Raw genomic sequence first — 57,671 nt, 5'->3', positions numbered from 1 at the left:
GCGCCACCAGCACCCGGCTGGTCTTCTGGAACGACGCGTACGACAACTTCAACGCCGACGCCTTCCCGATCTCCGTGCCCAACGTCGTCGTCAGAACGTCCGTGCCCGCAAAGAGCGCCTCGATCTGCGCGGTAGCGGCGGCCGGACCGGACAGGTACAGCGTCGGCGTCTTGCCGCGTACGGGCGGGGAGCCGACGACGCCGCCGTCCACGACGGTCGCGTCCGGTCCGAGCAGCCCGGCAATCCGCGTCGTCCGCTCGGGGTTGGTGGCGTTCGCCTCCACGTACACGCCGGTGAGGCCGTACTCGGCGACGTCGCGCGCCAGGTCCTCGGCGGCGGCCGGCGGGCAGAGGCTGATGACGATGTCGCTGCGGTCCAGCAGCTCGGGCAGCGTGGCCACCGGCGTCAGGCCGAACTGCTTGGCGCGTGTTGCGGACGCGGTGCTGCGTCCGGCCTCGCACCACAGGACCGCGGCCGCGTTGGTCGCGGCGCAGGCGGCGACGGCGGCGCCCATGCTGCCGGGGTGGAGGATGCCGACGGTCGGCTGGTCCACGGTGCTACTCCGAGGTCTCGTTGAGCAGGATGGTGATGGCGTCGGTGACGTCGTCGACGACGCGGTGCGCGGCGCGAAGGCCGTCCGGCCATGGACGGCCGTGCAGCCAGATGGTGCGCAGGCCGGCCTGGTGTCCGCCGCCGATGTCCCCGGCCGGGTTGTCACCGACCATCCAGCCGCCGTCCGCGAGGTTCACGCCACAGCGGGAGGCTGCGAGTTCGAAGAGGCGCAGGTCCGGCTTGCGGATCTCCAGGTCGCCCGAGACCGCGACGCCGTCGACCAGGGCGGCGAGGCCGGTCGCGGCGAGTTTGGCGCGCTGGATATCGCTGGCCCCGTTGGTGATGATGCCGATCGTCCATGCGGCAGCGCGCAGATGGGCCAGGCCATCGAGGACCTCCGGTCGGCAGGTGACGGCGTCCGACATGAGGCTGACGTACTCCTGCCACAGCTGCGCGACGGGGACATCCACGTCGAAGACTTCCCACATCCGGGCGAAGTCGGCGGCGTTCGCGCGGTCGGCCAGCTCGGTGCGCAGCCACCGTTCGGCGTCTGGAGCGAGGGCGTGAGCCAGGCACAGGCCGGTCACGGCGTCGCTGAGCGCCGACTGCCGGTCGGCCAGCGTGCCGTCCAGATCGAAGAGCGCAAGTCTGGGCATGGTCCCGGACCTTACCGGGCGTCGAACGCAAGGCCGTTCACCGTGGCAGCATCCCCCCGATGGGGATCAAATAGTGTATGTTTCAGAGATCTATCGATCTTGAGAGGCTGTGCTATGCCCGACCCGGACCGCTTGAAGCAGGTCGATGCCCTGCTGGACGGCCTGGACGACGTCCTCCCGCCGCCACGCGTGCGCACGCAGCTACGCCTCGCCGCGGGGCTTACCCAGCTGGACGTAGCGGAGGCCGTGGGCGTGAAGCGCCTTGCCGTTGTGCGTTGGGAGCTGGGAAAGAGCAACCCCCGGCGCCCACAGCGAGATGCCTACATCCACCTGCTCAAGCGACTCGCGGAGCGTTTCCCCGAAGCCGCTGAGCTGAATGAGGGCATGCCGACGCCGGCCTCCGAAGGGGGGACGGGATGACCTAGTGGCCATCGGCCGCGCGCGCCAAGAAGCGGATTTACCACCCGCTGGCCTCGCGCGGCCCGTCTACCGACCGGAATAACCACCCGCGTCGGCCGCTCAAGTCCCGGTTCCTGCCGGTCCTGAGCTGCGGCTCATCGAGCCGCACATTTCAAACCCGGCCCCTCATCAGGGCCACCAGCACTACCGGCCACTAACCACGGCCACCACAGCCGCGCAGCACCCAGTTGCGCTCACCGACTGGTGTCGGTCGCGGGCCCCCACCACAGAGGCTTCGCGATTCGGCACCACCGAGAGGAGAGGAGAAATCTCCCCCCACCCGATCGATGTCCGCCCGCTTCTCACGAAGGGGGCGGATAACCACACATCCGCACATCCGGCTCGGCCGCCCCGAGGGGCTCTGGCCAGTCCAGCTATATGGAAGGTAGGTCGTTCTCATAGTGCCCGAGAGTGGTGTCCCCTGTCAGCTTGACCATGTCCGTTTCACCCCGGTTCAGGCGCGGCGGCCTTCCCGCGTGATGGGATCGTCGCCCGGTTCATTCGCTTTTGCGCAATTCGTACCGGAAGTTGGATTTCCGGTAGGAAGCTACAAGAGCAGCGGTTTCGGGGTAGCCCGATGAGCGCGGTCGCGGCGCCGGCCGCCACGCTGGACCACCCTCTCTGGGAGGACGTCGACAACTCCGTCGACGACGCTCCGGTCGGACGCTCGCGGCGTCGGCTGCGGTCCGTCCCGGCCGCCGCCGAACCGGGCTCGAACCGGGCCGCAGGCAACCCGCTGTCGCTCGGTCGGGACGCACGTGCCCGGCTGGGTGGCACGGTGCGCGCGCTGCTGGACGTGGCCGGTCTGGACGGTGCGTCGGACGCGGTGCGCCTGGCCGTGGTGGTGCTGGCGTCGCGGACGCCATCGGAGACCGGTGTCGTGGAGATCCGCACGAGTGAGCTGGGGCGGTGGATCGGGGTGTCGGCGTCCTACGTCGCCTCCGACGTCCTGCCGGTGCTGCGCCGGTCCTCCGTGGTCTCTGTCGAGACGACGGAGGGCGACTACGGCCAGGACACCGGGCTGCGGTGCAAGGTGCTGCCGCTGTGGGCCGCGCAGGACGTGGTCGGGCACCCGCTCGCGCTGGCGAAGAGGGAGTACGCGACGCTGCTGCGGCTGCTGGAGGCCGTGATGGCCCCGGGCTGGGTGCACAAGGACAACCGGGTGACTCCGGCCGGGCTGATCGGTACGCGTACCGGCCGGGGCGCGGCGACGGACCGTCTGGCGCTGCTCCTGCTGGTGCTGGAGGCGCGGGCGACCGGGCGGGTGCGGCTGTGCGGCGGGAGCGTGGACACCAAGCGTGGCCGCGCAGCGGCGACGCTGGCCCGGCTGATGGGGTGCACGGCAGCAGCAGCGGCGGGGATTCTCGGGCGCCTGGAGGAGCGGGAGCTGGTGTTTCGGGTGCGTCTGCAGACGGCCTCTGGGCTCGCGAACCGGTCGCGGCTGATGGTGCCGGCGGTCGCCGCTGCGCACGGCCGTACCGGTGCCGACGACGTCCGGGAGGACCGTGCGGAGGCCCTGGAGCCCATGTTTTCAGAGCGCGGTGTTGCAGCAAGGCGTAGTGAGCCGTCGCAGTCGGATGCAGATCCGCAGGTCAACGGCGCGCCTGCTGCGGATGAGGCGGATGTTGCAGAGCCCAGCGTTGCGGCAGCCCTTCACACTGACCACCCTCCCCTGGTTACTCCCATCCCGCCTCTCTCGCTCTCTGGTGGCTTTTCCGGCGAAGGCCGTGGTGGGTTCGGTGATCTGCCGGACCGCGCGTGCGTGCGCGAGGACGGCGGCCCGCTGCGCGGGGAACAGCCGAAGAAGTCCCCGGTCGTTGAAGGCGTGAAGGACGGCCGTGGGCCGGTGGCCGGTTCTCCGGTGCGGGTCGTGGACGGTTCGGGCCAGGGCAGGCAGCAGCGGGGGAGGGTGGCTCTGCCGTCGGAGGATCTGCGGGCCGTTCTGGCTCCGGTCGACCTGGTGTGGGCACGGCTGGAGCGTCCGGCCGCCCGCCGCCTGGTGGAAGCCGCCGCCCGCCGCGAGCTGAACCGGGTGGTCGGGTTCGTGGGCCGCGCCGATGCGCCGCAGGTCCTCGCCGACCGGCTCGCCCGGCACCTGGAGAACCAGATGCGGCTGTACGGGCCGATCAAGGACTCGGTGGGCTGGCTGATCGGCCTGGCCCTGCCCCAGCGTCAACGGTGCGGCGACGTGCGGTGCGACGACCGCGTGCTGCTCGACTCCGGGCAGGACTGCCCGCGCTGCGCGGAGAAGCAGGACGACCGCCGCGACCAGCGCCGCGCGCTTGCGGTCGCCGTCGACGCGGCGATGCCGTACGCCTCCGAGACCGAGCGCCGCGCGGCGACCGAGCAGCAGCTGCACCAGGACGTGACTGCCAGGGCGTGGGCGAAGGCGTACGAGTGGGAGCAGCACCGCGCACGGCAAACCGCTGCAGCTCAGGCCCGTGCCGAAGCCGCGGCCGCGCAGCCGGCCGACGACGTCCCGGCCGCGCTGGTGGCCCCGCTCATGCTGCCTGCACCGCGTCCGGCCGCAGTCGTCCCTGCCCCGGAGTCGGAGCCCGCCGACGTCGACGACGACCAGGAGCTGGTCCTCGAGGAGCTCACCCGCGAGCAGGTCCTGGACTGGCGCAACCGCGCCGCCGCCGACCACCAGCTGGTGTTCGACCACATCGACCGGTACGGCGAGCTGTCGGCGCAGCGCCTGTTCACCCGGGCGTTCGTCGCCCAGGTGCAGCGCCTGTCCGGCCTCGGGCACCTGGACCTCGGCTACACCACCTGGGGGCAGGCATGAGCGGCGGCGAGACGTCGGGCGTCGACCTGGCCCGGGTCGCGCTGCGGGCCGCGATGGAGGCGGCCCGGAAGAACGGCAGCGGCCAGAAGGCGAAAAGGAAGCCGCGGGCTGTCACGACGGTGCGGCGCGACGGGCGCGAGCCGATGGGCCTCGGAGCGGCGCTCGGTGCGCTGGTCACCGAGCGGGCCTGGGAGCTCCCGGCCGCCGGCGCGACGCTGCGAGAGCGGTGGGCGGCCATCGCCCCGGAGCTCGCCGGGCACGTCGCCGCAGTGGCGTACGACCCCGACTCCGGCCAGCTCACCGTGTGCCCGGAATCGACGGCCTGGGCGACGCAGACCCGCCTGGAGCAGACCCGGGTCATCGCGGCCGCCAACAAGGCAGCAGGCCGAACCGTCGTGCACGCCCTGCGGATCCTGCCGCCCGGCGCCGTGCCTGCGCCCGGTCCGGCCGACACCAAGCCGGCAGACCCGCCCTCGCCCGCGCCCACCGGTCCGGCGAAGACCAGGGAGATGGCGTGCGACGGATACCACCGCGCGCTCGCCGCGCACCAGTCGGCCACCCCGGCACGCCGGGTGGACCCGGGCATCGCGGAGGCAGTGGAGCGGCAGAACCAGGCGATGCGCGAACTCAGCCGTCGGGCCTTTCCCGAGCCCGATGTAGTGCCGGACGATGCGCCGGCCCCGATCGAGGCGCCCCGTCTCCAGCGCCGCCGCCAGGCCGCGGCGACCGAGGCCGCTGCCCTCCGCCGTGCCCGTGCCGAGCGTGCCGGGCGAACCGTCCCCGAGCTGTCACACGCTCCGCAGGCAGCCGCTGAAGTGGCATGAGCCGACGCCTTGACGAACGTGGGCGAGGTTGTGTGGTCGGCGCTGGAAGCTCAGTAGCCGTTTCCCATTCTTTCCGCAGCTCGTGCGGCTTTGTCTGCAGCTACTTGAAGGAGCCGAGTGCTGTCGGGGAGACCCCCAAGGCTGTCCATCAGCCGGTTTGCTGCTCGCTCGGCCTTGGCTGCGGCCTGATGCAACGTCGACGCGTCGTCAGACAGCCCTACGAGGTCGCTGGCGGCGTCGGCCAGCGTGCTCGCTGTGTCCTGTAGATGTGCCAGCTTCTGCGACGCATCAACGAGCAGGAAGGCAGTGTCCTGAAGGTGAGCGAGTTGGTCAGAGGAGCGACTCAGCGAGTTGATCTCGTCTGCGGAGAGCCCGAACCCATGTACGCGAGGGTTGGCAAGCTCTTCGACGGTGACCTTCAGCAACGCCGCAAGCTCGGGAGCTGTCTTTGCAAATTCGTCCAAGGCCGGCTCAAGGCGGGTGACCAGTGCCGTTTGCGCTCCACTGATCATCTCACCGAGTCGATCTTCGGTCAGGTTGTTCAGCCCTGCCAGAGCGCTGAGTCCATCGGCTTCGCGCTCGTGTTTCCAGCGCTCCAACAGCTCCACCGGGTACTGGTCGCTGTTCGTTCCATCGATCTCGGAGTGATGCGGGTGGCAGAGCAGGATGAGGTTGGCGAAGCTGTTGCGCTCGCCGACTGACCAGTCCGAGTCGTAGCGCTTGCCTCCTTCCTCGAACGCCCGGACATGCGCGATCTCCAAGTTCAGACGGGGCGCACCGTTGATCATTCGAATGGTCGGCACGCCACAGTCGGGCCAGTAGCACCCGCCTCGGGCGAGTGTCATCAGTCCTGCGATCGTTGCGTTGCTATAGCTGCGCCGCGGTGTGCTAGCCACGAGCCCCCCTCAAGTTGGTCACGAGGAGTGACCATCCCATCACCGGCCTTTACGCGCAGGAGAGGTTCCGGCCATCTACTCAGCACCCCTTCCAAGCCGACCCAGCGGGGGCCCTCTCATGCCGGTGGCTGGCTGGAGGGCGCGGTCTGGTCGAAGGACTGATCCAGCGCACCGTGCCCGACCGCGTCGTAGGCCGACTCCGGACCGGCCGACCGCATCCTTCCGCCGCTGGGCACGGCCCGGCAGACTGGCTCTTCGCACCGAACCGATCAAGGGGGAAACCATGGAGTTAGAGCCCACCGAACTGTCCAAGGCGATCAAGGCGGTGCGTGGAGGGCTAGCGGCCGCGCAGCAGGATGCGGAGGGGTCGCCGGTCCGGTTCACGGTCAAGGAGATCGTGCTGGATCTGGGGATCGAGCTTCGGCACACCGCGTCAGCCGGTGGCGGGGTGAAGGCGTTCGTGGTCTCCGCGGACGCCAAGGGCGAGCGGGCGAAGACGGCCACACACCGGATGACGGTCACCTTGGCGGTGGCTCCGGACGGCGACGGCAGCGATCTGCTGATCGGTGACTCCGGTGGAGGCCGCGGCGGACCGGTGGACGGCCTGCGGTAGAAGGGGCGGCGTGATGGCGGGGGGAGCGGCTCTGCGGACCGTCGAAGTCACCAACCAGCACCAGGACTCGTACGGGACCGGCTGCCTGATCGCGCCCGGCCTGGTGCTCACCGCCTACCACGTGGCGCTGCCCGGCGAAGACGGCGTCATCGCCGTCCGGGACAGAGTGAGTGCCGGCTTCACCGAGGCGGTGGTGGTGTGGGAGAACGCCGAGCTGGACGCGGTGCTGCTGAAGGCCGACCGCGCCCTGGTCGGAGCCGGTCTGGGCGTCGTGCGCTGGGGCGAGCTGGTTGGGGACTACCCGAACCGTCGCCCCGTGTGCTCGATGACGGGGTTCCCCAAGGCGATGCGCCGCCGGGCCTCCGCGCGGCCTGAGCAGTACGTCGACGACCTGAAGACGGTGGAGGGGATCATCGCCCCGCACACCGGATCCCGCTCACGGTTGTACGGGCTCGAAGTCGACCGGGCCGTGCCGACCGACGTGAAGAACTGGCAGGGGCTTTCCGGCGCCGGGGTCTTCTGCAACGGCGTACTGATCGGCATCGCCCGCCTCGTCGACCGCCAGTGGGACCGGATCCTCATGGTGGTGCCGCTCTCGCATCTGCTGGCCGCCGACGGTTTCGCCCCCGCAGTCGCCGCACACACCGGCATGGCTCCGAGCCTCCAGCCCGCCGACCTGCGGCCGCTGATGGACAACGTCCCCGACCCGACCCTGTCCTCCACCTACCTGCTCGATCCGCGTTCCCAGGTCACCGACCTCACCGGCGTCAGCGGACTCGTCCGGCAGATCGAGCAGTGGTGCAAAAGCACGGACCGTATCGATGTCGCCGCCGTGACCGGGCTGGGCGGCACCGGCAAGTCCCGTCTCCTCATCGAGGTTCTGCACCGGCTCACCGCCGGGTCAGGCGAGCAGCGGCCGTGGAGCGGGGGCTTCCTCGCCGACCACCCCAGCCACACCGACTACCAGGTCCTCGCCGCGGCCCACTATCCGCTGCTCCTGGCCGTCGACCTCGCAGAAACCCGCCTCCCCCAGATACGCGACCTCATGGCGGCCCTGGCCGATTCCCACGACGGTGCCGCCGTCCGGGTCCTGCTCTTGGCCCGTGGACACGACACCTGGTGGCTGGCGCTGCGCCGCCACCTGCGCACCCGGAGCGTCGGCCCCATCGGGCACGCCTTCGCGCTCACGCCCGACGACGCGCTGGACGGCCACAGCCCGGAAGACATCTACGTGGAGGCGAAGGTGGCCTTCGCCCGCCGCATCCGGCTGCTCCAGCAGGCCGGACACGGCGATGACTCCTGGCCGGACCGTGTCGTCGCAGACGCACCGCGCCTGTACGGCGCCGGCATCGAGCACACCACCCGGCAACCGGTGATCTACCTCCACATCGCTGCGCTCGCCGACGTGCTGGCCCACGCCAACCCCGAGTTCGCCCTCAAAGACCACCCCATGGAGGTCCTGCTCGCGAACGAAGTGGAGTACGTACGGCGCGTCGCCGAAGCCCGCCTGCCCGAAGGCACCTTCGACGACAAGCTGCTCCGCTCCCTGGTCACCGCCCAGTTCCTCGCCGGAGCACGCACTGCGCAAGACGGCCGCGCCGCCGTCCGGGCCGGCTTCGACGTCCATCACCGCGGCTACGGAGTCACCGCCCCGCCCGACGCCCGTCAGCTGGCCGCACTCGACGACGTCCTGACCGCCGCCTACCCGGCCACCGACGGAGCCCACTGGGGCGCTGTCGGCGAACCGCTCGCCGCCGCCTGGCTCGCCGAAGTCGAGACCGACAGCGGCGAGGAGTTCATCGAAGCCTTCCTCCAGCACGACTCTCTCGCCACCGAGCAGCGCCACCAGACCCTCAGCACCGTCGCCCGCACCGCCCAGGACCAGCCCGGCCTCGCCGCAGGCGCCCACCGGGCCGTCGCCGCCGACCCCGAACGCCTCCTGCCGCTCGTGGCCCAGACGATTACCGCTGAACTCGGCACCGATCAGGCCCGCCAGTGGCTCAGCGGCCTCGAACACGCGGTCGCCGACCGCGCCAGCGCCCCGGACGCCGACCCCGACACCTACCAGTGGGCCGCCGGCCTCATCCGTGAAGCGCAGCAGCGGACAGCCGCCGACAGGGACGACCTGGAGGACTTGATCGGTGCGCCCCTCACGCAGGAGGCCGATGCCCCGGAACAGCAGGCCGCGGAGACACCCCCAGCCGCGCCTGCCCCCGACTCTCACCTTGTCCTGGTGAAACCACAGGCGGGCTGGGCCACCCGCTACATCGTCGGCGTCCTTGGCCTTGGCCACCTGACGCTGGTCGGCGCCGTCGCCACCGCTGCCGCACTCAAGAACGGCATCGGGCACGACGGGTGGGTCCTGTGGCTGTTCGTTCCCATGAACGTATGCCTGCACCTGAGCATCGCGAGCGGGTTCGGAGGCCGCCAACTCGGCGACGCTCTGTTCGCCTGGGTCGCGCCGCTCTTCGCGATCGGGCTGACGACCTTGAATGCCTTCATGATTGATCGCCCCTGGCCTGCGGACTGGCCCCCGCAATGGCTCCTATGGCCGACCCTCTTCGCCATCGGCCTTACAGCCCTGACCTTCTCCTGGCGCTTTGAGTTCGGCCAGCTTCAGGACACCCGGCGGTTGACCATCTCCGAGGACCTGCCGGAGTGAGGGACTTCTCGTCCAGCGCAGCACCGCCACGGCAGATCAGCGGGCGAATGCTTCGGTCAGGCTGATGCGGTAGCCGTCCTCTTCCATCAGCACGACGGTGACGCCGAACGGGTCGGCGTGGTCCAGCTCGATCGGGGTGAAGGAGAAGTTCACCGCGGCCTGGATGGGCGGCACCAGTTCACCGCCGGGCTGCGGCGCGGGGGCCGGCCTCCAGTCGGGGGCGACCGACGCCCAGCCCTCGGAGCTGCTGGACAGGAGCTGCTCGCTGTAGGGGAACTGGTGCAGGACGTGCCCGTCGCGGGTGGCGAGCACCATGTTCAGGCACGGCGCCGGGCCGACGATGGGCAGATCGCAGGCGGTGGCGACGTCGTGCGTCTCCCAGGCGAGGACAACCTCGTCCGCGCCGGCCGCCGCGGCGATGTTCGCGAGCTCCGCGATCCCTGCGAGCGCGTCCTGGCCGACCTTGAGCGGGCGGACCCAGATCAGCCCGACCAGCTCGCTGCCCACCAGCGGCATCATGAGCGGCCCCGGCACGACCCCTTCACCCAGCCCCGCGGTGTACGTCTCCTTCACCACGCCGACCAAGCCGTTCCACATCGGTGCTTCCACGGGAGCCCCCTCCGTATGCTGATCCGGTTACCGCACCCTGCCACGGGGGCTGAGGCTGTGTCAGCGGGATGATCAGCCAGCTGCGGATTTAGTGCGTAGTGGAGGAAGGGGCCCGGGCCACACGTCCGGCGCAAGACGGCCCGCACCCGCGGCGGCACGGATACGGTGAACGCCATGGTCGAGGACTGGGTGTTGGGCCGGTGGGGCGGAGCAGGGGTTGCCACCGTCATTACGGTCGTTATCGCTGGAGCCCGTCACCAGGGAAATGCCTTCCTGGTTCTTGTCCTGGTGTCTGTGCTCGTCGCAGGCGGGCTATACGCCGGACTGTGGTTCACCGCCCTTGGCAACTCGGGGCTCACCAACCTGTGGCGGCAGCAGATGACGTGGGACGTCTACCGGGACCGGGTGTGGGATTCCCATGAGGCCGAACTCGCGGCTGAAGCCGAACAGATGCGCAGAGTCGAAGCCCGCGTCACGGACTTCGCCGCCACGCACGGCCTGGATCACATCTCCCTGGCAGTGACCGGCGCCCGGCTCGGCTGGGCAGACGCCGCCCATTCCCTGCGCAGCTCGAAAACGCGCGGCCACATCGAACTGGGCCACTTCTGGTTCTTCCCCGAGGGCGTGGCATGCCTGCCGCACATCGTGGAACACGAACTCGCACACATCCAGCGCAACTGCGCGCATCGCGTGATCCGGGCCTCGGCCGTAGCTGCGGGCAGCGTGGCCTGCGCCGGGCTACTGCCTCTCCCGTACGCCGCCGCGACGATCGCCGTCCTCTTCGCCACACTCACCGCCGTGGGGTGGTGGACGGAGCTGGCCTGCGACACGATCGCCGCCCGCCGGTGCGGACGGCCCGCCGCCATTCGCGCGGTGACGTACCTCTTGGACAACCGCCGAGCTATGCCCGCGCGGCTGCGCCACACTTCCATGCTGGTCGGGCTGCGCAGCCATCCCCCGCTGCTGCTGCGCCGCTGGTGGATCCGGCACGCCCCGGCGCTCCCAGCCACGGACGCGACAGCACCTACCGCATCCTGGAACATCGGGCGCTGACCATCTTCCTCGAGCCAGCGAACCAGAACGCCGCCCAGCGCCCGCAGGGGGAGAGCGCGGTGTACCGCCGTGGGGATCACGAGTGTGAGTGGGCGCCTCCGCCGCAGGGGAGGTCTGCGGAAGCGGAGGTCGTACGGGGGTGCAGGCGCGATATCGTGGAGTCTTCTTATCTGCGGTTTTGTGATCTGGCAGGAGTACCCGCGTGCCCGAGGACCCCATCGCTCACAGCGAGCTCGCTGCCCTGACCCGGCGCTTCGAAGAGGTCTCGGCTCAGGACTCCCGCGAGTTCGGGATCATCAAGTCCGACCTCACCGCGGTGCGCCTGCAGGTCGGAAACCTGGACCAGAAGGTCGAGAACCTCAGCGGCCACGTGACGCAGCGCCTGGACGGTCTGGAACGGAAGATCGACGGCTTCATCGACGAGCAGCGCACGGTCAACGCGACGATGGTCGAGCTGCTGTCCTCGCTCGTGGGCAAGAGCACCGGCAAGTGACCTTACGGCCCTGCGGCTGAACAGCTGGCCAGGGTGAAATCAGGGCCCGGACCACATGTGGTCCGGGCCCTGATCCGTGTGCGGGCCGGCCGGGCCACGAACCTCCGCCGCGGCGCCGTGATGAGGCTGGGCTATCGGCCGGTACGAGTACGTCGGGTGTGGACGAGGTGCTGCCAGCGGGTGCGTACGGCGTCGGGGCTGTCGATCCACTGCGTGGTGGTGGGACCGGGCAGGGGAAGGCCGCCCATGAAGTGGGCGATGTCGGTGAAGTAGGCGAAGTCGCCGGTCGCGGTGAGTTCGCGCAGGCGGCGGATGGCGGCGGCCAGCTCCTGGTCCTCCTCGCGTACGGCGTGGTGGAAGGCGACGGCGAGCTCGACGAACCGGTGGAGGAAGGGCAGGCCCGCGGCCGTGATGTCGGTGTTCAGGCTCCGGGCGCGGTCGGTGATGCCGTCGGTTCCGGCGTCCTTGATCAGTGCGACGACCTGGGCCAAGAGGGCGTTGGACCGTTGGTCGAGGCCCTCGAGGAGCTGGTGGGCGAGGCAGAGCTCGGCGTCGGCCCGGTCCGGGTCGGCGAAGGACAGTGCGAGGGCGAGGCGGACCTGCATCATCGCGCGCTCGCCGGCGGCGCCGTGTTCTTCGGCTTCGGCGCGGCCGGCCTCGAACGCGACGACGGCCTGGTCGGTGTTGGCGTGGGACCAGTGGATGTCGCCGAGGACGCGGTGGTGGCGGCCTTTCCAGCCCAGGGTGGGGACGGCGGCGAGCGCGGTGGGGAAGTCCCCGGCCAGCCTGGACAGGTTGGCCAGGCCACGGCGGGCCTTCGGTGCGAGGCGCCCGCCGGCGTCGGCGACCTGCCGCATCCCGGCCCGGGCGGCGGCGCCCTGGTCGAGGTCCTTGTACGCCTTCGCCCGGTAGTACAGGGCGAGCTCGGTGAGCTCGGCGGACAGCAGTCCGGAGTCCAGCACCTCGCTCAGCCGCTCCACCGTGCGTTGCCGGTGCTCGTGCTGGCGGCGGGTGATCGCGGTGAGGAGTTCGGCCAAGGCGTCCGCGGGCGTGTCCGAGGCACTGGTGGTGTCGGTGGGGAGGGTGAGGGGTTCCCAGACCGAGTCGTCGGTGTAGGCGTGGGCGGCGGCGGTGAGCCAGCCCAGGTCGGTGAGGCGGTGGTCTCGGGCGAGACGAAGTCCTTGGCGCAGGCATGCGACCAGGAGCATGCGGCTGGGGTCGAGCGCGGTGGCGCTGGTCCACTGGTCGCCGAGGGCGGCCAGGGCGCGGGTGGCGGCCTGGTCCCAGTCGGCCGGGGTCCAGCGGTCGTCGCTGTGGTCGTCATCGCGGACTGCGCTGCGGATCGCACGGTGCAGGTGGTAGGGCCACAGCGCGTACGGGTTCTCGTTGACCAGGGGCCTCTCGACCAGGCGCCGGGCCGACGCCTGCTGGGCGAGGCCCGCGGTGCGGGTGGCCAGCTCGACGTCGAAGGCGTCCAGCAAGGCGACGCTGCGCAGCAGATGGCGTTCCTCGGGGGTGAGGTCGGACAGGGTGCGGGCCAGGAGTGCGGGGAAGGTGCAGTCGAAGTCCGCAGCGGTGGGGGTGCGGCCGGTGCGACGGATCTCCAGGAAGCGGGAGACGGCGAGGTCGAGGTGGAGGGGCAGGCCGTGGGAGCGGGCGGTGATCGCGGCCCGGATGTCGGCGTCGATGAGGGGCCGGTCGTCTTGGACCAGGCGGCGGGCGAGGTGAGTCTCGCAGTCCTCGGGGGAGAGGTCGCCGATCAGATACTGCCGGGCTCCGGAGCCGGCTGCCCGCGGCTGCGGCACCGTCAGGGAGGCAGCGGAGGAGGAGGCGGCCAGGCCGGGCCAGGCGGCGGGGCCGGTCCAGTCGAGCTGGCCGTGCAACGCGGGGTCCGCCCACGGCAGGCGGCTGCGGCCACCGATGACGAAAAAGGCGCCGGGCATGAGCCAGACCAGACGCTGCAGCAGCCGCTCGAAGTCCCGGTGGCGGTCTGAGGTGTCCTCGAAGGTGTCCAGCAGAACCACCGGGACGATGCGCTTCTTCTCGGGCAGACGGCTCAGGTCCCAGGCCAGCAGGTGCGGGTAGAAGGACAGCGCCTCCAAATCGGGCGTGGCCTCCAGCAGGGCTGCCGTCCGCGTGGCGCCGGCCAGGGCCAGGGCGCGTTCGTGGCGCTCGCGCAGCGCGGTCACCAGCGCCGAGGTGAGCTGTCCGGCGGCCGAGCCGGCCAGGCCGGGCAGCGCCAGGGCGGCGGCGACCTCACCAACCCCGGCCTGCAACTGCTGAGGCAGCATGTTCGCGAACTTCCCGGCCAGCCCGGAACGCCGGATGTACTCGTCCAGCGGCTCACCGGGGTGCACGTGCTCCCAGTAGTGCCGCAGCGCCACGTCGAAGGACGGCATCGGCCGGCCCAGGGCTCCGGCGAGCGCGAGGCGGATCGTCAGAATGACCCGCTCGAAGTCCGCGCCGGTCGACGCGGCCCGGGACAGGTCGATCCGGATGGGCAGCACCCGCTCCGTCCAGGTGGGAGCGCCCCACTGCTCCGGGCGGTGCTCGGCGGCGGTGAGCGCGGCCTCGATCTTGCGGAGCAGGGTCGACTTCCCGACACCGCCCACACCGTGGAAGTGGAGCACGTTGCCGCGGGGGGCCTCGAGGTCCTCCACGTCGAAGGACCGGCTGGCGATGCGGCGCAGGTGTTCTTCCAGCGCGGCGGCCACCAGGACCCACTGGCTGCGCCGGTCGGTGAACGCCTCCGCGACGTCGAACGACGACGGGTCGTTGGAGCTGAACAGTGCACGCAGGTCGGCCACGGTCGGTCCCCCCAGGAATGATCATCAGCGGTATCAACCGTAGGGCCTGTGCCGTACGGCGTCGCTGCTTTCCGCAACGCGGGCGGCCTGGCCCCATTGTTTGGGCCAGAGACAATGACGCCCCATCACACCCCCATCCGCGAAGGACATCCCTTGTCAGAGCACGTGAGCCCCGAGGCCGCCGAACAACTCGTGAAGAAGGTGGGCCTCTGGTACTCGGAACAGATCATGAAGGAGCAGCGCGCTGCCGGGCCCGCCCCGGAGCGCCTCAAGACCCTGCAGGAGGGATTGGCGGCGTGCGCCGTCGATCTGGAGACACTCCTGGACGCCAGCCCGGAGGAAGTGGCCGAGATCGCGGCCCGTTACGCGGCCCGGTCCCAGGAACTGGGCGGCCAGTAGCCGAAACTCTGCTGGAGGACAGGCAGCAGCGGTGCCATGGTGATCGTGGCGGCGAGGGTACGCGGCTGCAGGTGGGCGGGCATCAGCGGCCAGGCCAGCGCGGCGATGCCGACCAGATCCGACCGGTACTGCGGCAGCTCGCGCTTCAGCCGCTGGAGGGTGGCGAGGAGCCGGGCCGCTTCGGCCGTCGTGTACGGGCGGTGCTGCTCGGCCTCCAGGACGTCCCCGCCCCGGGGCGGCCTGCTCCAGGATCCGTCCGGGGTGCGCTCGTTGCGGTACACCGCGGTCAGGTCTCTGCGGATGACGGAGGTGCAGTGCACGTACGGCGAGTGCTCGGCCGCGCGGACCGCGTCGGGAACGACCTCGAAGGTCGTGTCGTGGGCGGCGGCTGCGGTCAGCCTCGGGTTTCCGCCCAGGCGGGCCACCTCGGCGCACCGGGTCGCGGTGCCCAGCCGGCTGTCCGCGGCGCGCGCCCCGATCACGACCAGCTCCACGCGCCGGCCCGCCTGGTGATGGCGGCGCGCACCGTCCAGGAAGTGAGCGACGCTGTCCGGGGCGATCTCGATCAGCATGTCCCCGCGGCGGGTCCGGACGTACGCCTCAGCCATCTCCTGCCACTGCCTGTAGTCGGGCCTGATGCGGGCGGAGGCCGTGCGCGGATGCTCCTCGAGGAGCCGGCGGTAGTCGGGGTGGACCATTTTGAAGAGGCCGCCCTCGATCCGGGTGGGCTTGCGCTGGCGCAGCGCGCGGCGCAGCATGTGCGCCGTGTGGGTCTTCCCGGATCCCTGCGGGCCCATCACGTACAGGGTGACCGGGTCGTCCTGCGGGGTGATGGAACTCAGGTACATCGGGACGATGAGCTCGTCGAAGATCCACATGTGCTCGCCGGGGGACAGGCGGTGGTAGTCGACGCCGGGCGGGCCCGCGAGCGGCTGGGCGATCCGGCGTACCGGCTCGGCCAGCGCGAAGGCGCGCTCCAGGCCGCCGGCCACCGCCAGGCGCCGCTCCGGCGTGAGCACAGAAGGGTTCAGCCGCTGCTGGGCGCTGGAGAGTTGGCGGCGAAAGCGCCAGGTCTCCGGCGCTGTCCAAGGCCGGGCCCAGTCCGCGGCCAGCGCCTGGGACGCCGCCGGTGCACTGCCCCAGCAGGCGTTGTCGGTGAGCTCGTTGCGGTACAGGACCTGAAGGCCGCGCCGCACCACCATGACCTGGTCCGCCATCTGCTCGGCTTCGACGACTTGTAAGAAGAGCGGCAGGTTGCGCGCGCACCGGTCGAAGTTGCCCCAGGAGACGTACCGGCCGACACCCTCCTCGGCGACCTGCGTCAGGTAGCGGTCCAGGCCGCTGAGCTGCGCTTCGGCCTCCGCGGTGGCCAGCGCCACCAGCTCGACGCGGTAGCCGGCCGCACGGTAGGAGCGGGCCTTCGCACATGCCTCCTCCACGTCGGCGACGGGCTCTTCCAGCACCACGTCGAAGCGCCGGCTCCGGGCGTACGCCTCGACCTCCGCCTGCCACCGCAGGACATCCGGCCGTGTCCGCGCACCGGCCGTGCGGTCATCACTGCGCATGAGGTCGGCGTAGTGGGGGTGGGCCCTCTTGTAGAGGTCGCGGCCGATCAGTACCGCGCCGCCCCGCCGGTCGAGGACTGTCAGCAGGAGGTCGCACAGCTCGGATTTTCCGCTGCCCGCCGGTCCGGCGACGATCACGACCACCGGCCGGTCCTGAGCGACGGCGCCCTTGGTCCAGGTCGGCAGGATCTCCGTCGTCAGGATCTCTTCGTGCTGCCGCTCGGCCAGCACGACCGGAACGACGTCCTCGTCTCTCAACGCAACCCTCCACAGCTGTGTACGCATCTCGTACGCCAAACGTACGCCATTTGTTCGTTCCATGCGGTAGAATCGAAGAATAGGAGGTGCTGCATGTCCGAGTTGTTCGACGCGGTCGACGCACTGGTCGCGTCCCGCGCCACACTCCCGCCGCCGGCGGAACGCAAGCGGCTGCGCGCCGCGCACGGCCTGACGATCGACGAGGTGGCCACCGCACTGAAGGTGCGCCGCGCCACGGTGTCGGGCTGGGAGTCCGGCAAGACCGAGCCCCGCCCGCCTGAGCGGGACGCGTACGCGCGGCTGCTGAAGCAGCTCGCGGAGCTCTACCCCGCGCCACAAAAGCCGGCCGCCCCGGTGCCCGCCACATTCACCGGCGCACCCGACCCGGCAGAAGCGCCGACTCTGTCCACAGGCCCGGCCCCCGAGGCTGCGGCCAAGACTGCAACCGAGAACACCCAGGCCCCCGCCCCGGCCCCCATCGCCGCTGCTCCGGCCGCCGCGTCACGTCCGGCGGTCACCACCAGGCCGTCGTCGACGTCCCGCCGTCCGGGCGCGAAGAAGGCGGCCCCGGCCAGAACCCCGGCGGGCGGCACCGACCCGCGGTTCGAGAACGGTCCGCTGGCGGTCGTCGACGTCGAGGACGGGCAGGTGCTGGCCTACTGCACCGGCGGCCTGGTCCTGGACGTGCCCGCCAAGAGCATCCCGGCCCTGGTGGACTGGACGCTCAAGGAGGCGAAGCTCGGGGCACCGAAGCTGTCCGGGCCGGGCAAGGACGCCGATCCGCTGCTCGTGCTCACCGAGGCCGCGCTGGAGCGCTACGGCCTCCCGGCCACCCTCACGGAGGAGGAGCGGCTCGCCGGGCGGCTCCCGGAGGGCCACAAGGTCATCAAGCAGCTGGTCCGCGCGGAGTGGAAGCTGACGAAGCGCGGGTTCGGCCCGTGGGCGCGGATCTACCGTCCGGCCACCGGCTCGGAGCGGGCCTGCGTCCAGCTGTGCATCCCGTCCTGGCAGGCACTGGACACGCGGCACTGGGGCGAGGCCGGGCAGCTCCCGCCAGCGGAACTCGCCCGCGTCCTGGGCGTGTACGCGTCCCGGGTAATGACGCCGCGCGGATCGACCGCCGTGACCGGCCTGGAGCTGATGACCGCGCTGCACCCGCCGACCCGCGCCACCGCGCCCGACGAGAACGGCAAGCGCACCTCGGAGCACAACCCCGGCTCGCTGGGGAAGGACTCCATCGACCCGATGGACTGGCCGCCGTGCGAGGTCCCCGACGGGCACCCGGTCCTCAAGGACCTGCCCCGGTTCCACGTGCGCGGCCCGGCGGAGAAGCTGTTCGAGGAGGCGTACGACTGGGCGCGGCCGATGACGGACGACGAATGCCTGCGCCGTCACCTGGTCGGCATCGACGTGAACATGGCCTTCGCAGCAGGCGCCAACGGGCTGCCCGTCGGCCTCGGAGCGCCCACGCACGTCACCAACCCCGTCTTCGACCCGAAGGCGCCTGGCAGCTGGCTGGTGGACCTGAGCCACGTCGACCTGTCGAAGGTGAAGGTCGGCAAGGAGTGGGTGGAGCTGGACGGCAGCCTGTTGCCCAGCCCGTTCACACCGAAGGGTGACCGCCCGACCGGCCCGGCCTGGTACGCGACCCCAACGGTGGCGTACGCGGTGGAGCTCGGCTACGAGGTGCGCCCGACCGAGGCGTGGGTGCGGCGCGAGAACGGCCGCTACCTGGACGGCTGGTACAACCGGCTGCGCGACGCCTACCTCGCCACGATGGCCGACCTCGGCGTCGACGCCGACCTGTCACCGGAGGACTTCCTCGCGGCGATGGACGGCTACAAGGGCCGTGACCCGGAGCTCGCGATCGTCGTCTCGGCGGTCAAGGCGACGGTGAAGGGCGGCCTGGGCAAGCTCCGCGAGCGCCCGCGCGGCGAGGGCTGGCGACCGGGCGAGCCGTGGCGGGCGCTGTCCCGCCCGACGTGGCGGCCGGACATCCGCGCGGCGGTCATCTCCCGCACCCGGATCAACCTGCACCGCAAGATCGTCAAGCACGCGGCGTTCACCGGGCAGTACCCGGTCGCGATCCTGTCCGACTGTGTCGTGTACGCGGCCGACGGGCCCTCGCCGCTGGACTTCCTGCCCTACCGGGAGGGCAAGCCGCTGCCCGGCGGCTTCAAGCTCGGCATCAACCCGGGCCTGGTCAAGCACGAAGGCACCCAGAGCGTCCTCTGGGGCGAAGAGGTCCGCGAGCGGTTCAACGCCCCGGAGCTCAACCTCGCCCGGTACATCAAGGACGGCACCGTCATCGACGTCGACAACGGCGAGTAAGGGAGTACGCAGGCGATGAGCATGTTCGGGGACGGCCTGGACAAGGCGGTGCAGAAGGCGTTCACTCGCCCGGCGCCCAAGTCCGCGGGCCCGCAGATGCGGTACATGGTCAAGCAACTCGGTGGCACGAAGGCGGTCGCCGAACTGCTCGGTATGTCCCAGCGGCAGGTGGAGCGGTACGTGGCGGGCAAGGCCAAGAAGCCGCGCGCCGACCTCGCCGCTCGCCTGGAGCGCGAGGTGACGAAGAGGTGGCAGCCGCAGATCCGGGCCAAAGCCCGGCAGAAGGCGGCGACGACCGGCGGCATCGTCATCGACGCCCGCGCCCGCATGGGCTACACCGCGCCGATCGGGTCCACGGACCAGGACCGCATCCGGCACCTGACCGTCGCCCTGCCGCCCGTCTACGCGGCCCGCCTCTTTGAGGCCCAGGAGCAGGGTGCCAGCGACGCCCGCCTCCAGGAGATCGCGGCCGAAGCGCTCAAGGAGGTGTACTTCCAGGACGGCGGCCGCCGCGCCGGAAGCCTGGAAGAGGTCCGGTTCACGGACGTCGAACACCTGGAGTTCGACCTGTAGCAGAGCCGTACCCCGAACAAGAGCGAGCCCGGATGTGACTGAGCGCGCCAGTTGGCGGGCAGGGTAGCGCCCGAGTCGGCGACCCCGGATCGATGAGACGGCGCAGGTCGATGTGGTCTGCCTGGTGCACTACCTCGCCGGGGTGCCGACTGACTAGTGCCGCATCAGGCAAGGTTCGCCCTGCCGTGACGCATCGCTTGGTTGCTGCGGCGGGCGGCATCGAGGTGTTGACCGGACTACCGCACGACACGCCGGACGTGAGCGCATCCCCCGCGTGGCCTAGTCGGTAGACGTTGCGCATCCGAACGACGAAGGAGCGCAACAAAGTTGGACGCAACATCTCGTGACATCCAGTTGATCCGCCTGCCGCGATGGGGGCGGGTAGCCGTGGGAGCCGGGGCGGTGCCCTGGCTGGTCTTCGACGAGAGGGGAAGAGCCGTGGAGCCGATTCGCAGGTTCCTGATCGACTTCGTCGCTCGGGACAACCGGCCGGGCAGCGTCCGCAGCTACGCTTTCGATCTCCTGCGCTGGTGGCGATGGCTTCGGGTGGTCCAGGTCGAATGGGACCGGGCCACGTCCGTCGAGGTGCGCGACTTCGTGCTGTGGCTGCGGGTCACGACGAAACCTCGGACGTCGGCGCGGACGCACTCGGCGGCGACGGCGGGGACGACCAACACGATCACGAAGAAGCCGTACCTGGACGACCTCTATAAGCCGCGCACGATCCGGCACAGCAACGCCGTACTCCGCAGCTTCTACGAATTCTGGATCGAGTCGGGCAGCGGCCCGCTGGTCAATCCGGTGCCGCTGGCCCGGAGCGCGAGGCGCCGCCCACATGCCCATCACAACCCGCTGCCTCCCTACGGCGGCGAGGGCCGGCTGCGCTACAACCCCAAGATCCCGCGCCGGCGTCCTCGGCAGATGCCGGACGAGCGGTGGAACGAGCTGTTTGCGGCCCTGCGGTCCAACCGGGACCGGGCGATCCTCGCGCTCGGTATCAGCAACGCCGCCCGAGCCTCCGAGCTCCTCGGGGTCCGCGGTGTCGATGTCGACTGGGGTGACCAGCTGGTACGCGTCGAACGCAAGGGCTCCCAGGCTGAGCAGTGGCTTCCCTCCAGTCCGGAGTCGTTCGTCTGGCTGCGGCTCTACCAGAGCGAGGGCCCGCCGTTGGACCCGCAGGCCCCGCTGTGGTGGACACTCCGGCGTCGTGACCATGGCGCCGGGCTGGCCTACCAGCCGATGAACTACGAGGCCCTTCGTGCGGTGTTCCGCCGGACCAACGCCCTGCTGGGCACGAACTGGTCGATGCACGATCTGCGGCACACCGCCGCGCTGCGGATGTCCCGGGACAAGCGGCTGTCGCTGCGGGACGTGCAGACCATCCTTGGTCACGCCAACCTGAGCACTACCGCCGACGTGTATCTCGTCGAGGAGGAAGAGCAGGTCATTGCCCGGGTTCAGGAGTACCTCGCCGACCGTGAGGAACGCGCGAAGCACCCCGTGCCGACCGCCGTCGCGACCGGTTACGAGGCAAGCGACCTGGCCGTGCTGTTCGGGGGTGGCCAGGCGTGACGCGACAAGGAAGCCGCCGAGCCAACTCCGTCCGCCGGGCCGGAACCGGCCCCACGCCGGCGAAGCCGTTGTTCATCGAGCACGACCTCAAAGCGGACAGGGAACGTATCGGCCCGCACGACCACCTCACCCGAGGCGAGGTCCTGGCCCTGCTGCCGACCTCGCCGCTCTGGCCGCAGAGAACGTACAGCCGCGGCATGTGGCCCGGAACTATCCGGCTCGCGGGGGCAGCCAAGATCCTCGACTGGCTGCTGACCTTCCCCGAAGACGGGTGGCAGGGACGGTGGCTCGCGGCCGGGGCGGACCAGGGCAAAGAGCTGATCCTGGCCCTCAACGAGGACGATCCGCGCTGCAAGGAGTCCAGGCGCAACGAGCTCATGATGGGCCTCAACAGCCTGCTTATCAGCCGGGTGGTTCTCCCGCGCTACGTCTTCCTGCGCGGCTACAAGGCGATGCGACTCTTCAAGGACGTCCAGCAGATGTTCCCCGCCGGGCAGCTGGACCGAATGCGCGACTTCGGCGCCGAGATCGGCATGACGCCCCGCCACATCGACGAGGGCCTGCGCGTCATCTCCTCGATCATCCTGCACACGGGCCGGGACCTCGCTCAGCTCACCGCCGAGGACGTCTTCTACCTGCGGGCCATCGGACGACGGGAGACCGGTGAGGCATATGTGGGTACCCACAGCGCCTGGGATTTGCTGCGGGGCGCCGGTGTCATCGACTCGAAGGACACCCTCAAAGACGCGCTGCGCCACGGGCAGCGGCCCACCGCCGAGCTGGTCGACGCCTACAACATCCAGTCCACGCAGGTCCGCAACCTGCTCGTCCGTTACCTCGAAGAACGCCGCCCCGGGATCGACTACGGCACCTTCCGAGGACTGGTACGCGAACTGGCCGGCGTGTTCTGGGCGGACATCGAGGCACACTACCCCGGCATCGACAGCCTCCGTCTGCCCGACGATGTCGTCGACGGCTGGAAACAACGCCTGGTCACCTACGTCAACAAGAGCGGAGAGGTCAAAGAGCGCCGCTCACGCATCGACGTCATGATGCGGGTGCGCGGCTTCTACCTCGACATTCAGGAGTGGGCCCACGACGACCCGTTCTGGGTCCAGTGGGCAGTGCCAAGCCCGATCACCCGGGGCGACGGCGCCGGGAACCACAAGATCATCAAACAGACCACATCCCGGATGCACCAGCGAGTCCGTGAGCGGCTGCCCCATCTTCCCGTGCTGCTGGAGACAGCCGAGCGAGTGCACCGAGAGGCCGTCGCTCTGCTGGAGGCCGCCCGCGCCACTCCGTTCAACGAGACCTTCGAGCACGGCGAGACGAGATACCTGCGGGTCCTTCCCAAGGTGAATCAGGTGCCCAGCCGCCTCGACCACGGCTCGCCGCATGTCTACATCAAGGAGGTCGACAGCAGCGAACGAAGGATCAACCAGAGCCTCGTGGAGGATGACGCCTTCTGGGCCTGGGCGATCATCGAGACGCTACGGCACACCGGAGTTCGCGCCGAAGAACTGACCGAGCTCACCCACCTCGCGCTGGTCTCCTACAAACTGCCCGACACCAACGAAGTCGTCCCGCTCCTCCAGATCGTTCCCTCCAAGAGCAACGAGGAACGGCTACTGCTGGTCAGCCCCGAACTGGCCAGCGTCCTGGCCACGATCATCAAGCGTCTGCGCGACGCCAACGGCGGGAAAGTCCCGCTGATCTCCCGCTACGACTCGCACGAGCGCGTCACGGGCCCCCAGCTGCCTCACCTGTTCCAGCGCCGCCCCTACTGGCAGCCGCAGGTCATGAGCGAGGCCGGCATCAAGCGCGCACTTGACCGCACTCTGGAGGCCACCGGACTCCGCGACCAGGCCGGCGAGCCGTTGCGCTACACCCCGCACGACTTCCGCAGGATGTTCGCGACTGAGGCCGTCACCGGCGGCCTACCCGTTCATATCGCGGCCCGAATCCTTGGTCACAAAACACTGACTACCACCCAGGCATACCTCGCCGTCTTCCAGGACGACCTGGTGCGCACCTACCGGGGCTTCCTCGACCGGCGCCGGGCCGAACGTCCCCAGGAGGAATACCGCGAGCCGACTGCGGCGGAGTGGCATGACTTCCAGCAGCACTTCGAGCTCCGCAAGGTGTCCCTCGGCACCTGCGGACGGCCCTACGGGACCCCCTGCAAGCACGAACACGTCCCGTTGACCGAACTAGATTGGGCTCCCTTCGAGGTCAACTCATATTGACGACAAGGGGGTTGTGGCCCCTACTGGCGGGTGGCGGCGACTGCGCGTGTGGTGGTGGATCTGGTTTCATCGCGTGTCGTCGAGTAGGTCGGCCCGTGGAGGTATGGATGCCAGAGCAGAGCACGACGGTCCGGGACGTGGCGGCGTTGAAGGTGGCGAGGGTCGGCCGCGTCGAGAAGAGCGATGACCCGCTGCGGCCGTTCCGGCTTGTAGACGCTGATGGCACTGAGGTGGCGGCGGTCAGTGAGTTCCTGCACCACATGCTCTCCGACGACGCGAGTCCAACGTCGTTGCGGTCCTATGCCTATGAGCTGTTGGCGTGGGTCCGGTTCTTACGCGCCGTGGACGTCCCCTGGCATCTGGCGAGCCGCGTCGAGGCCCGTGACTTCGCGCTGTGGCTGAAGACCACGAAGAAGCCGCCCCGGCGGCGCCGTCCCGACGCACCCGCCCCGGGCTCGGTGAATCCGGTCACGGGGAAAGCCGCGCCCGGCGAGAACTATGCCGCTCGGACCAGGCGGCACGCTCGCGCGGTGATCCGGTCGTTTTACGAGTACCACCGCGAGACCCACGGCCGGCCGCTGATCAACCCGTTCCCGCAGGGAGGGGCTGCCGACGAGGGCAGTCCGAATGCGCATCACAACCCGATGCAGCCGTTCCGGCAGCCCATGCGCCGGGGCACCTATCAGCCCAAGGAGCCCAAGCCGACCCCGAGGATCATTCCTGACCAGGCGTTCAACGACCTGTTCGCCGGGTTGAAGTACAACCGGGACAGGGCTCTGATCGCGTTCTACATCTCCACCGGTGCCCGCGCCTCTGAGCTGCTGGGTGTCCCGCAGGGCCTGGTCTCGCCCGGGGACCAGACGATCGGCGTGGTCCGCAAGGGCAGCCAGGTCCTGCAGCACCTTCCCGCCTCCGCCGACGCGTTCGTATGGCTGCGGCTCTACCAGCAAGACCTGCGCGGCATGATCCCCAAGCACCCGTCGGAGCCGCTGTGGTGGACGCTGCGACGGCCCTTCCGCCCGCTGGAGTACGACGCGGCCCGGATGGTCTTCACCCGTGCCAACCAGCTGCTCGGCGCGAACTGGACCCTGCACGACCTGCGGCACAGCGCGGCCAAGAGGATGGTCCGCGATCCGAACCTGACCCTCGCCGACGTGCAGTGGGTCATGGGGCATGCGCACATCACCACCACGGAAATTTACATCGCTCCCACGCCCGATGAGGTCGTCGCCCACGTCCTGGCCCACCATGAGCGACAGCGCGCCGAGCAGGCCAAGCCGCCGGCCCCGTCGGCGCCGGGTTACCGCACCGAGGTGCTGGCAGCGCTGTTCGGTACCTCGGCTGCGGGCGGCGAAAGCCGGTGAACCCGACCGCGAACGTCGACGTTGCCAGGACCGTCGAGTCACCTGAGGTAGACAAAGCGCTGGAGTGGGAACCGCGAGTCGGCGAAGCGAGCTGGTGGCAGACCCGTCAGAGCCGGGAGAGCCTGGTCGAGCGGCTGCTGGGATTGTTCACCGACCCCGGTGCGGGCCTGACCCGCGACAAGACCCGGCGACGGGGCCTGGGGAAGCTGCTGGACTGGCTCGAAGGCCAGCCCGGAGAGACCTGGCAGGATCGCTGGATGGCCAGCGGGGCGGACGACGCCGGCTTCGAGTGGACCGATCTGCCCCTGCAGGCACGCGGCACGCCCAAGAGCCACTGGCGCGATGAACTGGCCACGGGACTGGTGCTCTTGGTCGCCGGGCAGGCGATCCGCCCCAGCTACCCGTGGTTGCTGCGGCAGCGCGTGACGGTGATGCTCGCCGAGTCCCGGGCCGCCAGCGACCCCGATGCCTTCCAGCGGCTCGAACAGCTGGCTCAGCATGCGACAGCCACAGCGAGGTCCGACGCGCTGAACAAGCTCACCTGGATCGTGATCCGAAAGGGCGGCCTGGTCAGCGACATCACCGTCGGCGACTGCATTGAGCTGACTGCCGCTCTGGAGGAACACCACTTCCGGGGCAGCGCGGGCCGGCCGCTGTTCTACGCCCTGCTCAAGGAGACCGGCGTGCTCCCGGCCAGCGCACCGCTGCGGCTGCGGGCACTTCGCATCGAGGGCCGCCGCAGCGTCGAGCAGATCGTCGACGCGTACGGCATTGAATGCCGGGCCGTCCGTGACCTGCTGGTCGAGTACTTCACCGAGCGGGCTCCCGAGCTCGACCACGTCTCGTTGCGTTCCATCGCCCGCAACCTGTGCCGGCTGTTCTGGCGCGACCTGGAGATCCACCATCCCGGCATCGACTCGCTGCGGCTGACACCTGAGGTCGCGCAGGCGTGGAAGGAACGCCTGGCCTTCATCCGTGACGTCCAGGGCCACCCGGTGCGGCCGCGGGTGAACTTCCGCAGCGAGCTGGTGTTCGTCCGGGCGTTCTACCAGGACATCGCCCGCTGGGCCGCCGACGATCCGGCACGGTGGGCACCCTGGGTCGCGCCGTGTCCGATCAAGGCGAACGAGTGCGCGACGAAGAAGTCCAAGGCCAGGGTCAAGTCCCGGATGGACCAGCGAACCAGGACCCAACTGCCGCTGCTGCCCGCCCTGCTTCGCGCCGTCGACCGGCAGCGCAAGGACACCATGGCCCGCATCACCAAGGCCCGCGCGACACTGACCGGAGATCGGTTCCTCGTCGCCGGAAAGGAGTTTGAGCGCTGCGGGTCCGGTCAGGCCCGCCGCTTCTACGTCACCGAGGTGGCCACCGGCAGGCGGCGGAACCTGACCCACGAGGAGGAGGCGGCGTTCTGGTCCTGGGCGACGGTGGAGGTGCTGCGGCACACCGGCATCCGGATCGAGGAGATGCTGGAGCTCACCCACCACAGCTTCATCGCCTACACCCTGCCCACCACCGGCGAAATGGTGCCGATGCTGCAGGTCGCCCCGTCCAAGACCGATGCGGAGCGCCTGCTGCTGGTCTCCCCGGAACTGGCGGAGGTGCTGACCGCGGTCATCTTCCGGGTCCGGGCCGGGAACGCCGCCCTGCCGCTGGTGTCGGCCTACGACGTTTTCGAGCAGACCTGGAGCCCGCCCATGCCGTTCCTGTTCCAACGACGGTACGGCACCGAGGACCGGCCGCTGACCCGCAGCTACATCCGCGAGTGCCTGGTCGCGACCTCGCAGTCCGCCCAGATCACCGTGGCCCGCGACCCGCTCGAATGGCGCCCCCATGACTTCAGAAGGATCTTCGTGACCGACGCCATCCGATCCGGCCTGCCGCCGCACATCGCGGCGAAGATCTGCGGCCACACCGCTTTGGACACCACCATGGGTTATGCCGCGATCTACCCGGAGGACGTGATCTCCCATCACCGGGCCTTCATTGCCCGCCGCAGAACCGAGCGGCCCAGCGAGGAGTACCGCGAGCTCACCGCCACCGAGTGGGACGAGTTCCTGGCCCACTTCGAACTGCGCAAGGTTGCCTTGGGGACCTGCGGCCGCGACTACGCGACCCCGTGCCAGCATGAAAACGCCTGTGTCAGATGTCCCCTACTGCTCGTCGACCCGGCCCAGATGCCACGCCTCCAGGAGATCCACGCCAACCTCGTCGACCGCCTCCAGGAGGCCAAGGACCAGGGCTGGCTCGGCGAGGTCGCCGCCATCGAGACCACCATGGCCGCCGCCGCGCAGAAGCTGGAGGCCATGCGCGAGCGTGCAGCCCAGCCGTCCACCGTCCACCTCGGCATGCCCAACATCCGCCGGGACGCCGGACGATGCAGCGCCGATTCGGAGGACTGAGCACCGATACGTTCGGGATCTCCAGCGCACAAAATGGAGGACCTCTCATGGGTGCGTGCGGCATGATCGCGAACATGAGCGAACCGGAACTGGACCTGCTCTCACGGCTGTGGGACGAGCACAAGCGCGCGACGTTCCCGCCGCACCTACGCGGCCAGGACATCGAGGGCGAAGACATGGTGATGCTGGACGCGGACATCGCCGGCTGTGTCTCCTCGTCCCTGTCCGGCCCCCTTGATGAGCGGCGCCGCAGCATCTTGCTCCGGTGCCTCGCGGCTCTGGAGAAGGTCGTGCCATCGATCAGCGATGAGGGCGGTGCGGTCGAGTACTACGAGCGCCTGCGCGAGATGGCCGCGCTTGCAACCGAATCCGGGAACGCCAAGGCCCAGTAGCGTCGAGTGATGCGAGGTGCTGGTCGCCGCCAAACAGAAGCTCCCCCGATGCGCGACGTCGCCGCGCGGCACACCACTGCCTACCTCGGCATGCCCGATTTCCGCAGCGTTGTCGCGCGCATCGACTCCGAGCAGCCAAACGAAGGTGCGAAGCAGCAGTCCCGAGGACTACAACGAGGGGATGACCGTCTTTCTCTGTTCCAAGTGCGGCACCGCGATCACGCCGGAGCTGGCCGAGCTGGCCGCCGTCCCCAACGTCTCCGACGACGAACACGACCGGGACAAAGAGACACGCCGGGCCCCCTCCACCCTTCCGCGGGGCCGCTACGCGATCGATCCCGAGCCCTGGGGGCCTCCCTACGTCGTGCAGGACGATCAGGAGGACCCGAAGCCGGCTCAGACCCGAGGGCCGCTGGTCTGCCGTGAGGAGGGCTTCGTTGTCTCGGCGGGCGTCCCGGGCACGGTGCTGATGCACCCGGAGGACGCCCCCGACCTTCAACCGCTGCCCAACTGGGAGAACGGCATCGGCTGCTGCGGGCCGACCGGCAACGAAGGACTCAACCGAGCCTGTCCCTACGGCGCCGCCGTCGCGACGCTCGCGGCGGACTGCTTCGGGCCCTACGAACTGCACCTCGACCCCGTCCGAACCTACGTGTTCTCCCATTAGGCCCGCGTAACGGCCCATCCCGGAGCGCGACACGCCCGGGACGGCCTGTCGCCCGGCTTCTTCACGACTACTTTCCGTCGCGAACGCACTTCGCGGACGAGCTCAGCGTCGAGCTGGACTGGTTCGGATAAGCCTGCATCCGCTGCCCGGTCCTCCAGATCGACCCCCGCCAGCGTGGCCGCATCATCGAGATCATCCAGAACCTCCGCGACCGCATCCGCGAGGCCCGCGGCAACGGCTGGCTCGGAGAAGTCGAGGGTCTCCAGGTCAGCTTCGACGCCGCGATGGCCAAGCTCAACAGCCTCAAGAACACCCCCGCTGACGGACGCCCCCAGCTGGTCGACCTCGGCATGCCCGTCTTCACCGACTCCGCACCCCCACCTCAACCAGGAACGGGAGAATCCGGGCCCCGGCCGGAGCAGCCCTGACCGAATGCAGGGCGTCCCAAGGCGACGGCTCACTCACGCCGGTTTCGCACCGCAAGCACTGCTCCCGCGAGCCCCGCCACGCCCCCACCGATCATGGGCACGACCTGCGCCGACACCTTGTGGTCCACGGCGTAGAACCCCAGCCAGACGAAGGCCACACCAAACCCCACCACGATCACGTGCTCAAGTAGCCGGAAGCCGTACCCCACCCACTGGTCGAGGCGCTCCCGGTGCAGTTGGCGCTCCACGAGGTCCCGCCGCCAAGCGAGGTGGCTCGGGTCGATCTCCTGCCACTTCCGCGCCTCGTCGGCCTCGGGAAAGGACGGCATCATCCAGGCAGGCGTGTCGGCGGGCGGTGTGTCCTGGTCAGACATCGGTCGTCCCCCTGCCCTCACCCGGGCCCGGCGACGCGGACGCCACCCGCCGGTCGACCGTCAACAGCGCCTCGTTTACGGCTTGTTCGGCGGCGGCGCGGCGCCGGGCCCGCTCTTCGTCGGTCCACCGTGCGGGCGGTGCGAGCGACCGCGCGTAGCACCGCCACACGGGCACCGGCTCCTTCACTCGTGCGCGATGTCGCGTCAGTGCTGCCCGCACCTGTACGGCGAGCACACAGAGACCGAGGGTGAACAGCGCCCAGGGCAGCAGGGAGACGAAGAGGTCTGACACGTTGCCCGCGGCAACGTGGGCCCGCGGCGCTGTCCAGACCAGCACTGCTGCAAGCATCAAGAGGGGCAACAGCAGCAAACTCGCGAGGCCGACCGTGTTCCTACGCGCCGACCAGGGCGTCGCCATACTCGGTGTGGACACCGCGTACGCCTCTTCCTGCGCCCAGTCGAGTACCCGCCGAGCCTGGGCCGCCGTCAGTCGTCGCTCAGGGTCCTTGTCCAGCAGCCCATCGATGAGCCGCCCGAGTTCGCCGATGTGACCGAGGGGTGGCGGCTCCTCGCGCGCCACCGCCGCCAAGGTTCCCCAGACGTCACCCCGCTGGAACGGCGGACGTCCCGTGACGAGCTCGTGGAGTATCGCCCCCAGGGAGAACAGGTCGTTGCTCGGCGCCTGGGGGGCGCCGTGCAGCCGCTCAGGGGCGATGTAGTCCGCGGTGGCGACGATCCACCCGTCGTGCTCGATGGTGTCGGAGTCGTCGTCCCGCGCCATGGCGTCGACGCCCGGCAACAGCATCCATCCCCCCTCGGCCATAAGGACGTTGGCGGGCCGCACATCCCCGTGGACGACTCCGGCCTCGTGCAGCGCGGCCAGCGCGTCAAGCAGCGCCTTCGCCACCTCCCGCACCCGCTCGCCGGACATCCGGCCGTTCTCGGCCAGGTACTCGGCGAGCGACGGACCGGAGACGAACGGCATGACAGACCACACCACTCCGTCCGCCTCCACGAGTTCGTACACGGTGACGAGGTTCGGATGGTCCAGCCGGGCGACCTCACGCGCGAACCGCTCCGCAAGCACCGCCCCCGGGTCCGTCGGCCCCACTGCCTTGACTGCCACCCGGCGGCTCAGGACCTCGTCGTACGCCTCCCACACCCGCCCGTACCCGCCGTGCCCCAGCTGGTTCCCGACGCGATACCGCCCGCCGAGCACCCAACCTGGCCGCCCCATCCCTTGCTCCATGCCTCCCCCGTACCCACCGCCCCGCCATAGAAAGCCCCTCAGCCTTCTAGCCGAGAACGCAGCAGGGAGTGTCACGGCTTGCTGGACTGAATGGAAGGGGCCCACCTTGATCGTTCTCTTAGTCCGGAAAAGGACGGCCAGAATGATCAGGTGGCTGAACGTGTGAAGGTCCGGGAGATTGAGGACGACGAGGGCCGGCGGTTGCTACGGATAATCCGCAGAGGCACCGGTTCGGTGGTGATTTGGCGGCGGGCCCAGATGGTGCTGTTATCCGCGCAGGGCATGGGGGTTGAGGAACATCGGCGTCGGATCGTGCGGCAGCCGTAAGTCGGCGCGATGCCGCAGATGGGTCGCCGTGGACCCCTCCCGGCGGTGGCCGGGACGTTGCCGGGGCCGTCGGCGGCTACCGCTGCACGCGCGCGGCTCGCCTCCGACACCGGCCCCCCTCCAGCGCCCTGTGGGACACCGACGCCTCCGAGCGCGGGAACGGCTCGGCCGGCATGGCGGCAGACCTCGCAGCTCTGGACTGGGCCGTCCTCGAAGTCGACGCCCTGACGTGGAAGTTCATCGAGGATCGCGACGCGGCGGAAGTCCGTTCCGAGTTCAGTGTGTACGGAGTCGACGCCGTCCGCATGGAGATCCACGCCACCAGATACAAACTCCTCGCCAACACCTGATCCGCTTACTCGCCCACGAGACGGTCCGTGCCGATCCACGGGGACGGGCCGTCACCTTTCGAGCGGCCACCAGCGGCGGCACCAACTTCATTGATCAGCTTCGACGGCGTGAAGCAGGCACGCTAAATCGGTACGTTCCGGCTGCCAGGTCCGCGTACCTTGCCGTCATGTCTTCCGATCCATGGGACGACTTGGCCACCGCCCTTCTCGCGGTGCACGAGCCGTTCGCGCACGACTTCGCTACCCACCACGGCTTCCTCCCCGGCTCCCCCGCGGCCCTGGAGGTAGCAAGCGAGCCGTACACCGATGATTGGGCCGCAAAACCATCGCGCAACGCCAACATCACGGGAGCGCACCTAGCCAACCTGGCCATGGATCATCTAGCGGGCCTGGCCATCCTGCTGCGCACACAGAACCCTGTCTCCGTCTACGGGCCCTCATCAGTAGCGCGCAGCACGATCGAAATCGCCGCCCGGTGCTACTACCTGCTTGAACCCGGCGTATCGCCTCTCGAACGCATTCGGCGCCAACAGAGCGACCGCCTGGTGGCGCTGTGGGAAAGGCAGCGCCTTGTCGAAATAGTGCGGGGAGAGGGCTTCGCCGAGGCTCAGGTAGCCCTCGACCACCTCGATTCCCAGATCAAGAGCGTCGTCGACTCTGCCCGCCGCCACGGCCTGACCCTGCGGAACCTCAGGGACAGGAAGCGTGCCCCTTTCATAGCCGGGCCCGAGGCCACGAAGCCGGTAGGCGCAACTGATCTGGTTGAAGCTCTCGTCGGTCAGGGAAACGGCCTGGGCGCCTTCTCGTACCAGACGATGAGCGCCGTCGGTCACGGCCGGGAACACGGCATGATGCAGTTCTTCACCCATCGCGGCGCACTCCTTGACCACACACACGGCGATGCCTTCGGGACAATCGAAGCCACGCCGCAGCAGACGGCACAGAACCTTGCTGGAGTACCCATAGCTGTGGTTGGGATGCTGAGCCGTCTCTACGCCCATTTCGGGTGGCCGAACGGGAACGCAGGACCTGCCGCCAATCGCTTGCTGCTGGTCTGGGGTCGGGTCGCCGGGATTCCGATCACGGCTTAGGACCCCGCAGGACTACTAGGACTGCGGGGGCGTTGACGGCGGCTCAGCCCGCGCTGCCTCACGCTGGACACGCTGCTCCCGGCGATACTCCTCTTCGGCCTCGTCGGCGTGCTGCCACTCCTCGCGCTTCAGTTCCAAGGAGGATCGGGCTTCCTTGAAAGCGAAGCTCGGTTCCGGTAGTCGCTCCTCCCGCTGCCACGCGCCCACGCAGGCCACGGCGTGGCTGATCACGCCGCTCAGCACCCAGGACCGAGACCGCCCGTAGTAGGCGTACTCAAGCCCGGACTGCCACGCGTCCAGCAACTCCATGGCCTCGTGCAGCAGGGCGCGTAGGTCCTCGTTGCGGATTGCCTCAACGGCGATGCGCGCCGGACCGATGATGTCGTCCAGCTCCTGGTCCCATGCCTGCCGGACGGCTGCGAGTTGTTCCAACTGCTCGCGGTCCAAGCCGCGTTCTCGGGCCTGGGGTACATGTCGTACGTGCCGCTGGAGCTGGCCGAACGTGTCGGCGAGCGCGGCCACGGCGGCGTCCTGCTTGGCCTCTAGGCGGGCCTGCTTGGCGTCCTCCAGTGCCTTGGCCTGTGCCTTGTGTGTGCCGAAGTATGAGGCCGCCGCACCGACCAGGGCGCCGACGAGTCCCGAAACGGGTGAGAGCCAGTCCATGGACGCCAGTCTGCTGGATGGTCAACATGCCCGGCCCTCCTATCTCATAGGGGGGCGCAATATCTGCGGTAGACGGTCAGCCAGCTCGCCGCGCTGCTACATGTGCACCAGGCGTTACGTAGCGGAAGGCGTGCGCAGTGGTGTGCGGCCAACCTCGATGGCTTCTGCCGCCTCCTCCTCGTCGTAATGGCTTCCTGATACATCGTCGGACAGATGACCACTCCTATCCGGCCTAGGTCCGGCAAGGCACTGGTCTTGTATCTGGGCAAGCCGTACCGTCCACGGCGTGGCGAGAACGTTGCGGATGGCAGTCGCACAAAGCACGGTGCCGGAGGATCCCACCGACCGGGGAGCGCTGCGGGCGGCCGGGCTGGAGATCCGGGCCCTGATGGTCGAGGCCGCCGGGGCGGGTGCGCGGCTGGTGCAGTTCCCGGAAGGGGCAATCACTTATCCCAGCAAGCACGTGGTGGCGGCCGGGCCGGCCGGTGCTCTGGTCCCGGCCGACTGGAGTCGTGCCGCGTGGGACGTCCTGCGCGAGGAAGCGGAGTCGATCACCGCGCTCGCCGGGGAACTCGGCCTGTGGACGGTGTTCGGATCGATCCACCCGCTCACACAGCCCAACCGGCCGCACAACAGCCTCTACGTCGTCTCCGACCACGGCCAGCTGGTCGCACGGTATGACAAGCGATTTCTCTCGCACACCGAGGTCTCCTTCCTGTACTCCCCGGGGCAACAGCCGCTTGTCGTCGAGGTGGACGGCATCCGGTTCGGCTTCGCACTGTGCATCGAGGCCAATTTCCCGGAGGTGTTCGCCGAGTACGAGCGCCTGGACGTCGATTGCGTCTTGCTATCGGTGATGGTGGACGACGCGCCCCGGGCAGTCGTCGCCCAGGCGTACGGGACGCTCTACAACTACTGGCTTGGCTACTCCGTCCCGTCGCAGTTCAGCGCCACAGTGCCGTCCGGGATCGTGGCACCCGGTGGGCGGTGGCTGGCGCGCTGTCTTCCGGACGGACGTTCCGCCCTGGCGATCGCGAACATCGACCTCGACTCGAAGGACGAGGACATCAACATGGCCCTTCGCTACGCCCGCCCGTGGCGCCGCTTGGCCCGAGCCAGTCTCTACGATGAGCAGATCCCGGTTGGCGACCCCCGCAGCGACACCAGCACAACCTTCTGAGACCGCTGGTTCAAAAGGCTATGCGTGATCGAGCACCGCAGCCGTCAGGTATCCCGCTGATTCAGCGACAGCTACGGTGCTGACACGACCGAGAAACCGCAGATCGCGTGGTGCTGTTGACGACAACAAGCATGCTGAGTCACACGGACCATCGGTCCGGGCTCGCTTCGTTTCCCGCTGTCACGCAGGGGACGGCGTGTCCGATGCCGCACGCGGGGCCGGCACCACGGCGTTCGACTGCGCGGTCGCGAGCGCCTGGTCGACGAACTCCCGCACAAGCATCGCGGCCTCCACCATCGTGACCGTCTTCGTCCATCCTGCGTCGTGCCACCAGCAGGACAGCTCGAAGCGGTACGCGCCGTGGCCGCGTTCGACGTCCTCGACCCACGGCTCACGCCTGCAGCGGCGGGAGCGGATGACGTGGCGCTCGGTCGCCTCCACATGCATCCGGGCGAGGGCGGCGTGGTACCGGGCGGGCAGGGTGCGCCGCTCCAGGCAGCCGCGGCACTCCAGCAGGTGCAGCGCGGAACCCTCCTTGTCCCGCAGGAAGGAGTGCGCGGAGCTCTTCCCCTCGTAGGTGTTGCAGCTGCCGCACAACGGGCCGCGCACGTATCCGTGATCGTGGCAGTGATCCCAGACCGACGCCCGGCTCTCCGCGCACATGCGGCACAGATAGCCGTCGGCGCGGGTGCTGCGCGTGCGGGCCGACTCGTAGAGCACGCCGCGCAGGTGACCGGTGTACCGCTGGAACGTGGATCCCGAGCAGGGCGGGCACAGGGTGACGTAGCCGAGCGGGCTCGGTGTGCGCCAAGCGCCCCACCGGGGACCCTGGGCGCGGCAGCGGCTACAGATCCGGGCCCGGCCTACGAGCTCCTCTGTCACCTGTTCCCAGCGGGCGAGAAGGTCGGCGTAGGTCCTCGGCAGGAAGAGGCCGCTGTCCGAGCGGGTCATCAGCTCCAGCGGCCTGGTGTTGCCGATGCTCCGCCGGCTCCCACTGGACGCTGCAATGAACTCCTCCCAGGTCAGTTCACCCGGCATCCCGCCGACGCCGATGCGCTGCCAGCTGTCGTCCCGCTCTTCGTACGGCCGTTCCAGCTGGTGCTTGTGCCGGGCGTGCCAGTACATCCAGGAGGCGATCCGCTCCCGCCAGTCGGCCCGGCCCCGTTCCTCCGGGTCCTGGTCGTCGCGCTCGCGGTAGGGCGGTACCTGGACCTCGACTACGTCGTCAGGGTCCAGGCGGAAGTCGGCGAACACTTGGGCGGCGCGGCGGATGTCGCGTTCGTCGTAGGTCCACCTCGACTTGTACTTGTAGCAGCGGACCGCGATGTCGCCGAGGACGACGTGGCCGTGCTGGCGCAGCCGCACCATACTCACGAGGTCGTCCAGATCGAGTGGGACGGCGGATCCGGCGGAGATCTCCGCGAAGTACGTGCGGGCGAGCCTGGGGCTGATCTGGGCCATGCCCGGATAGTGACAGCGGGCTCTGACAACACCGACTCAGCCCCCGCACACGTGCACGGATCGCCGTACGGCCGTCCGGATACGGGTAAGCCGACGCTTCAGGCGCTCTGGCCGACCCGGCTGATTCGGTGCTGTGTGTAGAGGAAGAGGCGGTCGACGTGCTGGCGGAACAGCTCGGGGTTCGCGCAGCACACCGCGGCCAGAGAGAGATCCCCGCCCTTGGTGGTCGCGTAGCGCCCCTGGTCGCCCCTCGGGTCGCGGGCGTACAGGTCCCGGATGAACTCGACGACCAGGTGCCGGTCGTCGTCCCCGGCGGATAGGTCATCGCCGCTCTCCTGCAGCCGCTTCAACAGCTTGCCGAGGTCGTGGCCGTCCTTCTGTCCTGGCCCGACGAACGCCTTCAGTGAAAGCTCGGCCAGCTGCCGGGCGAGGAAGAAGGCCGGTTGCGGGACCCCCGCGTCAATCAACGCGATGGCGCCTTCGTAGAACTCGCCGATCGTCTCCTCGGACGCGTTCGCGCAGTGCGTGCGGGACAGACACAGCGCGTCGGGCCACTCGTGGTCCGTGTCCATGTCGCCGAACGGGCTCACATAGGTCATGCCGGGCATTGTGCACCGGCGGCCCGCCCGGAGGAGGCCGGATTTCCCTGCTCGGGTGACCGCTGTCGCAGACCTCACACGCCATCGGCGCCGAGGGGCGTCCTGGCCCCTGGTTGTGGTGTTTCCGGACGTTGGTTCCACGGCGTCTTCGAACGTCAGCTGCTGCGGGAGGATCTTGATGTTGACGTGGACCAGGTCGCCGACCCGGTCGTGTTCGTAGCGGATGACCTCGCACATCTGCTCGCCCGTGGGCGGATCGAGGTCCCGCAGTCGGTTGAGGCCTCGGCGCACCAGGACCCGGTGCACGGGACTGAGGCACGACGTCCTGGGCCTGTACGCCACCGGCCACACCACCACCGGCACGCCGATGGATGCCTGGAACTGGCCTGGGCTGGAAGTGGGTTTCGGCGAGACGGGTGCGTCGGGCCCGCATGCGGCGCTACCGTCCCCATCAACACCGCGATGAGGGGGAGGTCGGGATGCTCGACCAGGCATTGATCGCGCTGGCCGCGTCCGGTGGCACGGCGCTGGTGGGAGCGGCGGGGACGGACGCATGGAGGGGGCTGCGGCAGGCGGTGGCGCGCTGGTTCGGCCGGGGCGATGCGCGGCGTGAGCAGGCCGAGCTGGAGCGCCTGGACCAGATCGCGGCCGCCGTGCAGGCCACCGACCCAGCGGAGGAGGAGCAGGCACGCAGTCGGCAGGAGGGCGTCTGGCAGACCCGCATCGAGACGTTGCTGGAAAGCCTGGACGGTGCCGAGCGGGAGGGTGCGGCCGAGCAACTGCGCAGCCTGCTCGCACAGCACTCCCCGCAGGGCGGTGTGGCCGCCGGACCGGGCGGGCTGGCCGCGACCACGGTAGACATCCATGCCGAGCAGGGCTCGATCGCGGCTGGTGTGATCCACGGAGGGGCGCAGATCGGCACCCCTCCCATGCCGGCTCCGCCCCAGGGCTGAGCGGACCGGCCACCGCAAGCCCACCCGAAGTCCCGCACCACCCCGTCGGCGACGGCACCGGGGGCATCACCGCGACCGGCGGCGGCATCGCCGCCGGCACAGTCACCGGGGGAATCCACCAGCATCGGCATGCTGCCCCGCGCGTGCCCGCGGAGTGGCCGCACCAGGTTGGCGTCCTCCCCTCCCGGGCGCAGTCCTTCCAGCACCGGGTTGAGGCGGACCGGCTGCGGGCGGCGGTCGACGACGGAGGCGCCGCAGTCCTGCGCCAGGTGCTGGCCGGGATGGGTGGGGTGGGCAAGACCCAGCTCGCCGCGGACTACGCCCACACCGCCTGGGACGCCGGCGGCCTGGACGTCCTGGTCTGGGTCACCGCCAGTGCCCGCTCCCCGGTGGTGGCCGGATACGCGCAGGCCGGCATCGAGCTGTGCCGGGCCGACCCCGACGATCCGGAACAGGCGGCCCGCTCCTTCCTGGCCTGGCTGACCCCGAAGGTCGGGCAGCGGCCGTGCCGGTGGCTGATCGTCCTGGACGACGTCGCCGACCCCGACGACCTGGTCGTCAACTCCGACGACCCCGACAATCGGTACAGCCTGTGGCCGCCTGCCAGCCCGTACGGCCGGACCCTGGTCACCACCCGCCGCCGCGACGCCGCCCTGACCGGGGAAGGCCGCCGCCTGGTCGAGGTCGGCCTGTTCACCGAGGCCGAAGCGGCCGCCTACCTCACCACGTCCCTGGCCGCCCACGGCCGAGTCGAGCCCGCCGGCCAGCTCACCGCCCTGGCCGCCGATCTCGGCCACCTGGCCCTGGCGTTGGCCCAGGCCGCCGCCCACCTCATCGACTCCGGCGAGACCGTGGCCGCCTACCGCGACCTGCTGGCCGACCGCGCCACCACACTCGCCGACCTCGCGCCCGACGCGCTGCCCGACGAGCAGGCCCACTCCCTCGCCGCCGCCTGGTCCCTGTCCCTCGACCGCGCCGACCGGCTGCCCCCCGCAGGACTGGCCCGACCCATGCTCCAGCTGACCGCCCTGCTCGATGCCAACGGCATTCCCGAGGAGGTGCTGACCAGCGAGGTGGCCCGCGCGCACCTCGCCGCGCACCGCACCGCAACCAGCCAGCGCCCCGCCGAGGACCGGGCCCCCGTCTCCCGCCGGGACGCGGTGCGCACGCTGCGTGCCCTGGACCGGCTCAGCCTCATCGACCACACCCCCAACGCCCCCCACCAGGCCGCACGCGTCCACCAGCTCATCCAGCGCGCTACCCGCGACACCCTCCCCCTCGATCAGCGAGACCAGTACGCTCGCACCGCCGCCGACGCCCTCATGGCTGCCTGGCCCGAAATCGAACGCGACACCAACCTCGCACAGGTCCTGCGCGCCAACGCACAAGCCCTCACCCGTCACGCCGATCACGCCTTGTACCTGACCGACGCCCACCCCGTGCTCTTCCGCACCGGTCTAAGCCTCGGCAAGAGCGGCCAGGTCACCGCAGCCGCCGACCACTACCAAAACCTCGCCGACACCGCTGGCCAACGCCTCGGCCCGGACCATCCCGGTACCCTTACCGCCCGGGACAGCCTCGCCCGATGGCGGGGTGAGTCGGGGGATGCGGCCGGGGCCGTCGCTGCCCTTGAGCAGTTGGTGATCGACCGGCTGCGGGTGCAGGGCCCGGACCACCCCGACACCCGCGAAACCCGGAACCTCCTCTTCTGGTGGCGGGGAGTGTCGGGGGATGCAGCCGGGGCCGCCGCCGCATTCGAACAGCTGCTCGCCGACCGGGTCCGGGTGCTGGGCCCGGACCACCCTCACACCCTCACCGCCCGGATGCATCTCGCCCAGTGGCGGGGTGAGTCGGGGGATGCGGCCGGCGCCACGGCTGCCCTCGAGGGGCTGCTGGAGGACTACCTGCGGGTACAGGGCCCAGACCACCCCCACACCCTGAACACCCGGTACACCCTCGCCCGATGGCGGGGTGAGTCGGGGGATGCGGCCGGCGCCGCCAACGCATTCGAACAGCTGCTGGCCGACCACGTCCGGGTGCTGGGCCCAGACCACCCCGATACCCTTAACACCCGGTACAGCCTGGCCTACTGGCGGGGTGAGTCGGGGGATGCGGCCGGTGCCGCGGCCGCCTACGCCGAGCTGCTGCCGGACATGGTGCGGGTGCTGGGCCAAGTCCACCCCGACACTCTGACCACCCGCAGCCACCTGGCCTACTGGCGGGGTGAGTCGGGGGATGCGGCCGGTGCCGCGGCCGCCTACGCCGAGCTGCTGCCGGACATGGTGCGGGTGCTAGGCCAAGTCCACCCCGACACCCTGACCACGCGCGAGCAGCTCACCGGATGGCAGGAAACGGCGGGACACTCGACTGTTGATTAATCGACCGATTGATGAGCAAAATCGATAACCGGCGGCGCGCGGCCGGATCGGTACCGGATCATGCCCATAAAACGGTGTTAGAAAGTCGATGTGCTCAAGAACTTGAGGAGCACCGTTTTCTGTACGGTCTGGCGGGTGCAGCCACCCCAGGATGACGACACCGCCGATCTCCTCGCCCCCGTTCCGGCCGTACGGACCGGCGGCCTTGTGGGATACGCACGCGTGTCCACCAAGGGGCAACTGCTCGATCGGCAGATCCACGCACTCACCGAAGCAGGATGCATCCGGTCACCGTGGCCAACTCCCACCGCCGCAACCACATCGTCCAGACCCGGGCTCTGCACGCCTACCTTCGCTGGCGCAACAGGAATGCCCGGCACCCCGACGTCCTCGCCGCCCAGCGGAAGGAGCGTGCTCGCATTCGCAGCGAGAAGCGCCTGCGCTGGGGCGGACGACCAACGAAAGTCGCGTGACCTCGATCAGGGCACCGGCAACACTGGCGCCATGACCGGTGATCGCAAGGCTCTGCAGGCCAGCTGGAATCAGACCCGTGACCACCTCGACGCTGCCCGAGCCCACCTCACACGCCTGCCGGACATCGATCTCTCAGCGACACTGGAGTTCCTGGAGCACAACGAGCTGGGACAGGCATCCGGAGCAGTCCGTATGGCCGTCCTACGTCAGGCCGGTCTGGGGGTTGCAGATCTGGCAGGCCTCGATGTCCGGCTCGGCCAGGGCGATGATCGCTTCTTCGCGGTTGATGAACCCCATGTCCGCGCACAGGGTGCACCCGCCGCGGTGCAGCACCGCCGTGTCACCGGTCCGCTTCGGCTGGATCTTCCAGGACTGCTCCGCCCGCTCCCGGCGACGCTGCTCCTGCTGCTCCTGGATCTCCAGCTCCCGGATCCGATTGCGGGTCTGGCGCAGCGAGTACTCCAGCCATTCAGCCAAGGCCCGGTTCTTGTCCAGGTCGGATATGGAGCCGGACACGGCTAAGCTGCCTCGTCCCCGGCTTCGTGGGCGTGCTTGAGTGTCATTCGCGCCGTCACCACACCACTGTCGAGCGTCGACCAGTATGGGTGCGTCGACACCACGGTGCTCAGCCGGAGCAGCTCCGCCTGATACCGGGCCACCTCCGCGGCCTGTTCGGCGGAGTAGCCGGGGCTGTCCGGCTTCCCGGACCGGTAGGTGCTGTGGAGCTGCTTGTCGGCCTCCCACCCGGGCATCGGCGCAGCCGACCACGGGAGCGTGGCGGCGTACTGCTCGTATGCGGCGCGGGTCTCGTGCAGCGCGAGCTGGGCATCGCGCAGATCCTGGGGAAAGTCGTACGTGGACACACGGGAATGCTACGTCTGTTCGAATATGGGATGCGAGCGGCCGCCTTGTTTCCGGCGTGGCGCGCCCGGCAGGCCGGGGCGGAGCGGAAGCGGTGGGCTTCCGGCTCCGATGAGATCTTGCAGAGATAGTTACAGGGAACCGAGTGCGACATGCAGAGTTAGTTACATCAAGGCGTAACTAACTCTGCCAAAGATGCGAATGATTGTGTAACTATGGCTGCATGGATCGTGGGGAGCAGCTCAGGCGCATCGCCGAATACGCTGCGGACCAATGGGGTCTGATCACCGCTGCCCAGGCGAAGCGGATCGGTCTGAATGCCGTACAGCTCCTGCGTCTGGCCGAGGCCGGACTGCTCGAGAACGTCGGCAGGGGTGTCTACCTCCTGCAAGCGGCCGGATTCCCCCCGCACCTTGAGATCAAGGTGGCCTGGCTGCGCCTGCAACCCGCTGTCTTCGCCTCGGAACGATCTCTGGGAGGTGAGGATTCCGGTGTCGTTTCCCATGCCTCCGCATGCCAGCTGCACGGTCTGGGAGATATCCCGGCCCCGAAGGCCGAGATCAGCGTGCCCCGACGCCGCACGACCACTGACCCCTTTGTCCGCCTGCGTACAGCGCAGCTAGAGTCGGCCGACATCACGCTCGTTCAGGGGCTGCCGGTCACCACCGCCCGGCGCACCATCCTCGATCTGCTCCGTAGCAAGACTGACGGCGGTCACGTCGGCGGCGTCATCGCCGACGCGGAACGTCTCGACCTCGTCGCGATCGAAGACCTGCAGGAAGCTGTCCGGCCTTTCACCCGCGCCTATGGCCTCCCCACCCGGGCTACAGGCGGCGAACTCATCGAGCACCTGGTCAGCCAGGCCGGCGCACGCCTGCGATCCCAGGAAGTCGCCAGAGCCAGCGAGGAAGGGTTCACCACCGCCATCGAGCTGATGGCCCAGAGCGCCGCCGGACCGGATCTAACTGCCGACCAGGCGATTCGGCAGGCCGTTCAGCGGGTCCTCCATGAGCAGGTGGTGGTGCCGAATGCTGGCCTGGAGGAGGCTCTGCGGCGGATCCGTGAGCAGGTGGTGGTGCCGAATGCTGGCCTGGAGGAGGCTCTGCGGCGGATCCGTGAGCAGATCGCGGCGCCCCAGCCGTCTTCCTGGCGCGCCATCGAGCGGCTGAACGCCCCCAATGCCGCGGCCGCTAGGGTTCGCCAGGCAATCGAGCAGGCACGTGCGTCGAACGATCGTGCAGCCCGAGAGAGCCCGCCAGACCAACCAGCTCAGGGCGCTTCCGAAGATGTTCAAAAAGGCATGAGCGGCAAACAGGACTCCGCGTAGGATCAGTTGTTCCAACTGACTTCTGGGGGCAGTCCACTTGGGGAAAACCTACGCCAGTGCTACGGCCTTCAGAGCTGCTCTGAATCAGTCGGCACGAAAGATGTCCAAGCAGACGGGCATGAGCGTGGGCGACCTCATGAAGATCTTCTACTTCAACCGGCTTGCCGCCCGCGTCTTCAGCAAGGACCCGGGCGGCTGGCTCATCAAGGGCGGCCAGGCCCTCCTCGTCCGCTATCGAGGTGCGGCCCGCCTCAGCCAGGACATCGACCTCCAGAGCACCGCCCTTGACCTCACCGCTGACGAAGTCCGGCAGCTGGTCATCGACGCTGCCACCTTCGACCTCAACGACTTCCTTCGCTACGCACCCACCAAGTACACCGACGCCACCGAAGAGGGGCGGGGCGGAGCTCAATACTTCAAGGTGTACCTCGGTACCGCCGAGGTAGCGACCATCAAGGTCGACCTCGTCGTCGGACGCCCGCTCACCGGCGACCCCGAGGTCCGCACCCTCAAGTCCGCTGTCGATCTGGAATGGCCCGTCGACTGGCCCGAGGTCCGCCTGTATCCGGTCGTCGACCACGTCGCCGACAAGATCTGCGCCATGTACGAACGGCACGGTGACAACGGCCAGCACGGATCCAGCCGCTACCGCGACCTTGCGGACCTTCTCCTCATCAGCCAGCAAGAAGCTGTCCCAGGTCAAGCCGCGCTCCGGGCGCTGGACCGCGAGGCCGAACGACGCCGCGCCAGCGGCACACACCTGGCCCTGCCCGATGCCTTCCAGACCCCCGGACCTGACTGGCACGAGGGCTACCCAGGACAGGCCAAGTTGGTAGTGGGACTGAACGGCTGTGCGACCTTTCCCGAAGCGGCCGAGGTCGCATCCGTTTTCGTCAACCCTCTTCTGAGCGGCACTGCTCAGGGCACTTGGAATCCCAATAGCGAGGCCTGGCTGTAGAGCCCGCTCTCAACAGCGGTAGGCGACGACCAGGGCAACGAGTGCTCCGGCCCCGGTGACCACCCCGAAGGAGAGCTTCACCAGGTCGAAGAGTGTCTTCGCGTCGAGCTTCGCGGTGCTACTCGGAGGGTGGGCCTGGAGGGCGCACCACCATGCGCTGCGGGGCTCCTCGTGCCGGACCCGGTTCGTCCGTACGGTGGTCCGGGGCCCGCTCTTGTGCCGCCCGCCGCCGCACCGCCACCGGACTCCTCTGCGCGGCCTCTGCTACGGCTTCGGCACCGGCGCCGGCGGCCTCACCGTCGTATGGATCCAGCAGCACCTCTGAGAAGGAAGACAGAAGCCGCAGGGAGTACTGAAGATGCGGTGAGCCTGCCCCCTGTACCGGCCCACCGACGACACCCCAGCCCAGACGGCGGGGCCACTCAGCGATCGGGACCGAGCAGCCAGATAGAACCGTCGACCACGTGTGGTTCCATTTCACGGACATCGAGCCCCTCGAGTTCGACCTGTAGACGCACCTGAACAGCCCGCGGGCCCGGACCAATTGGTTCGGGCCCGCTCGTGTTCCAAAGACGCTGTACAACACGCCCTGTCTCCGTGTTGCCTTAGCCAGTGAACGGGGCGCGACCGCGCCGCGTGGAAGGACGAACCCTTGAACGACCTGACGGCCAAGCTCTCCCAGGAGCAGACGACGCTCCTGAGCACCATGGCGCAGCAGTACCTCATGGAAGACGTGTGGCCCGTCTGGTCCTTCACCGTCGACACCCTGGACAACTACGGCCTCGACGCGGGGACGCTGATCCGCTCTCTGCCCCGCGTCGGGTCCCCCGGCCACTTCGGGCCCTCCTACGGGCTCACCTCGCATAACGGTTCCTACATCGCCGATGAGGACCGCCCGGCGCTCACCATTGCGGCCTGCCTGCACCTGCCCGAACTCGAGCCGTATGTGGGCGACCCCTTCCTGCGGGTCCTCCACACGTTGATCGGAATGCAGCGCAGCGCATCCATCTCGACGCAGGAAGCCACCAGGCCGCGGTTCACCCTCGCCGACATCGAGCGGGAACTCCCAGGGCTCCCCAAGCGCTTCGTGGCCAGGCTCCCGGGCGTCCTGGCGCTGGAACCGGCGACGTGGGGCGGCTCCAGTGGCGGCGCCGCGGCGGAAGGCACCTGGTGGCGTGAGCTGCGCCGGGAGATCCGCCAGTACAAGGAGGCCAAGACCCTCCACACTTACGTCCAGACCACCGCCCGCCTCATCACCGCTCAGGCGAGCGAAATCCCGGGCGCTGCCCCCGTCATGCCGGCCCCGGCGACAAGCGCCGCCCCAGGCCCCTACGTCGACGAAGCTCTGATCGCCGCCCTGGAAGCCAAGGACACCACTCTCCAGCGCGACAAGCTGCTCGCCCTGGTGGGCGAGCTCAATGCCAACCACGCCGATCGGCACACCTACGCCTGCCAGATGCTGCTGCGCGCCATCCTCGACCATGTCCCGCCCGCCTTCGGGCACCGCACGTTCGACCAGGTGGTAGCCAACGTGCCATTCGGCCAGACCGACAAGGCATACATCAAGAAGCTCACCGCCTTCCGCAACAGCGGCGATGACGCCCTGCACCGACCGATGAGCACCAAGCCCAGCCGCCTCAACATGGACGACCTGCCGCCTCGCACGTACATCAACGTGCTGCTTCAAGGCGTACTGGACAGCCTTCCCCCGGTTCCGCAGCCCACGTCCCACGTTGGCGGCGCATGACCCGAGCGCATGGGCCCGGACCACCTGGGCTGGACCGGGCCCCGGCATGCTGCGCGTGACAGAGGCAGAGAAGGAGAGAGCGTGTCCAAGTACGACGAAAAGGCCGCCGGGGAATCGCTCAGGAAGGCCGTGGAGCAGCTGAGCGGCGACGGGGTGGGCGATGGCGCCCAGGCCGCCCAGGCGGCCGTGCAAGCGCTGCACGGGCAGGAGTGGACGCCCGGGCAGGAGACGCAGATCCAGGCCATGGTGGGCCAGATCCGCAAGGTGCGGGACTTGAGCCGGCCGGGCGGGGGCGGGTGGCGTCGACGGCGGGCGTGGCGGGCGCAAGGGCGCCTGGACCTGATGATGACCGGCGGCCCGGAGCTCGTGAACGAGGCGGAACTGCGGCACTGGAAGAACCAGATGACGGTGCAGGTGCTGCTGGAATTCGCCGGCAGCGCGATGAAGCCGGCCGACACCACGAAGGCGCTCATCCGGATGGAGGCGCTGCGCGCCGCGACTTGGGAGGACTTGCAGCAGGCCAAGAAGGCGCTGGCTGAGCGGCAGGCTTCCGCCGGCTGACTCGGTGGCGTGTGGCAGAGGGCCGAACCGTCCTCAGACTCACTCCGGGACGACTGCCGGTCACACAGCCGGCGGGGGCGCGACCGGGCCGGCTTGTTCGGCAGGCTGGTCCAGCTGCTGCTCACGACGCCGTTGCTCGTTACGAAGTGCCTCGACGCGCTGGGTGAACTTGGCGAGGGCCTCGCCCTCTTGCTCCTCGGTGAACTGGCTGTAGTCACCGATGCCAAGCATCACGGCATTCAGCTCCTCCTCGATGGCGTCAGCTGTCTGCCGCAGGAAGTAGCTGCGCTCCCGGTACTTGTAGTAGCCCGTGAACGCGGACGCGAGGGTGATGCTGAACCCCAGAACCACGACGGACAGAGTCTGCCAGTTCCAGTCCTGCTGGCTGAGGGCGGCGATCGTAGTCACCGCGGTCGATCCGATCATGATCAGGGACTGCAAGCTGTTATGGACGCGGCGGTAGTGGCGGCTCTCCCGTCCGTACTGGGCAATGACCTCGGCCGTGTCCTCGCGGTACATGCTGCGACGCTCCGTCAGCGGTGGATGTGCCCGCAGGCCCTCCCTGCGTAGTTCTTCGCGCTTGGTAGCGAGGCTGTCCCGTAGTCGCGCCAGGCTGTGCTCGTAGCGGTCCGGTGGTATGTGCTGCACAGCGCGAAAACCGAGCGGATCAGCCCGGATGAGGTGATCCATACAGATCACTGCGAGCGTGAGGCCGCCGACGACCAGCGCAGTGACGAGGAAACCTCTGCCGGCCACAAGCGCGGCATGGACATCGGCGAACACGACGTTCCACGCGATGAGCGAGGGGATGCTCGCCAGGGTGACGAGCAGAGACGTGGCCAGAAGACGAGCACGTCTCCGCTTCCAGGCAACCTCTCGCTCCAGCTCCTGAACCGCCGTTCGTAACTCGTCGATCTCAGGCACCAACGCTCGCCCCCATGGTCAACTCAGCACACGTGTGACGTTGCCCGGTAGTTGGCCAGCGTGCATGGAAGAGCATGAGGTCAGCGCTTGATGTTGCGCCGTAATTGGCCACGACGTTGAGCGATTGATGGCCACTCGGGGTCGTGGGGTGGGGCCGTTCAGGGGCTCGCGACCGGCGAGGCGGTGAGGGCGGTGGAGTAGCTGATCAGGCGTTGTCGGAATGCGCTGAAGAAGGGCAGGTGGCGGGGCGGTGCGCTGAGGAAGGCGCGGATTCGGACCGCTCGAGACTCGTCTGCGGGGTCCTGCAACGGGGCGTTGCCACCGGGGAACAGGCACGATTCGCTGCCTGTGATGCGGGTCCAGATGAACTCGGAGGCGGAGTGTCGGAGGAGGTCGTCGGAGTAGAGCGGGTGCCGATTTCGGTTCCGCCGAGGTAGGCCCACGGCGATCTCCGCCCAGTCCGCGGCATCGAGGGCCCAGTCGTAGTACTGCAATCTGCGTGCCCGGTAGTCGATGCGGTCCGGGAGTCCGGAGATGTGCCGCGCGAGAGCCGTGAATGCAGTCTCGAGATTCTTCCGGCTCTGCCTGCGGTAGTGGCCAGCGTAGCGGCTGAGTTTGCGGCTCGTTCCATCGCGGCGGTGCCAGCGATCAGGGATTCCGAGGAACGCGGCCGCTTCCTCCAGGGTCATGCCGTTGCTGATCTGCACCAGCTGGACCGCGGCGAAACGGCGGAACCCGTAGGCGCCGCAGAGCGAGCGCCGCGAAGGTGCGGTGAACAGCTGGGCGAACCATGCATCCGGCAGCCATTGCGGGATGTGTTCGGGCTGGTAGCGGTCCTTGAAGGCCACGATCGCGCGCCCGGCCCTCGGGCCGGGGCGGGCAGGCTGCGCTCTGCGGATTTGGTTCTGCAGTTGGGCAGATCCGTGCCTGCGCAGCAGCCGCCAGGTGTTTCCCCATCCGCTTGTGCGGGGGCCCGGGGTGGTGGCCAGCATGAGAGCCAGAGCCTGTTCCAGGGCGGCCGGCGGCAGAGCAAGCAGACGCGTTGCGATGTCGAGTAGGCCGGCGGTCGCCGCGGCGGTGCGGGGAGGCGCGGCCCACAGACCGGTGATGCGCGGCGCCGCGTCTTCCTCGTCCGTGCGGCGGAGCGCCGACACATAGTCGTCGAGGGCGTCTGCCAGTTGCGTCTCGGGCGTGACGGTTGCCGTCGCAGGCCAGCTCGCGGTGACGACGGCGGCGACGACAGCCAGGTCACTGAAGGATGTGAACGCCTGGGCGGCGTCGTGAGAGTCGTGGAGCAGGTTCAGGATGGTCCGTTGCAGCTGGAGCACGCGGCTACTCGGAGGGCCCGCCGCGGCGGCATCCAGGCAGTCCAGGCGTGAGCCGCAGAGCGCTGATGTGTGCTCCCCGGTGGTGTTTCGGCACTGGGTCGGGTGAAGGCCGCCGACCGTGGCGGAGGGCACGAGGCTGAGACTGGCTCTGGGGTTCCCGCTTTGCGCCGGCCGGAGGCAGGAAGGACAGTCCTCCTGGAGAAAGAGCTGGTGTTCGACGCAGGCGAAGACGACGCCGAGACGCCAGTGGAGCTTCCAGGCTCCGCCGTGCCGTTGCTGGATCTCGCTGCCATCACCGGCCAGGCAGAGCGGGCAGAAGCGGGTGCTGGCGCTCAGGATCCAGGGCGGGAAGTAGCCGCGTGGACGCAGTTGCGCGGGGTTGCCGGGCCGGGTCAGGGCATCGGCGACGGCAGGCAGTCGGCCGACCAGCGGGCGGAGGGTGAGCTGGTCGACGTGATGGTCGGGCAGCCGCAGCGCCCGGGAGAAGGGCTCGAGGTGGTCCGGCGTGAGCATCAGCAGATGGCTGGTCGTGGACCGGGTGGTCTTGAGAGGTCCGCCTTGGACGAGGCCCGTGGAGACCGCCAGGCGCCCAGGAGACACATCCAGGCGGTGTGCCAGCCTGAGCAGGAGGCCGGGGAGGCTTTCGTCGGGCAGGGGAAGCAGGCTTCGCGGAAGAGGACGCAAGTCCATGGCGGCTCAGCCCTGGGTGACCGATCGCGGTCCACGGTCGTCGAAGACGGTGTTGCGGGCAGGTCGGCCGCGCTTGGAGCGTGCGCTCGTCCTCCGTCCGGGCGCCGGGACGGGCGGGACTTCGCCGGCGTCGGGATCGCGGCCGGGGTCGTCGAGGCTGATGACGATCTCGTCGAGGAGGACCTCGTCCAACAGCTCCTTGCCGCTGTCCATGGCTTCTTGGGCGCCGTCCTCGATGAGCCGTTCGAGGAGGCCAACGACGCCGCCGGTGCGGCGCATGAGGTACTCGGGCATGCCGCCCGCGGTGAGCATGCCCCGCTTGGCCTTGAGCAGCCGTAGCTGTTGTTCCATCCCGTCGAGGTGATCGCGGAAGGCCGCCATCTCCTCCGGGGTGCTGTAGCGGAAGCGGTCGAGCTCGACCAGGTCGAAGCGGCGCTCGGTCTGGGTGGTCTCGAAGCCGTGAACGCGGGCGTGCTCGGACGACGGCATCACCCACTGCCGCGTCTTGGCATCCCAGCGGGCTTCGCGCAGCAGTCCGGAGCCGGGGATGTCGACGCCGATCAGGATGAGGGTGACGTTCATGCTCATGAAGGCCCGGATCAGATCGAGGGTGTCCTGGTCGTCGGCGCGGTGCATGCGCAGGCGAGTGATGTCGTCCAGGATCAGGGCTTTGACGCCGTGGTCGTGAAGAGATTCGGCGACCTGCGCGATGAGCTGGGGGAGGTTCATGCTCTTTGTCGGGGCGCCGAAGAATTCGAGGACGGCCTGGCACGTGCTCTTCGGCTTCGCGGTGACCGGGGTCTGGACGTAGGCGACGGGGGCGTGAAGGTCCCAGGTGCCGTCGACGGCCACGGGGTTGAGGTGGTTGTGCATCTCCAGCCAGGCGTCCTCGAAGGACGCGGCGACCTCGCAGACCGTCTCGGTCTTGCCCTGGTAGCCCCAGCCGGTGACCATGACCCCGGCCCGGGTGGCGGGCTTCTGCTTGAGCGCGTTGTTGCGCATCCGCCGGTTCACGAGCCGGGCGACCTTCAGCGACATCGGTGTCTCCTGCAGCGGCAGGTTCACGTGGGTGGCTGTGCGGTGCAGGTCGTAGAGGGACCGCCGGTGCGGGCTCAGCGCCCGCCACTGGGCGAAGGTCAGCTTCGGCGCCGACTCGAACTGCCCGCGGCCGGTTCGGTAGTGCTGCCAGCCCTCGAACGTGTCCCGGCGCGGTGGCTTGCCGGTGATCATCTCGGCGAGGACGCCGGGGGGAAGGACCTCGGTCACGCGTTCTCCCTGGGCTGTGCGGGGGTGTCCGTCTCGTCCTCGTCCGGTGGCAGCAGGAACAGGCTGCGGCGCCGCAGGGACTCGCCCAGCCGCGGTGGCGGGGTTGGTGTTCGCGGAACGGATGCTTCACGACGGCGCCGCCGGTCGGCGTCGACCGCGTCCGTGACGGTGCGGGCCTGCTCCGGCCAGGGCACCACCTCCGCCGTTGCCTGCGGTGCGGTCACCGGTGAGCGGTCCCGCTCGGCCGCTTGGGCCTGCGTGGACCGTCGGGAACGTTCGACCCGTTCCCGCTTGGTCATCTGTGTCGGCCACTGGTCGACCGGGATCGCCGAACCGAGCAGGTCCAGCAGGACCGGCAGCAGTTCGGCGTCCGACTTCGGCGCGAGGCGCCGCCGCCTCACCTCACTGAGCAGGTCCTCGGCTGTGCGATCGGAGAACGCCGGCACCTCACCGCCGGGCGGCAGCCCGGTCCAGCGCAGGGGGTGCCAGTGGTCGTGGTCCACCGGGTCCTGGAAGAACGCGGTGCGGCGGTCGCGCCGGTCGGAGCGGACCACCCACTTGCCCTTGTGCCGGCCGCCTCGCGTGGAGGGCTGGCAAAAGCGCGAGTCGTCCAGGACGTCGTCGTGATACCAGAGGCCGCCGATCTTCACTCCTCGGCCTGGGTGGATCTTGACGTGGTGCTTCTTGAGCAGCTTGTAGTAGAGCTCCGGCTTCGGGATCTGCATGGCGAACCCGCCTTGGTGCATCGAGGCTGCGAACAGCGAGTTCGGGCTGTGCTCCTCACCGGGGCCCCAGGCCGGCGCGTACTCGCCCAGAACCCGGTTCTGCCAGATCTTCACCACCCAGGTCGCGATCAGGTTCTCCATCTGCGACATCGAGAGCACCGCTTCGGCTTCTGGGTCGGCGCCCCGGTCGGCGACGTCGACGCCGGTGTAGCCGAGCAGGTGCTCCAGGAGCAGGCTGTTGACCGCGCCGAAGGCCCGCTCGACGGCGAACTTGTCCGTCGGCCGCAGAACCCTCGCGGGCAGGATCCTGCATCCCAGCGTCCGCTCGGCCTCGACGACTTCGTGGTTCTTGTAGGGGCCACCGTGGTCGGTCGTCACCGTCTCAGGGGGAAAGAACGGCAGGGCAGCGACCTTGTGGCCGGCGAACTGGGCGACCACGGTGGCGGGGACGCCGGGGTAGGGCCACTCCATCTCCTCGCCCCAGCCCTCGCGCATCGGCAGCGGCATCATCACGTCTCGCAGCAGCATCGCGACGTCCACCGCGGTGTCGGCCACCATCGTCAGCCGGAACGCGACGATCGAATGGGTGTAGAGGTCTAAGGCGAGGGTGAGCATCACCGACACCGGATCGCCGAAGACGGACTCGCGGACCTTTACCGGCAGCGGCGTCGTATCCAGTGCGACGACCTGCCCTGGCCGGTGCACCACCACACGCGCGGAGGCGTTCTTGGCCGCCTCGGCCGAGCGGACGTTGCGCTGGCGGGCGCCGTCGGGGCCGAACCACTCCGGCCAGACCTTCCGCAGCGTGAAGTAACTGGGGATGTCGTCGACCGGGAACTTGGGGAACCTCTCGCGGACGTACTGGTGCATCAGCCGGTGCCGGGCCCGCATGCTGACCCTGGACCGCTCAAGGCACTCCTGCCTCACCGCGAAGATCGCCTCCCGGATCTCCTCCGTGATGCTCGGGTGCCCACCGCTCTTGCGGGTCCAGCGGCCATCCGCGCAACCGGTGACGAGCTCCTCCGCGCTCTGCGCGGCCAGACGCCGTAGCGTCCGCTCGCTCATGTTGGCCAGGCCCAGCATCCGGGCCTCCGTCGGATCCAGCGCGGCCAGTTCGGCGGCCTTGGCCCGGCGCCGCTCGGTCACCGTGGTCGCCGCCGGATCGTAGGCTGGCCGCGGCTCGCCGGGCAGAGCGCGCGACGGGTGCCCGAACCGGTAGCCGGTCTCTGCCTCCAGAACGTGGGCGGCCCGCAGCCGGGCTCGCTGCAGCTGGACCTCGTTCAGGTCATCCGCCGTGGTGGGCTGATAGGCGCCCCGCTCCTTCATGCTGTTCGTTCTCGCCGGGACGCAGTCGGGATGATGCATCAACCAGCGGATCGAACGGACCTCCCTCTCCCCTCCGTCGCCGACCAGCACGACGGCCGCGACGTGTGGGCGTACTTCCTCCACCGTCCACTCGAGGCCGTTGAGACGCAGGGCGACACCCGGTGCGATGTCCATCAGCATCGTCATGGCTCCATCCGGTCCCGAACGCTCCAGACCAGGGAGCTGTCGCCCAGAGGCCGGCCCAGGTCGACGCCGAGACGGCGATGCCAGAGCAGGTGCACAGCATGGGCGCGGGCGACGGCCGGCAGCGAGGTCTTGTTCACGAGGTCGCCGAACCGGATTGACGGGGACAGGGCCGCAGCGGCCTCCACCTGATCCTGCAAAGCCAGCGGATCCTGCAGCGGCCTGCGCTGAGCGGAGAGTTGGTCCAGGACGGACTGCACGTGTGGGTGCCAGCCGGACACCACCGTGTAGCGCCACCCGCTGGCCGCCGCAGCCTCGGCTGAGGCCGCGAACTTCACCGCGTCAGCTTTCTGGATCAGCCGCCGGGGCCGGACGTCGAACAGCCACCGGCCACCATCAGGCATCACGGCGAGCAGGTCGGGTGTGTGCTCGACGCGGCCACCGACATCCTCGAAGGACAGCCGGAACGGCTGGGGCAGGACCTCGGCCACCGTCACGAAGTCCAGCGCGAGGAGCAGCATGTCCTCCTCCAGCGACTCGAAACCGTGGTGCCGGCCGGTGGAGACCATGTACTCCAGTCCCGGCCGATGCCGCTGCCGGGCCCGCCAGGTGAACGCGCGTACCGGCTGCGACGACAGCACCGGCACCGCGGACAGATCCCGGACCGGCCAGGCCACCTCGTCCCCGTCGAACCGCCACGTCGCCGACCACCGCCTCGGCCACGACTCGCCCAGCACCAGCTGAGCCCGTACCGAATCGTCCACGTCGTACGGCACGACCAGCTCATCCAGCCCACAGGCGTCGGAACGAATCCGTACGCCGTCCTGCGTCTCCACGCCGCCAGCACAGCACCAGCACGTACACGACGTGCACGCATCTCCGTACGTGATCACAACTCGCCGAAGCGGGACCGTTCACAGGACGTCACTGGCCAAGTAGAGATCAAAAGGGCCAGCTATCGCGCAACGTCACAACACGTACGCATCCGATGACCGTGCCAGCGGAGGCCCGCCTCTGTCCACAGGCGACCCGTGGCCTCCTGGTGGCATGAGCGATCACGAGCAACAGCAGCAGTCGGCCCCACGCCGCGGCAAGGTCCTGGAGGCCCTCGCGCGGGCGGACCGGAAGGTCTTCACCCGGCCCGCGCCGAAATCCGCAAAGGCACAGATGAAATTCCTCCTCACGCGCACGAAGGGCTCAGCGAAGGACCTGGCGGCGCGCCTGGGCACCTCTCGCCGTACGGTGGAGCGCTACCGCGCCGGGACGCTGACGAAGCCACAGAAGCGGCTCCAGGCCGCCCTGGTGGAGGCGACCGAATCCGAGTGGCAACCCCAGGTCAGGGCACAGGCGCGGGAGCAAGCGTCCACCTCCAGCGGCATGATGGTGCACGTCGTCGCCTACTTCGGATTCACCGCCTCCGGGTCCTCCGACGACGGCCGCGAGCGTCACGTCACCACCGCGATCTCACCCACCTACGCCGCCCAGATACTCCAGCTCCAGGAGGCCGGTGCGACGAAGGAAGACTTGCATCCGATCGTCGCCAAGGCCATCACCGAGTCCTATTTCACGGACTGGGGTACCCGCTGTCACGGCCTGGTCGCGGATTTTACGCATGTCCAGTCGATAGAATTCGAGTTCTGAAACGGATGAATTCTGAACCTTCTATAAACCATATTTGGTGGGCCGCCGTACAGCGCTCTGGCGGCGGCCCGCTCTCTGAATCCACACGACGAATGCGAGGCCGAAGATGTCCAGCAGGACCTGGCCGCCTGGCGGCGGTGCCCGTCGCCCGATTTCTCCTCGGGTCGCCGCGCCCCGCGAGCCGGTCGACCCTGCCCGCATCGGCCGGGGCGTGGTGCGCCGCCGCGCCAAGGGCATGGACACCGGCGCCGTCGCGGCGGCCCTCGAGGACGCCCGGTTCGACGCGCGCCAGGACTCGCGACACGAGCACCTGGCCGACGACGACCGCGGCCGCGCAGAGCTCGCGGAGTGGGAGCGCCTGCACCAGCTGCTCGCCGCCGCGGCGCCGGGCACCGTCTATGACCCGGACGCCGACGACGTCGTCCAGGCCGAGCTCGCCGCCGACGCCGCGGCCGCCGCCGCCCGGAAAGCCGAGCTGCGCGAAGCCGCCCGGATCGCCGCCCGCGCCGATGAGCTCCAGGCACTGCGCGAGCTGGGCACGCTGGAGCAGGCCGAGCCCCGCGAAGGTGACGAAGCGGTCCGCGACGAACTCACGCGCCGCGCCGGCGGGTACGTCCAGGGCGACGTCGACGCCTGGCTCGCCTACGCCCTGGCCGCGCACCTCGGGCACTACCGCGACCCGGCCGCCCGCCAGAGGGCCGCCGGCCTTCTGACGCCGCCGCTGCTCGCCCACGCCGCGCTGCTCACCGAACTCGCGCACCTCGCCCCGGGCGTCGGCGTCGACCAGTTGGCGTTCGCGGCCCGGCTCACCACCACCGAGCCCGAAGCCGCCGGCGACCTCGCCGCGTTCCTCGCCTGCGCCCGGTCCGACGCGAGCTGACCTCACCCTGCGCAACCTCCCAGACCTCCCAGATCCCTGAGGGAGACCTGGGAGGCACCTGGGGGACTGAGGTCAGAAATGCCCGGATGATCCGGGATATCTAGGAGGTTGATAGGCCGTTTCCCCAGGTGGACGCGCTCCTGAGAGGCGAGCTGGGAGCCTGGGAGGCACAAGGGGGCCGCGCGGTCCCGAGTGGTGTCACGCTGACGGAGGGTGATCGCGACGGCGCTGAGGCTTCGCTCGGGTTTGCCAGCTTAGGCGGTTTGTGCAGGCCAGGCGGCGATCCGTAGGGTGGCTCGCGTGGACGAGCCTGACTGGTACTGCAGCGAGGTCATTCCCCGCACGATCGACATCGACGTAGTGATTGAGACCGAGGAGGTATTGGCGTTCCGCCCGCCAATACCCGGTTTCGGGACAGACCATGTGATCGTGGTGCCGAAGCAGCATGTTCGATCCCTGCTGGAGCTGGACGTCACCGTGGGGGCTCAGCTGCTCGAGGTCGTCCAGTCCGCTGCACGGCACGTAGTCGAACAGCACGGGGGGTGCCAGGTCTTGACCACGCTCGGCAACGAACAGCACAACCGGCATCTCCACCTTCACATCGCTGCCGGAGATGGCGTAGCCCGCTTCGTCCCGCGCGCGTAACTTCGCTGGGTTCCGTCCGGCACCGCCACCCACGCCGACAGCGGCTCGATGCCGTGCGGCACGGTGCTGGACTTCCGCTCTGCCGAGCAGCGGCTCCAGTCGCACGCCGACCTGTGACTGACACCCCTGACCGGAGTGGACCCGAAGACGTACGGCGGTGTGTGGGCCGACGTCCTGGACCAGGCCGACCGCGTGCTGCTCGCCCGGGTCGAAGAGAGCGCCGCCGCCGGCGAGGACAGTCCGCTGCAGAACATGCTGGCGATGATGGGCTTGGCCTGCCGGTCCGCAGCCAAGGGCGAACTCGGCTTTGCGGCAACGTCCCTGGGGCACTGCGAGACGATCGCCCTGAACCTGTAGCTGCTGCACGCTGCTCCTGGTGCTGCTCGTCCTCCTGGCCCCGCTGTTCGGCTGCTGCAAGGTGGATCTGGCGTGCAGCGCAGCATTCGCACGACCCGGGCGGCACACGGGTGCTGCTCGTGCAGCAAGGCCGGCCCCGGCGGTTGCACCCGAGGGCAGCAGCGCACTGCGGCCCTCCGAGCTGGCGCTGCATAACATCGCAGTTCTGCCATGTTCCGTGCCAGATCTATGCACGACCGCTGCATGCAGCGCCGTGCTGCCGCGGCTGGCGCTGATCAGTGGACGCTCTTGAGGCGGGTCGGCTTGGTGATGGGCGTGACGTTCCCCTTGGCTTTGGCTTCGGCCTTGCGGGCCTTCTCGTCCAGGTGGAGCTGGAAGCGGCGTTCGTACTCGTCCTCGAAGTCGCCAACGTCCAGCCGCATGTCCCGGGGCAGGGCCTTGACAGCGCGCTGCTGCTCGCGGGGGTCGTTGAAGGCGGCGATCATCGGGTGGAGCTGGAAGCGTCCACGGCGGACCACGGTGACGAGCCGGGCGGCGACCAGGTGCGGCATGGCCCGGCTGATCATGCCGCGCTCCATGGCCAGGCCGGTAGCGAGTTCGTCGTGCGTGGCGACGACCAGGCCGCCCGGCTCCTGCTCGCTCATCATGTGCAGCAGCAGCGTGTAGGCGGTGGGAGGCAGCCGCGGAACGTACGCGAGACCGTTGAAGCTGCCCCACAGCACGTTGCGGCGAGGAACCCATTCCTCTGCGGCAGCTGACGTCATGACGTGGCCTTCCCTTCCCCATCCGACTCCTTGCGCACTTCCAGTTTCGCGCCGGGAGCGGCCATCGCCCGGAACGCGTCGGGCGCGTCCGGGTCCTCCATGATCTCGCGCAACAGGTCCAGCTGTTCCACCCTGTCGCCCATACCCGTCTTGGGGCGCTTCTTCTCCCCCTTGCGCGGCTCCCTGAGCCCGCCCCTGAGCGACGCGGCCGGGTTGAGTTGGTAGACGCCCCGCTGGAGCTTACGCAGAGCCCCGTCGGCCTCCAGGACGTTGAAGACGCGGCTGATGTGAGGCCGGCTGTACCCGAGGTCCGCGGCGACGTCCTCGTGGGTGGCTTCGATCAGACCACCGGGCTTCTGCGATCCCATGAGGGTGAACAGCACCACGAGAACGAACCGGTCGTCGTCGTACCGGACGGCAGCCCAGCGCATGAACTCCAGGCTGTCCATGGAGAACGCCTCGCCGATGAACCCCGTGCTGGAACCCACCGGGAAGACCTGGGCGGCATGGCCGGCGGGCAGCTCGATCGTGGAGCCGGAGGACCGGTTGTACGCAGTGGGCGGCGGCTTCGGGCGACGCCGACGACGGGACGGCGCGCCAGGCAGCTTCGGCGCTGCGCTGCCGTCCAGGGGCCCTGAGCTCATAGGGTCGCTGCCTCCTTGATCGTCGTGACGTCAGCACCATAGCGGAGAACCGTGGCAGTAGTGCCACCAAAACGCGGCAGCGCCGACACGAAAGTCACCCGAAGGTCAGCCCTGGACTGACCTTCGCCTCCGAGACCGTGCCGAGCGACGACTGACGCACCGCACCACGCTTGGTGGCACTACTGCCACGAAACGATGTTGCTGGGTCAGCCCTGGACTGACATCCCCACCGAGATATGTCAGTCTAGGGCTGACATATCTTTTGGAATCCAGCTCGTTGACCTGCGAAAACCTGCGGCTCTTACCTCTAGAGCGTGCGCGCGCGTGATACCGGTCCTCCTCGCCGTGATCAAGCACCGCCACGCCGTGGAATCTGCCCATCAGCAGCACAGGCTGCCGGGCCGGACCCGCCGTAGCGCGCGGCTTTGCGTGCAGCTCCGTCGGCCCTCTGCGGACCGTAGGCGGCAGCAGCGGCGCTGAGTCTCGGGTGGTGCCGACCGTGACGCTCAAAAGAACGGAGGCGTGGCCGGTGCCGGTGAGCGGTTCCGCCGCCCGACCCCGGGGGGGGGCGGCTTCGGCACCTCCGCACACCGCAATTCCGGCTTTCCGATATCGGAGGTACCGTTCCGTGGCGGAGGTCCGCAGCTTCCCAATTCGTGAATTCCTCGCATGAGTGGGCGCGTAGGATTCCGACACTGATGTGCAATCAAAGGCGCTCTCCACCTAGATGGTTGGAGGGTATCCTCCATTTCCGCCAACCGTACATGCTGCATCAATCTGATGCACTCGGCGCGCTAGAACCCACACGAACGAGCAACCCCCACCCCTTGTAGCCAGCCCAACCCGCGCCAGCGGGTCGCAACGGTTCTGGAGCCGCAGCCGGAAGAGCCGTCAGGCGGGGGAGCGCAGCGGACCCGTCCAGGAGTGCAAAGCACTCCTCAACTCCCTTACGTCATACCAAACAAGCCGCACCTGGCGCACCGTCAACCGCAGCCGCGCATCGCGCGGCCCGCCGAGCGCGCAGCGGCCGGCACTCCCTCAACTCCTGGAGCGAAGCGAAGGGAGTTGGCCCGTGCTCCGCACGGGCAGCGGGAGCGCAGCGACCGCCCCGCTTGCACATCGCGCAGCGATGT

At 69.3% G+C, this 57,671-nt stretch carries 50 protein-coding genes and 2 pseudogenes (1 of these 52 running past the window's edge); 32 read left to right on the top strand and 20 right to left on the bottom strand.

Going from position 1 to position 57,671, the window contains the following annotated elements:
• Both OG507_RS39800 and OG507_RS39795 read right to left on the bottom strand, forming a co-directional pair.
• Positions 1-553 carry the 5' portion of a DUF1932 domain-containing protein gene (locus tag OG507_RS39800; RefSeq protein ID WP_327372301.1) on the bottom strand. Its footprint begins 287 nt before the window's first position, so only the first 553 of its 840 coding nucleotides appear in the window; it begins with the start codon at positions 551-553; its stop codon lies off the left edge, out of view.
• A 4-nt stretch (positions 554-557) separates the two neighbouring features.
• Positions 558-1,208 carry an HAD family hydrolase gene (locus OG507_RS39795; protein WP_327372300.1) on the bottom strand — a complete coding sequence of 217 codons (651 nt, stop codon included), beginning with the start codon at positions 1,206-1,208 and terminating at the stop codon, positions 558-560.
• A gap of 114 nt (positions 1,209-1,322) precedes the next feature.
• Here OG507_RS39795 and OG507_RS39790 point away from each other — a divergent pair, with 114 nt between their 5' ends.
• The 3 genes from OG507_RS39790 to OG507_RS39780 all read left to right on the top strand — a co-directional run bounded on the left by OG507_RS39790 (position 1,323) and on the right by OG507_RS39780 (position 5,279).
• On the top strand, positions 1,323-1,628 hold the full coding sequence (locus OG507_RS39790) for a helix-turn-helix transcriptional regulator (RefSeq protein WP_327372299.1): 306 nt from the start codon (positions 1,323-1,325) through the stop codon (positions 1,626-1,628).
• 616 nt (positions 1,629-2,244) lie between these two features.
• Positions 2,245-4,455, top strand: a complete 2,211-nt coding sequence (locus tag OG507_RS39785) for a hypothetical protein (RefSeq protein WP_327372298.1) — start codon at positions 2,245-2,247, stop codon at positions 4,453-4,455.
• Positions 4,452-5,279: a DciA family protein gene (locus OG507_RS39780; RefSeq protein ID WP_327372297.1), complete on the top strand. Its 828-nt coding sequence runs from the start codon at positions 4,452-4,454 to the stop codon at positions 5,277-5,279. The genes OG507_RS39785 and OG507_RS39780 overlap by 4 nt, the downstream gene beginning before the upstream one ends.
• A gap of 50 nt (positions 5,280-5,329) precedes the next feature.
• Here OG507_RS39780 and OG507_RS39775 read toward each other — a convergent pair whose 3' ends face one another.
• Positions 5,330-6,175, bottom strand: a complete 846-nt coding sequence (locus OG507_RS39775) for an HNH endonuclease signature motif containing protein (protein WP_327372296.1) — start codon at positions 6,173-6,175, stop codon at positions 5,330-5,332.
• A gap of 283 nt (positions 6,176-6,458) precedes the next feature.
• Here OG507_RS39775 and OG507_RS39770 point away from each other — a divergent pair, with 283 nt between their 5' ends.
• On the top strand, positions 6,459-6,788 hold the full coding sequence (locus OG507_RS39770) for a trypco2 family protein (RefSeq protein ID WP_327372295.1): 330 nt from the start codon (positions 6,459-6,461) through the stop codon (positions 6,786-6,788).
• A gap of 13 nt (positions 6,789-6,801) precedes the next feature.
• Entirely contained in the window at positions 6,802-9,450 is a 2,649-nt protein-coding gene (locus tag OG507_RS39765) for a serine protease (RefSeq protein ID WP_327372294.1), read from the top strand.
• 36 nt (positions 9,451-9,486) lie between these two features.
• Here OG507_RS39765 and OG507_RS39760 read toward each other — a convergent pair whose 3' ends face one another.
• Positions 9,487-10,047 (bottom strand): hypothetical protein, encoded by a 561-nt coding sequence (locus OG507_RS39760; RefSeq protein ID WP_327372371.1) that lies wholly within the window; start codon positions 10,045-10,047, stop codon positions 9,487-9,489.
• Positions 10,048-10,347: 300 nt separating this feature from the next.
• Between OG507_RS39760 and OG507_RS39755 the strand changes: the two genes are divergently transcribed.
• Together OG507_RS39755 and OG507_RS39750 are read left to right on the top strand one after the other, a co-directional pair.
• Positions 10,348-11,112 (top strand): hypothetical protein, encoded by a 765-nt coding sequence (locus OG507_RS39755; protein ID WP_327372293.1) that lies wholly within the window; start codon positions 10,348-10,350, stop codon positions 11,110-11,112.
• Between the two features lie 202 nt (positions 11,113-11,314).
• On the top strand, positions 11,315-11,605 hold the full coding sequence (locus OG507_RS39750; protein WP_327372292.1) for a hypothetical protein: 291 nt from the start codon (positions 11,315-11,317) through the stop codon (positions 11,603-11,605).
• Between the two features lie 131 nt (positions 11,606-11,736).
• Here the strand turns inward: OG507_RS39750 and OG507_RS39745 are convergent, their stop codons facing one another.
• Positions 11,737-14,412: an ATP/GTP-binding protein gene (locus OG507_RS39745; protein ID WP_327372291.1), complete on the bottom strand. Its 2,676-nt coding sequence runs from the start codon at positions 14,410-14,412 to the stop codon at positions 11,737-11,739.
• A gap of 153 nt (positions 14,413-14,565) precedes the next feature.
• Between OG507_RS39745 and OG507_RS39740 the strand changes: the two genes are divergently transcribed.
• Positions 14,566-14,811 (top strand): hypothetical protein, encoded by a 246-nt coding sequence (locus tag OG507_RS39740; protein WP_327372290.1) that lies wholly within the window; start codon positions 14,566-14,568, stop codon positions 14,809-14,811.
• Here OG507_RS39740 and OG507_RS39735 read toward each other — a convergent pair.
• Positions 14,775-16,634, bottom strand: a complete 1,860-nt coding sequence (locus tag OG507_RS39735; protein ID WP_327372289.1) for a zeta toxin family protein — start codon at positions 16,632-16,634, stop codon at positions 14,775-14,777. The genes OG507_RS39740 and OG507_RS39735 overlap by 37 nt on opposite strands.
• A 93-nt stretch (positions 16,635-16,727) precedes the next feature.
• Between OG507_RS39735 and tap the strand changes: the two genes are divergently transcribed.
• The 8 genes from tap to OG507_RS39695 all read left to right on the top strand — a co-directional run bounded on the left by tap (position 16,728) and on the right by OG507_RS39695 (position 28,184).
• Positions 16,728-18,965: a telomere-associated protein Tap gene (gene tap / locus OG507_RS39730; protein WP_327372288.1), complete on the top strand. Its 2,238-nt coding sequence runs from the start codon at positions 16,728-16,730 to the stop codon at positions 18,963-18,965.
• A 15-nt stretch (positions 18,966-18,980) separates the two neighbouring features.
• Positions 18,981-19,538 carry a telomere-protecting terminal protein Tpg gene (tpg, locus tag OG507_RS39725; RefSeq protein ID WP_327372287.1) on the top strand — a complete coding sequence of 186 codons (558 nt, stop codon included), beginning with the start codon at positions 18,981-18,983 and terminating at the stop codon, positions 19,536-19,538.
• A 327-nt stretch (positions 19,539-19,865) separates the two neighbouring features.
• Positions 19,866-21,110, top strand: coding sequence for a tyrosine-type recombinase/integrase (locus OG507_RS39720; RefSeq protein WP_327372286.1), 1,245 nt, complete (start codon positions 19,866-19,868; stop codon positions 21,108-21,110).
• Positions 21,107-23,359, top strand: coding sequence for a tyrosine-type recombinase/integrase (locus OG507_RS39715; protein ID WP_327372285.1), 2,253 nt, complete (start codon positions 21,107-21,109; stop codon positions 23,357-23,359). Before OG507_RS39720 ends, OG507_RS39715 begins: the two co-directional genes overlap by 4 nt.
• Positions 23,360-23,466: 107 nt before the next feature.
• The gene (locus OG507_RS39710) at positions 23,467-24,723 is read left to right on the top strand and encodes a tyrosine-type recombinase/integrase (RefSeq protein WP_327372284.1); all 1,257 of its coding nucleotides are present in this window, start codon (positions 23,467-23,469) and stop codon (positions 24,721-24,723) included.
• The gene (locus tag OG507_RS39705) at positions 24,720-27,125 is read left to right on the top strand and encodes a site-specific integrase (protein ID WP_327372283.1); all 2,406 of its coding nucleotides are present in this window, start codon (positions 24,720-24,722) and stop codon (positions 27,123-27,125) included. The genes OG507_RS39710 and OG507_RS39705 overlap by 4 nt, the downstream gene beginning before the upstream one ends.
• 74 nt (positions 27,126-27,199) lie before the next feature.
• The gene (locus tag OG507_RS39700) at positions 27,200-27,517 is read left to right on the top strand and encodes a hypothetical protein (RefSeq protein ID WP_327372282.1); all 318 of its coding nucleotides are present in this window, start codon (positions 27,200-27,202) and stop codon (positions 27,515-27,517) included.
• Positions 27,518-27,662: 145 nt separating this feature from the next.
• Complete coding sequence (locus OG507_RS39695) at positions 27,663-28,184, top strand: hypothetical protein (RefSeq protein ID WP_327372281.1); 522 nt, start codon at positions 27,663-27,665, stop codon at positions 28,182-28,184.
• A 457-nt stretch (positions 28,185-28,641) separates the two neighbouring features.
• Here the strand turns inward: OG507_RS39695 and OG507_RS39690 are convergent, their stop codons facing one another.
• The gene (locus OG507_RS39690) at positions 28,642-28,986 is read right to left on the bottom strand and encodes a hypothetical protein (protein WP_266846845.1); all 345 of its coding nucleotides are present in this window, start codon (positions 28,984-28,986) and stop codon (positions 28,642-28,644) included.
• A complete protein-coding gene (locus OG507_RS39685) occupies positions 28,979-30,223 on the bottom strand; it encodes a serine/threonine-protein kinase (RefSeq protein WP_327372280.1) in 1,245 nt (414 codons plus the stop codon). The genes OG507_RS39690 and OG507_RS39685 overlap by 8 nt, the downstream gene beginning before the upstream one ends.
• Before the next feature lie 162 nt (positions 30,224-30,385).
• Here OG507_RS39685 and OG507_RS39680 point away from each other — a divergent pair.
• The 3 genes and pseudogenes from OG507_RS39680 to OG507_RS39670 all read left to right on the top strand — a co-directional run.
• A pseudogene (locus OG507_RS39680) lies at positions 30,386-30,526 on the top strand (IS630 family transposase); the annotation flags it as partial.
• 209 nt (positions 30,527-30,735) lie between these two features.
• A complete protein-coding gene (locus OG507_RS39675; protein ID WP_327372279.1) occupies positions 30,736-30,912 on the top strand; it encodes a hypothetical protein in 177 nt (58 codons plus the stop codon).
• A 167-nt stretch (positions 30,913-31,079) separates the two neighbouring features.
• Positions 31,080-32,003: a hypothetical protein gene (locus tag OG507_RS39670; RefSeq protein WP_327372278.1), complete on the top strand. Its 924-nt coding sequence runs from the start codon at positions 31,080-31,082 to the stop codon at positions 32,001-32,003.
• Between the two features lie 15 nt (positions 32,004-32,018).
• Here OG507_RS39670 and OG507_RS39665 read toward each other — a convergent pair whose 3' ends face one another.
• The gene (locus OG507_RS39665; protein WP_327372277.1) at positions 32,019-32,666 is read right to left on the bottom strand and encodes a hypothetical protein; all 648 of its coding nucleotides are present in this window, start codon (positions 32,664-32,666) and stop codon (positions 32,019-32,021) included.
• A gap of 304 nt (positions 32,667-32,970) precedes the next feature.
• On the opposite strand from OG507_RS39665, the gene OG507_RS39660 reads away from it, so the two are divergent.
• A complete protein-coding gene (locus OG507_RS39660) occupies positions 32,971-33,846 on the top strand; it encodes a carbon-nitrogen hydrolase family protein (protein WP_327372276.1) in 876 nt (291 codons plus the stop codon).
• Between the two features lie 180 nt (positions 33,847-34,026).
• On the opposite strand, the gene OG507_RS39655 is transcribed toward OG507_RS39660, so the two are convergent.
• Both OG507_RS39655 and OG507_RS39650 read right to left on the bottom strand, forming a co-directional pair.
• Positions 34,027-35,307 (bottom strand): endonuclease domain-containing protein, encoded by a 1,281-nt coding sequence (locus tag OG507_RS39655; protein WP_327372275.1) that lies wholly within the window; start codon positions 35,305-35,307, stop codon positions 34,027-34,029.
• Between the two features lie 98 nt (positions 35,308-35,405).
• Positions 35,406-35,906: a hypothetical protein gene (locus tag OG507_RS39650; RefSeq protein WP_327372373.1), complete on the bottom strand. Its 501-nt coding sequence runs from the start codon at positions 35,904-35,906 to the stop codon at positions 35,406-35,408.
• 479 nt (positions 35,907-36,385) lie between these two features.
• Between OG507_RS39650 and OG507_RS39640 the strand changes: the two genes are divergently transcribed.
• The 3 genes and pseudogenes from OG507_RS39640 to OG507_RS39630 all read left to right on the top strand — a co-directional run.
• Entirely contained in the window at positions 36,386-36,859 is a 474-nt protein-coding gene (locus OG507_RS39640) for a hypothetical protein (protein WP_327372274.1), read from the top strand.
• A gap of 143 nt (positions 36,860-37,002) precedes the next feature.
• Positions 37,003-39,237: a tetratricopeptide repeat protein gene (locus tag OG507_RS39635; protein WP_327372273.1), complete on the top strand. Its 2,235-nt coding sequence runs from the start codon at positions 37,003-37,005 to the stop codon at positions 39,235-39,237.
• A 290-nt stretch (positions 39,238-39,527) separates the two neighbouring features.
• Positions 39,528-39,710, top strand: a pseudogene (locus OG507_RS39630) (IS630 family transposase); the annotation flags it as partial.
• 202 nt (positions 39,711-39,912) lie between these two features.
• On the opposite strand, the gene OG507_RS39625 reads toward OG507_RS39630, so the two are convergent.
• Both OG507_RS39625 and OG507_RS39620 read right to left on the bottom strand, forming a co-directional pair.
• Complete coding sequence (locus OG507_RS39625) at positions 39,913-40,227, bottom strand: DUF6233 domain-containing protein (protein ID WP_327372272.1); 315 nt, start codon at positions 40,225-40,227, stop codon at positions 39,913-39,915.
• A 2-nt stretch (positions 40,228-40,229) separates the two neighbouring features.
• Positions 40,230-40,574: a hypothetical protein gene (locus OG507_RS39620; RefSeq protein ID WP_327372271.1), complete on the bottom strand. Its 345-nt coding sequence runs from the start codon at positions 40,572-40,574 to the stop codon at positions 40,230-40,232.
• Positions 40,575-40,795: 221 nt separating this feature from the next.
• Between OG507_RS39620 and OG507_RS39615 the strand changes: the two genes are divergently transcribed.
• The 5 genes from OG507_RS39615 (at position 40,796) to OG507_RS39595 (ending at position 45,165) form a co-directional block, all read left to right on the top strand.
• Positions 40,796-41,899, top strand: a complete 1,104-nt coding sequence (locus tag OG507_RS39615; RefSeq protein ID WP_327372270.1) for a type IV toxin-antitoxin system AbiEi family antitoxin domain-containing protein — start codon at positions 40,796-40,798, stop codon at positions 41,897-41,899.
• A gap of 100 nt (positions 41,900-41,999) precedes the next feature.
• The gene (locus OG507_RS39610) at positions 42,000-42,857 is read left to right on the top strand and encodes a nucleotidyl transferase AbiEii/AbiGii toxin family protein (protein WP_327372269.1); all 858 of its coding nucleotides are present in this window, start codon (positions 42,000-42,002) and stop codon (positions 42,855-42,857) included.
• A gap of 55 nt (positions 42,858-42,912) precedes the next feature.
• Positions 42,913-43,182: a hypothetical protein gene (locus OG507_RS39605; RefSeq protein WP_327372268.1), complete on the top strand. Its 270-nt coding sequence runs from the start codon at positions 42,913-42,915 to the stop codon at positions 43,180-43,182.
• Positions 43,183-43,509: 327 nt separating this feature from the next.
• Positions 43,510-44,604: a hypothetical protein gene (locus OG507_RS39600; protein WP_327372267.1), complete on the top strand. Its 1,095-nt coding sequence runs from the start codon at positions 43,510-43,512 to the stop codon at positions 44,602-44,604.
• Between the two features lie 81 nt (positions 44,605-44,685).
• On the top strand, positions 44,686-45,165 hold the full coding sequence (locus OG507_RS39595; RefSeq protein ID WP_327372266.1) for a hypothetical protein: 480 nt from the start codon (positions 44,686-44,688) through the stop codon (positions 45,163-45,165).
• Positions 45,166-45,225: 60 nt separating this feature from the next.
• On the opposite strand, the gene OG507_RS39590 is transcribed toward OG507_RS39595, so the two are convergent.
• The 5 genes from OG507_RS39590 to OG507_RS39570 form a co-directional block, all read right to left on the bottom strand.
• Complete coding sequence (locus tag OG507_RS39590) at positions 45,226-46,089, bottom strand: DUF4231 domain-containing protein (RefSeq protein WP_327372265.1); 864 nt, start codon at positions 46,087-46,089, stop codon at positions 45,226-45,228.
• Between the two features lie 158 nt (positions 46,090-46,247).
• Positions 46,248-48,107 carry a TniQ family protein gene (locus tag OG507_RS39585; RefSeq protein WP_327372264.1) on the bottom strand — a complete coding sequence of 620 codons (1,860 nt, stop codon included), beginning with the start codon at positions 48,105-48,107 and terminating at the stop codon, positions 46,248-46,250.
• A 6-nt stretch (positions 48,108-48,113) separates the two neighbouring features.
• Positions 48,114-49,373 carry an AAA family ATPase gene (locus OG507_RS39580; protein ID WP_327372263.1) on the bottom strand — a complete coding sequence of 420 codons (1,260 nt, stop codon included), beginning with the start codon at positions 49,371-49,373 and terminating at the stop codon, positions 48,114-48,116.
• Complete coding sequence (locus tag OG507_RS39575) at positions 49,370-51,610, bottom strand: transposase (protein WP_327372262.1); 2,241 nt, start codon at positions 51,608-51,610, stop codon at positions 49,370-49,372. The genes OG507_RS39580 and OG507_RS39575 overlap by 4 nt, the downstream gene beginning before the upstream one ends.
• Positions 51,607-52,443 (bottom strand): TnsA-like heteromeric transposase endonuclease subunit, encoded by an 837-nt coding sequence (locus OG507_RS39570; RefSeq protein ID WP_327372260.1) that lies wholly within the window; start codon positions 52,441-52,443, stop codon positions 51,607-51,609. The genes OG507_RS39575 and OG507_RS39570 overlap by 4 nt, the downstream gene beginning before the upstream one ends.
• A 211-nt stretch (positions 52,444-52,654) precedes the next feature.
• Here OG507_RS39570 and tpg (OG507_RS39565) point away from each other — a divergent pair, with 211 nt between their 5' ends.
• The 4 genes from tpg (OG507_RS39565) (at position 52,655) to OG507_RS39550 (ending at position 55,130) form a co-directional block, all read left to right on the top strand.
• Positions 52,655-53,248 carry a telomere-protecting terminal protein Tpg gene (tpg, locus tag OG507_RS39565; protein ID WP_327372259.1) on the top strand — a complete coding sequence of 198 codons (594 nt, stop codon included), beginning with the start codon at positions 52,655-52,657 and terminating at the stop codon, positions 53,246-53,248.
• Positions 53,249-53,354: 106 nt separating this feature from the next.
• Positions 53,355-54,128 carry a hypothetical protein gene (locus OG507_RS39560; protein WP_327372258.1) on the top strand — a complete coding sequence of 258 codons (774 nt, stop codon included), beginning with the start codon at positions 53,355-53,357 and terminating at the stop codon, positions 54,126-54,128.
• Positions 54,129-54,428: 300 nt separating this feature from the next.
• Positions 54,429-54,773 carry an HIT family protein gene (locus tag OG507_RS39555; protein ID WP_327372257.1) on the top strand — a complete coding sequence of 115 codons (345 nt, stop codon included), beginning with the start codon at positions 54,429-54,431 and terminating at the stop codon, positions 54,771-54,773.
• A gap of 135 nt (positions 54,774-54,908) precedes the next feature.
• The gene (locus OG507_RS39550; protein ID WP_327372256.1) at positions 54,909-55,130 is read left to right on the top strand and encodes a hypothetical protein; all 222 of its coding nucleotides are present in this window, start codon (positions 54,909-54,911) and stop codon (positions 55,128-55,130) included.
• Between the two features lie 275 nt (positions 55,131-55,405).
• On the opposite strand, the gene OG507_RS39545 is transcribed toward OG507_RS39550, so the two are convergent.
• Together OG507_RS39545 and OG507_RS39540 are read right to left on the bottom strand one after the other, a co-directional pair.
• Positions 55,406-55,894: a hypothetical protein gene (locus OG507_RS39545; protein WP_327372255.1), complete on the bottom strand. Its 489-nt coding sequence runs from the start codon at positions 55,892-55,894 to the stop codon at positions 55,406-55,408.
• Positions 55,891-56,538, bottom strand: a complete 648-nt coding sequence (locus OG507_RS39540; RefSeq protein ID WP_327372254.1) for a helix-turn-helix domain-containing protein — start codon at positions 56,536-56,538, stop codon at positions 55,891-55,893. The genes OG507_RS39545 and OG507_RS39540 overlap by 4 nt, the downstream gene beginning before the upstream one ends.
• Positions 56,539-57,671: the final 1,133 nt, after the last annotated feature.

Origin of the sequence: Streptomyces sp. NBC_01217, assembly GCF_035994185.1 — a bacterium.
In the GTDB taxonomy this organism is placed as follows: Bacteria; Actinomycetota; Actinomycetes; order Streptomycetales; family Streptomycetaceae; genus Streptomyces.
This window is presented reverse-complemented; position numbering and strand designations above follow the sequence as displayed.

Bases quoted from the DNA above. Each gene is read 5' to 3' on its own strand.
- OG507_RS39795 (WP_327372300.1), bottom strand. From the start codon at position 1,208: ATGCCCAGACTTGCGCTCTTCGATCTGGACGGCACGCTGGCCGACCGG.
- OG507_RS39790 (WP_327372299.1), top strand. From the start codon at position 1,323: ATGCCCGACCCGGACCGCTTGAAGCAGGTCGATGCCCTGCTGGACGGC.
- OG507_RS39785 (WP_327372298.1), top strand. From the start codon at position 2,245: ATGAGCGCGGTCGCGGCGCCGGCCGCCACGCTGGACCACCCTCTCTGG.
- OG507_RS39780 (WP_327372297.1), top strand. From the start codon at position 4,452: ATGAGCGGCGGCGAGACGTCGGGCGTCGACCTGGCCCGGGTCGCGCTG.
- OG507_RS39770 (WP_327372295.1), top strand. From the start codon at position 6,459: ATGGAGTTAGAGCCCACCGAACTGTCCAAGGCGATCAAGGCGGTGCGT.
- OG507_RS39765 (WP_327372294.1), top strand. From the start codon at position 6,802: ATGGCGGGGGGAGCGGCTCTGCGGACCGTCGAAGTCACCAACCAGCAC.
- OG507_RS39760 (WP_327372371.1), bottom strand. From the start codon at position 10,047: ATGTGGAACGGCTTGGTCGGCGTGGTGAAGGAGACGTACACCGCGGGG.
- tap (WP_327372288.1), top strand. From the start codon at position 16,728: ATGTCCGAGTTGTTCGACGCGGTCGACGCACTGGTCGCGTCCCGCGCC.
- tpg (WP_327372287.1), top strand. From the start codon at position 18,981: ATGAGCATGTTCGGGGACGGCCTGGACAAGGCGGTGCAGAAGGCGTTC.
- OG507_RS39710 (WP_327372284.1), top strand. From the start codon at position 23,467: ATGCCAGAGCAGAGCACGACGGTCCGGGACGTGGCGGCGTTGAAGGTG.
- OG507_RS39700 (WP_327372282.1), top strand. From the start codon at position 27,200: ATGAGCGAACCGGAACTGGACCTGCTCTCACGGCTGTGGGACGAGCAC.
- OG507_RS39690 (WP_266846845.1), bottom strand. From the start codon at position 28,986: ATGTCTGACCAGGACACACCGCCCGCCGACACGCCTGCCTGGATGATG.
- OG507_RS39685 (WP_327372280.1), bottom strand. From the start codon at position 30,223: ATGGGGCGGCCAGGTTGGGTGCTCGGCGGGCGGTATCGCGTCGGGAAC.
- OG507_RS39675 (WP_327372279.1), top strand. From the start codon at position 30,736: ATGGCGGCAGACCTCGCAGCTCTGGACTGGGCCGTCCTCGAAGTCGAC.
- OG507_RS39670 (WP_327372278.1), top strand. From the start codon at position 31,080: ATGTCTTCCGATCCATGGGACGACTTGGCCACCGCCCTTCTCGCGGTG.
- OG507_RS39665 (WP_327372277.1), bottom strand. From the start codon at position 32,666: ATGGACTGGCTCTCACCCGTTTCGGGACTCGTCGGCGCCCTGGTCGGT.
- OG507_RS39660 (WP_327372276.1), top strand. From the start codon at position 32,971: ATGGCAGTCGCACAAAGCACGGTGCCGGAGGATCCCACCGACCGGGGA.
- OG507_RS39655 (WP_327372275.1), bottom strand. From the start codon at position 35,307: ATGGCCCAGATCAGCCCCAGGCTCGCCCGCACGTACTTCGCGGAGATC.
- OG507_RS39650 (WP_327372373.1), bottom strand. From the start codon at position 35,906: ATGACCTATGTGAGCCCGTTCGGCGACATGGACACGGACCACGAGTGG.
- OG507_RS39640 (WP_327372274.1), top strand. From the start codon at position 36,386: ATGCTCGACCAGGCATTGATCGCGCTGGCCGCGTCCGGTGGCACGGCG.
- OG507_RS39615 (WP_327372270.1), top strand. From the start codon at position 40,796: ATGGATCGTGGGGAGCAGCTCAGGCGCATCGCCGAATACGCTGCGGAC.
- OG507_RS39610 (WP_327372269.1), top strand. From the start codon at position 42,000: ATGTCCAAGCAGACGGGCATGAGCGTGGGCGACCTCATGAAGATCTTC.
- OG507_RS39585 (WP_327372264.1), bottom strand. From the start codon at position 48,107: ATGGACTTGCGTCCTCTTCCGCGAAGCCTGCTTCCCCTGCCCGACGAA.
- OG507_RS39575 (WP_327372262.1), bottom strand. From the start codon at position 51,610: ATGACGATGCTGATGGACATCGCACCGGGTGTCGCCCTGCGTCTCAAC.
- tpg (WP_327372259.1), top strand. From the start codon at position 52,655: ATGAGCGATCACGAGCAACAGCAGCAGTCGGCCCCACGCCGCGGCAAG.
- OG507_RS39560 (WP_327372258.1), top strand. From the start codon at position 53,355: ATGTCCAGCAGGACCTGGCCGCCTGGCGGCGGTGCCCGTCGCCCGATT.
- OG507_RS39545 (WP_327372255.1), bottom strand. From the start codon at position 55,894: ATGACGTCAGCTGCCGCAGAGGAATGGGTTCCTCGCCGCAACGTGCTG.
- OG507_RS39540 (WP_327372254.1), bottom strand. From the start codon at position 56,538: ATGAGCTCAGGGCCCCTGGACGGCAGCGCAGCGCCGAAGCTGCCTGGC.